Genomic DNA, 52,289 nt, shown 5'->3' with positions numbered 1-52,289 from the left:
AGGAATATCAGCTATGACAAGTTGAGCTCTAGGAATGTTGTATCTTTTAAAGTTTTGAAAATGGTCATGATGCAATTCGCATTTTATATTCATAGTTCCCCTCCTAACCTAGTAAACTTAATAATTCAAGAGTCAAGTAACTCTGGATTTTCGTAAATGTTTCCGATTCTCACATTTTTGTTATCTTTGTCATGGTACACTTCCCAAAACTTACCTTGTCCATCGGTTAATTCGATTAGTTTCTTTTTATGTCTGACAAATATCCCTTTTCGAATTGGGTTATCTTCACTTGCCCATCCATTTTCAATAATGTCGCCGAATTGAAACTTTATCTCACGCACGTTCATTCCTCCTTATTCCATATCTATCTTGCATATCCTCAACCTTAGATGTGACTTCGTTGAGCAAACGAGTTTCTTGAAGGATATCCTTTTCGCTTGCATTTGGTCTTTCGATGTAATGCTGTAATGCATGCTTTATGATTTGTAATTTCTTGTATTCCTTCATGGTTTCACCTCGCAAACTATGAAACATAATACAAATCTATTTAACTGGACTTATAAAACTCCGAATAACAATGGCCACATACCCCTTCTGTAGCAAATCCATTTGGTTTGCCACATTTGCTGCATGTGCAAGATAATGTCTGCCATATGCTCTTACATTTCGGGCATTCAAGCTTTACTATTGCTTTTTTGTGATTTATAACAGTCCCGATCGTTTTACATTTTGGACAGTTAGGTACTGTTTTTGTATTTGACAAGATTTCCAACCCCTTTAATTCTTAAATTCATAAGCTCCAGAAGCTTTGTATAGGACACCGTGCTTTTTGCAATATGGATTTTCCTTTCGAATCTCCTCCTTCGATTTCCCTTCCTCGTAAACGACAAGGACTTGCAATTTCTCCTGGTCAAAATTAACTGCGTTCATTTGTACGACTCTCCGCGCCATTTCAAACCTCCACGAATTGCCCATTTTCGTATTTTAAGAGTGTTATAGTCTCTAGGTACTTTAACTCAAAGAGTTTGCGTTTAAGCTGGAACTCCTTAGTCAAGGCTCCCTTGATGTCAATTATCTGAGTGGTCCCATCTAAATTAATGACCTCAAAATCAGCCTTGTAAGTGATGGGTCGGAACGTTTTACCGTTCTTCTTAAACCCCTCTTGAAGTATGTACTTGGGCTGTAGTTTGAAATCCTTGATTTGCTTGTTTTGCTTAAGCCATTTTAGCTGGTTGTAGTAAATCGCCTCTGCCTGACTATGAAACTTTATCCCGTCCACGACAGTCTTCTGATTGCCGTATTTATTACGCTTCTTGGGCTTTTGGTATTCCTTGTAGGACATTCTCTGCATTTGCATCTAACTCCATTTTCAGTTGGTCTTCATCTGCATTATCTTTCAACTTCTCAAGCTTCTTTTCACATACCGGACCGATACCCTTTGATATGCTCTTAGGACTCTTTAACGGACGGCCACATACTGGACAATTCATTAATAACCCACATCCTGTCTGTGATGATTGATTTTGTTTTTAGCATAATAGGCTTGTTCAATTTCTTCCCAAGTAAAGCCGAGCATTTGACCAAGGTTTATAAAGCTCTCGAACAATTCTTCGAATATGCCCCGTCTATCTTCGTTGTCGTAAAAATCATCGTGATACGACATGTGTAAGGCTGTCGCACTTCCAAAAATGTTATTGAACTGCTCCGTAATGTTATGTGACTCTTCTTTGTTTTGGTGATTTATAAGCGGTTCAATTGCAAACATCTCTTTCATTTCCAACCCAATTTCTAAGAGAAAATGTAGAATGTCTACATATTCTTCAAGGAGTGGTCTCTCTTGTACACCAGTACCTCCACAATACGCACAAGGTTCATAAAATGCTGTGACAACACCGTCAATTGTTATTGCTTCACCTGCTCCATGAAAACAGCATTCCCCATTACAAGCATGGCAGATTACTTCTTTCCTAGGCTCCTGATTCTTACTCCAAAACTTAAACCCTCGCCATTCATTCGCACATTCTCCCAGCTCCACCATTAGAGCAAGAATTAACTTTTCAAATCTATCCGAACCTTGATAATTAACTCGTTCACGAAATTTTCTTTGTGTCTCAAACAGTTTTGTTAAATTCATCTAATCAACCTTTCTCAATTGCGCTTTCCAACAGCTACTGTGCGCATGTTCTACAAAAACTTGTCTGTTATAGGTATCCCTATCAAATAACTTCCCTTCCCGTGAAAACTCTGTTAACGGGAACACAACCTCAAAACCCCTTGCAACTAAATCTGATATTGCCTGTTCAGCTTCATGCTTTCTTTGTCTGGTAATCGTTATTGGTTTCAAGAGATATCCTCCTTTGCAATTCGGTTAGAGCAGCAGCCTTTAACTCTGTAAATCTCGCCAAGTAATACAGTTGCGCTAATGTCGCTTTATTTAGTTCCAAAAATACTCCCCTTTCTAAATGAAATCTTGTTTCTTCTCGAAAGATGGAATAATCCTAGAAAAACCTCATCCTGATCACGTTTGAAATGCTTCTCCATTGAGGAAATGCTCTCACCTTGTTCCCACATCTTGGCTAGCTCATTGAGTTCCGGAGTGTCCCAAATAAAATCAAGGTCCTCCAATATCACGACTCTTTTCTTCCTCGGATTGGCAAATAAATGTTCATTTTTCACAACATTACTTCTCATGGAGAGTGCTCCTAATACCACTTATTTTCATCCGAATCGATTCGGATTCTTGCTACCGTTAATGCATGCCGAAGTGTGTAGTAATCTAACTCATCAAGGCTTTGACCTTGAAATTCTGTGATGCCTAGCGTGTGAAGTTCTTGAATAAATCCTTGCTTTTTTGACTCTTGGCTCATCATGACTTTTTCACGTAAAACTCCCACAAAACCACATCCTCAGTTTTTATATTTTTTAAGCCGTTCCTCAAGCGCCTTTCGTCTTGCTTCTGTCTCTTCCGGATGTAAAGGGGTGACATTATTGGGCTTATTTTCGTTCTCTTCAAACCAACCTGGAAGTTGTTCTGTTCGAATAGCGCCTTTTCTTTGTCTATTTTTCTGTTGTTTAAACTTATTTTGTTCGGCTTCAACATCAGCAAGGGTACGAACCCCTTTCTTTGCCCAACTGTTCAAAATACTTCTTGCATAGGGATACTTCGCTCCTACTTCTGCTGCCTTTTTGAATGCAGCGCATATTACTTCATCGGATAGCCCATCTTGGTCTATAAAACTATTAATTTCTTGAATTTGGATGGCGCTTGGTTGACCACTAAAACAAATCATGTATTCATCAAAATAATTCACTCGTGTAGCAGTAGCTTTATTTGTTTCGTTTCGTTTAGTTTCGTTTAGTTTATTTAATGTGGAACTACCTGTGACATCACCTATGACACTATCCGTGACACTACCTGTGACACTACCTACAGAATTTATTTCCGTAGGTATGAGAACTACGGAATTATTTTCCGTAGAAAAAAACGATATTATTTTGTAAATGGGGGCTCTCCCCCCTTTGCGTGAAATAAAATCAATTCTTTCTTTTTGTTTTAATTCATTCCTAACTTTCCGGAGGGTGCGATCGGTTAATCCTGTCTTCACGCACAATACTGATTCTGCTACCGTAAATGTTTCTACCCATCCAGCCTTATTATTTATGTGCATCAATGCATACCATAAATTAATTGCTGATGGAGATAGTTCATTTAGTTCGAGCCAATCATAAAACGCGTTCAGTTCTTTGATGTAATTCACGCACTAATCCCTCCTTTCACATATCGCATATTTACCTTTCACTTTCTTCACGTCATAATTTGGATATCGCTGCATATAATCTAGTACAAGCATTTTGAAATGTTCTTTATCTTGCGCTTTCTCCCATATCCAGTTAGGGAGAAGGACGTTTGTTTCGAAATCATTCACTAAAATCAATCTCTTCTTGAGTAACGTCCGAATCTTGCTCGTTTACTTCTTCAACAGCGACATCAATGATTGTTGGATCATCAACCTCATTTGCTTCGTCTGTAATGTCTTTAATTTCATTTTCTTTCTCGTCTTCTGAAAATGCTTTTTGCATTTCGATAGAAAGGATCCCCCATTTGCCTAGCATGTTTCTTAAAACGGTTTTCATCGCCATAGCATCATAATCTGATTTCCAGACATTATTCAGGTCCTTCTTATTCTTCATCTTGTTATGCTTAATCCGATGCTCTTCCACTTGGTCTCGAGTCCAGTAGACTGTTTTTTCAAACCCATTCACGAGTTTGAAGTAACCACAATATCCAATAACCTTTTCACTGGTTGCTGCATCCAAATCAAGTTCGATTTCTTCAGTCAGACGGTTCCACTTTTTGAGCTCTCCTTCGCGAACCTCGATCACATTGATTGACTTATACTGCCCTGTTCTTAGAGCTAATTGAATATAACCTTTATATCCAAGTTGGAACTGAGCTGCTTTATGACCCTTTTTACTATCGTAGAAAGGAACTATCCATGCATAACCTAGGTTTTTGTCTACTGGTAAATCAAGACTTGCTGCAACCATCGCACTGGAAACAATGGACATCGGTTCTGCTGTTTGTAGATTTGGGTCACCGTTGTAAAGGTTAAGAATAGAAGCCGTAAATTGTGGTGCTTTTTTGTCTAAAACCTGCTCAAATCTCTTTTGCATCGCTGGGGTATTTAATAAATGCTTAAGACCTAACTGTGATGCAGCTACTTGCTTAGTAGCATCTTGCTTATTTGCTAATTGATTTTTCAAAGCTGAATTTGTAGCCATTATTTAGCCTCCTTAACATCGAATTTGCGGAATGAAGATATCTTCAAAACTTGGTTATAAATATCTGGAAACTTCTCTTTCAAAGCCTTTGAATCTACACTATTTCTAGATTGATTTTTCCAAGTAACAATAAAGCGATCGGCAATGCCTGATTCTGCATCCTTTAATTCCGCTTTGATTTTGTTTTCGATTTCAGTTTTAGCACTCTTTATCAACTTCTCATCGCTCTTCACTTTTTCATATTGAAGAAGAAGCTCCTTGTACTCTCCTGGTAATACAATCTCTTTATCTTTCTCAGCGCGTTCATACTTTTCTTTCAAATACTTTTCAGCTGCACTAGAACCATCTAATGCAGGTGGTTCACCCCCAAGAACATGTCGCTCCCAGAAGTTCTTTTCCGCTTCAAAAATCATGGTGATTAAGTCTTCATCCCGTTCGATTTCTTTCCATATGAAACGATTACCACCAACAAGAACCGCAATATAAGCTTTTTCTTTTCCAGTCACTCCAAGGTAGTGCTGAACTTGTACAAGGTAAGTGTCTGGAACCTCTTCGCCTTCCCACTCTTTAGCTAGGTAGGCACTCGCTGTCTTGCACTCTAGTAATGCTGATTCTCCTACAATCAAACGGTCTATATTAGCCTTGATGAATGGATGCTCTGGATGGCTATACATGAAGTTTGTCCTACGCACTTTCTTGCCTGTTCGCTTTTCAAACTCTTTCGCAACCACATCTTCCATTTGGTTACCCCAGTAAATCGCTTCGTTATCAACCTCTACTGGCTCAACTTGTCCAGTTTTTTCGAGCCATAATTCAAAGGCTGTGCGGTATTTATTAAGTCCTAAAATAATCCCCGCATCACTACCGCCAATGCCTTTGGTGCGTTCCTGCAGCCATTCGAAGCGACTCATATCTTTAGTGGAAATTGCATTAGTAATTGCCATATGTGACCTCCTAGTGATAAAATGACTTTAAATAAATGTTTTCTTAAGGCTCCAGTTCGCCTACTGGAGCTTTTTTCATACAGTTTTAAACTCTGCATCAAATTTCTCCGATAAGTACCGCTCAAGGTTGTCTCTTAAAATCAATTCTCCGTCGAGTTCTACAATGTCATCACCAACAAAAATTTCTTCTCCGAAATAATCAATCCCAAAATATTCAGGTTGAGCGACCATATTTGGATAACCAGTCTTCATGGCTTTTTCAATCGCTGGATGGTCCATTGTTAATCCTCCTTTCTATTAATTTGTCATTGTGCAGTGATGCTTTTATTCGCATCGTTTAGACTAGAAAAGGGAATGGGATTTGGTGGGTGGATATAACCTTTTCTAGCCTCAACGACGAGAACAAAAGTTCTTGTCGCTTTATTTTGAATATGTTAAAATAAAGTTAGCTATTGAATTATCTATTGAGCAGTGAGCTTTCCTGAGCTTGCTGCTTTTTCTTTTTTTGCATATTCAAGAGCATCTTTTGCTAAATCAATGATTTTATGATGCTTTATGGTTGATTCTCCATCTATTTCAGCATTTAAAATAATTGACTTTAGTCCTCCAAGAAAATATGGATAGAATATATTACTAACTCTGTTTTCCCTCGCTTCATCAATTATGTTTTCGAGCTTTTCGTAATTCATTTGCTTTCACCCTTTCGTCAGATAAAAATCCTCCTAGCATCATGCCGAAAAAGAAAACTCCTAAAAATGCGAAATATAAAGCCAACTTGTTATTCCTCCTTACATCCATAAAATGAATCCACCTATTAGTAGCATCAATTGTGAAATCATACTGATTCCATCCATGCCATATAAAAATGCAACTATTACTTCCGGAGTCTGCGTGTTCTGAATCCAAGCTTGGAACAAAGAAATAGTGGGTTCCCTATAATCTTTTTCTATTTTCGATACATCTGATTGATTGATAGATAGCCTAAATGCTAATTCTTCTTGACTGTATCCCGCTCGTTCTCGACACGCTTTCAATATCGCGCCGAATTTCATATATGTACTCACCCCCCCTTATTCAAAATTGGAATATTCTTTTCTTAAATATTTCGTAAAATTTATATATGTAGGAACTAGCACCGATTTTAAGCCTGGCAGCTTCTCGGTGCTGCCCTCATTATGCTGTTTTTCTCGGCACCCAATTTTCTATGTACCGAAGGGCTGATTGTAGCTCCTTCCTCTTGACGTCCTTATAGGATGCAACACCGAAGCGATCCTTGATTTCTCGGTGTAATTCTCTGAACAACTTTGAGCGTAATACTTGGTCACTCTCAATCTCGTAAACTCTTTGAGCAATTCCTTTTTGGAGCCTGCGTTGTTCTCCGCTGGTTAATGTGATTTGTTCATCAATCTTTTGTTCTAGAGAAATTACTTTGTTCTCGATTTGCTCAACTTTTTCTGATGTTTCAATTGTCATTTTCATTGAGGCGATCAATTGTTCTCTCTCACTTAGCACTTTTGGTTGGTTAAGCTGCTCTCTCATTCTCTTAAATTCTTGAATAAACTTTACTTTCATCTTCATTGCTTCCGGAGTCACATAAGACATGGCAACGAGAGTGAAAGCATCTTCTGTGAGATTGAACTTTCTATACTTCCTACCTCTTTCGTTTGAGTAGGTTGACTCCACAAAGTTGTGGAGTGAAAATTCTTCTTCCCCTGCTTCATAAAGTTTGATGATTTGATTTTCGATGTCACGAATAACAGAGTCATGACGTTTTTGGAAAACATCAGCAATTGTTAGGCTGTCGGTTACTGGTTCATTGTTTACTAAAAAGACAAGCTGGCTCATTAGGTGATCCTCCTATCTAAAATAAGATGTCTGCTCGCTCAACCACTGGAGCAAAAATTTTTCGGTTTGCTTAGCTGGAAACAGCCATTTCCTACCTACTCGAAATTTAGGAAATCGCGGGTCAAAAAAGAACTGCTCTTTAATAAAAGGTTCACTCATGCATGTTTGACGACAAAGTTCTTTCATATCCCAAAAAACTGTTCGGTTAGCAATTTCATCAAGGTGCTTTTGTAATTCTTCATGGAATTGATGTTCGATTTGTTTATGGTCTATCTGAACATTAAGCAAGTTTGTCACCTCCTAAGGTTTGGTATTTTCAAGTAAGTCTAGAATTTCCATTAGCTGATTGATCACATCTTCGTTGGTGTAGCCATCATTTATCATCATGGCAGCATATAATACCTTAAGTTTTAATTCTGCCCAGAAGACTTTTTCTGTGATGTTCATGATGTGGTCCTCCCTTATTCAGATTGCTGTTTTAGCAATTTTTAAGTTAAAAAAATCTTTAATTTGACATTTTAATACACTTGCGAGTATTGGAAGTTGGTCTGCTTTAAATGTATAAGTACCATTCTCATATTTGAGATAGGTTGAGGCATTTTTAAAACCAAGTGATTCAGCCATTACTTGTAACGAAATGTCTAAAGACTGCCTACGATTTTTAATATATTCTAAATCTAAGGTTTGCATATCATCCCTCCTTCAATTTCTAAAACAGCAATTACATATTCTTATATTAAATTGCCGTTTTAGAAATGTCAATAAAATATAATAAAAAAATTTCTTTTTTAGCAATAATTGAATTTTCTATATTAGAAAGATGGTAAAATGATATTGCTAATATGGAAAGTTGGTGAAAGAATGAATATAGGAGAAAGAATCGTATTACTACGAGAGAAAAAAGGATGGAAACAAAAAGATTTAGCAGATAAAGTAAATATTAACGTTAGTGTCATGAATCGTATTGAAAAAGGAAGTAGACCTCTTTCTGATAGTGAAATTATTAAAATTTCTAAGGCACTTGAAGTTACTACTGATCAATTACTAGGAATTTCAGATACTTATTCAAAGAAGATTTCTATTGCTGGTAAAAAAATTGATTTAAGTGAAGATGAAAAAAAGGTATTTGAAGAGCTAAAAAAATATCCTATTTTATTCAATGATTTAACTTCAAATCCAGAATCTAAAGTCAAGGAACTGATTAAACTTTATAAAGTCAAAAAAATTCTAGATACTGATGAAGATGATGAATCTGGAAATGGATTTGGTAGCATCGATGAATAAATCAGAATATAGCGACTTAGACATTTACGCCTTTTATAACAATAATTGAAGGAGTAATGTGAATGAATAAATCAATTTTATCGTTTATTTTTTTTATTTTTTTGGTTTCGGGTTGTAGTGTTAAACCACCAACAGAGGTGGAATTGGAAGAATTTTTTGCTGACGCCATCAACATACACAATATTCTTGTTACAGCTTATAACGAACACCGTGAGCTTACCTTAGACGAAGAAATTGAATGTAATTCATTTGAGACCTTGTACGGAGCAGAGAGTGAATTTCTGAAAAAAGCAAAAAAAGGTACAAACTACACAGATTATATCCTCCTTTCCTCCGAAATTTCTCTAATGATAACTAACTTTTCATTATTAAATTCAGACTTAAATAGTGAGCATTTTAAAGAGAATTTCTTGAATGAAGTAAATAATGCAAATGAGTATTTTTTAAAAATAGATCCAAATATTACTTTGACAAAAATTTCAAACTCTATTTATGAAACTACCACGAATATAGCAGAAACTATCCACAACGCTGAAACAGAATCGTCATCGAATGTTGAAGATATTCCTACCAGGTTAATGTCAACTAAGAAAAGGCTCGAGGAAGCTTATCCAGACAGTTTTTCTACACAAGAATCATTATTTGAAGCAGAAACCGAAGATTATTATAAACTTCAGGCATTGTGGGGTGGCCTAACTGAAGATGAAAAGAAAACACTTAAAAAAACAAATGAAAGATTAGAGGAGATATATTATGATAGCCCCTCCACGCACCTATTATTGCTAGAAAAAGAAATCGAATCATACAGAAACTTAAATCAATAATGAATTACTACTTTTATTAATCGCTAATTCAAATGGGGATGTTGTTGCATGCAACTTACGAAGAGCAAAATAAAATCAGACCACTGGGAACAACAAGCTAATAAAGTTCTTTCTCACTTTAAATACAAAAATCCAGATGAAATTGATATGTATGATATCTGTTGGAGATATGGTATTTCTATTAAGCCTTTAGAGTTAGACTTTATAGACATGCATTTAAACTATGATTCTATAAAACATCTAAAGGCCTTTTCTGTCCCTAAACCAAAAGCGAGAAAAGGGACGATCTTCTTAAGGTCTGATTTAGATGCAGTCGAAAAAAAGTTGTTACTAGCTGAGGAGTTTTGCCATTGTTATTCGCACTATGCAAATCAGTTGAATTTGGACAAGCATTATATTTTAAAAATGGAGAATCAAGCAAAACGAATGGCAGCCTATTTACTCATGCCCGCGAAGTTTTTAAAAAGGATTTATGCTACAGCAGTTAATGAGCCTGTTTTGATATCAGATATTGCTGACCATTTCGTTGTTACTGAAGATTTTGCACAATATAGATTAAGACTAACATTTGAACATAAAGTGGATGGCTTTATAACCTTAAAGGAGCGATTGGGGAGTATAGAATGGTATGGATAAAAAATAAAAGGTTTCATTCATTACCTACATTAGAAAAAAGTATATAATAAGGGTGATAACAAATGATACATGAATCAATTAAAGTGGTGGAAGGTACATCAGTTAATCCGGAACAATTAGCTGTTGGACGTAGAGAGTTACAGGCTATTTATAAGAAAAATCCTAGAATTTTTCAAGAAATCGAAAATCTAATTACCCCTTTAAGATTACCAGAGAATTATCCGTTTTATCTTGTTAATTTACGTGAATCATTTTTCCCAAATTTAATTGGACCAGATGCTTCAGAATATATATTATATGTTCTGCACTATGGTCTATCGAAAGATGAAAAAGAGCCAGATTCGAAGTTCGACATAGAAATAAAGAAGTTAATAAGTAGTCATGGTTTACTAATTATGACTGCATTTGTAGGTCTTGAAGACCCTTTAAAATTTAGTACTTTCCAATTTCTCAGCAATAATGTTAATCCATTCACTCGTTTAACTTTACTTAGAGGGGATATGAAACAGTTTTCCATTCATGCAGATCCTGATGATTTAGCCGAAATGATTATTAAATTGATGGGACATCTCTCTTTCGTATTAGGCAAAAAGGATTTTGATGTATCAACAGAAAAAATTAACCAAATTGGATACTATTTATTTGAGTTGATGAAAAATTCCGGTAACTTCGAAGATATTATGAGTGAATTTGGATCTGATCTAGATGAGTAATCTTAAGCTCGTGATTTCAAATGATCATATTATTGCATCTGAAAGAAAAAAAGGTAATGAATACTTAAAATATATTCACCCTGACATGTTTGTACTTAAAAAGAAAGATCCCATTAAGCAAGAATTAGCAACTACTTTCATAACTAATTCAAACAATCTATATAGAGAAGAAAATTTCGAAGAAAAGTATCAATGGTTCAAAAAATTTTTTACTAAGTATATCAGTGAGACCTCAGAAATAAATAAAGAATTAGAGCAAATTTCTAGTGAACTTGCAGAATTCAAAAGCGTAATTTCGAGTTCAGAGGAGGAGGAATCAATTGTGGAACAAATAACCAGAATTGAGGAGAGATTAAATGATGTACGTGAAACAGTCGGACGTATAGATGAAAGAACAAAATCATTTGAAAAGACTTTTGAAACTTTAACACGAAAAATAGATACCCTACCTACCAAATCTGATATCATGAGTATCGTGGCAGATGGTTTAAAAGATAAGCCTTCTACTTCTGAAGTTGCGGTATTAGTCACTAAATCACTAAATGATAATAATATTGCACGACAAGATTTTGTCGAATCAAAAATTAATAATATGAAATCAAATATTATAACTTGGTCTATTGGAATTGGAATAGCAGCTATTAGTGCAACGGTTGGAATAATCAGGCTATTCTTATAAGATAGAACGAAGTTAATTTTCATCAACATAGAAAATTCCATCAATAAATTTAAAAAGCCTTACTAAAGGCTTTTAGTTTACACAAAAATAGAACATACATTCTTAAAAAGGAGGATTCTTATGGCTAGTTTTAGAAAAAGAAGCACTTGGGAGTACCGCATTTCGTACATCGATCGTAAAACTGGAGAAAAGAAAGAACTAACAAGAAGTGGTTTTAAATCCAAAACTGAGGCAAAACATGCTGCAAGAGAAATGGAAAGCAAAATCAAAAAAGGCTATGATCCTTCTTCTTCAGGGCAATTCCTTATTGATTATCTAAATTGGTGGTTTGACACTTACAAAAAAGGAACCGTCGAACCTGGAACTGAAAAAAATATAAAACTCCATATAAAAATGATTTGTGAAGTTAGTGGGTATATTAGATTAAGCGAAATTGACAGGCCATCTTATCAAAAATCGATAAATGAGCTTGCAAAAAACTATTCAAAAAGCACCTTACAACGCATGAATTCAACAATTAGTGAAGCGTTCACAGAAGCAATGGATTTGGATTTAATGCATAAGAATCCTGCTGCAAGAGTAAACTATCCAAAGATTACAAAGAAAGCTAAAAAGAAAAAATTCCTCGAATTAGATGATTATCTAGAATTAATTAAACATGCAAAAATGGATTGGGAAAAGGAGTATCCACACTATCTTTATATTACTCATACTCTTGTTGCTACTGGAGCTCGTATTGGTGAAATATGCGCTTTAACCATTGATGATCTTGATCTAGAAAAAGGAACACTTAAGATCGATAAAACTTATGTTAATAATTCTGGTAAATATTCTGTAAAACCTACTACAAAAACTGGAGAATCAGGTGAACGGGTTATAGCTTTAGATGAATTTACATTAGAACGATTGCAAGAATGGTTGAAAATTCGAGCTGAAATCGTGATGAAATTAAAAAAACGTCCAAAACTCTTATTTATTAATCAACTAGGTGATTTAGTAAAAATGTCCAACTACGGAAGCGCTTTAGATAAAACATGTAAAAGACATGGACTAATGCATACAACTCCACACATGTTTAGACATACTCACGAAACCATCCTTTGGGAGTCTGATGTGGCGGACATAAATTATATTGGTGCTCGATTAGGAGATACAGATAAATCCATTTTATTAAATACTTATGGGCACATGTCTAAGCGTTCCGAACAGTTAAATAATGAAAAAATAAATAAATTTATGAGTACTTGGTTAGGACAAACAAAATAAGGTTTTTTCAAGGTAGTCGGACAAAAGTCGGACATAAAAATCTTAAACCTTTGAAAAAACCTTATTTATCAGCCATTTAGCGCCCTCGGAGGGAATCGAACCCCCATTTTAAGAACCGGAATCTTACGTGCTATCCGTTGCACCACGAGGGCAAATTAACGATGCGCCAAATTTGGACGCTTCCCTATTATATGCCATGTCTGCCTGTTTTTCAAGTGAGAATATTCTCATTGCCCTTACAATCCACTGTGTTTAAATCATTTCAGTTTGGTTATGATGAGAAGTGGACAATACATATTTTCTCATGGTGAAAAAAGTCGAAGAAATCTTGCTCAAGATCCAATCGAATTGTTTGACCTTTTTTGACTATCAGTGTATCATAACTTACATAACAGTAGTATTTGTCTTAAAGGTGCATACTTTTGTTTTTACAGATTCTCTGACAGAATTTATAACCATTTAAAGGAGGAACATAAAATGAATTTGATCCCTACAGTTATTGAACAGACAAATCGTGGTGAACGTGCGTATGACATTTATTCTCGCCTTTTAAAAGATCGCATCATTATGCTTGGAAGTGCGATTGATGATAATGTCGCTAACTCCATTGTTGCTCAATTACTTTTCTTAGAAGCTGAAAACCCTGAAAAGGATATCACTCTTTACATTAATAGCCCAGGTGGCAGTATCACTGCTGGTATGGCAATTTATGATACGATGCAGTATTTAAAGCCTAATGTGCAAACAATTTGTATCGGTATGGCTGCTTCCATGGGTGCTTTCCTATTAGCAGCTGGTGAAAAAGGTAAGCGTTACGCTCTTCCAAACGCTGAAGTTATGATTCACCAACCGCTTGGTGGTGCTCAAGGACAAGCAACGGAGATCGAGATCGCAGCAAAACGCATTTTATTCCTTCGTGAAAAGCTTAATACGATTCTATCTGAGCGTACAGGTCAACCGCTTGATGTTATTGCAAAGGATACGGATCGCGATAACTTCATGACTGCTGAAAAAGCTAAAGAATACGGCTTAGTAGACCATATCATTACTCGCAACACATTAGACGAAAAAAAATAATCTTGTAATTTAAGGACTGTTTCCATTAGGCGATTTAACTACGCTTGATGGAAACAGTCTTTTTTTGCGTTAATAAAAGCTTCGTGTATGATCGTTGCTAAAGTGTCTTGTGTTCTAGCCTTTTCAACTTTTTGTTTGACAGGGAGCAGACGTTATTAGCCCTTCTCCCTTTTCTATGCGGGCACGGTCTTCCCTTTTTTCTCTTTTCCTGTCCTCATGAATACTTAACGCGGTGGACACACTCCCACCGCTTTCCCTTCAATTACGACCTCATGAACGCTCCATCAAGACACACTCCAATTCTTTTTTTCCGCCTAATCAAATACTAATTAATGCTTCGTCAGGCGAAAATAGGATTGTAAAAGGGAGCTGTGGGACCGATAAAGCGGGGACAAGATGCTTGTGCTACACAAATTCACCAGTAATTTTCTGCCCGCTGCACAACAAAAAAGAAGCTGCCGTAAGCATCGCTTTCTTGCAGCTTCTTGCTTTTATTTAGACCCTCGAACAAGTAAGTGTTTAATCCTGCTGCACGTATGTGGCGAGTGCCTCTAATGCCTCTTGTTCATCGCTGCCTTCAGCGATTAGGGTAATATTTGCACCGGAATTAATGGCGAGGCTCATTAGCCCCATAATGCTTTTAGCATTGACTTGCTTGCCGTCCTTTTCGATGTAGATATCTGATGAGAAACGTGTAGCTTCTTGGACAAACAATGCAGCTGGACGTGCTTGCAACCCCGTCTTTAATTTGACTTCGACTTTTTTCTCTACCATATCCTTCTTCCTCCCTGAAAAATCTCTCTCTTTATTTCTCTATATATAAAAATGAATTTCAGCATTTATTGAACTGGCTCACCAGCTCTTAGCTTTTCAGCAATTTCGTCAATTTTTCTGAGACGGTGGTTAATGCCGGATTTACTAATTTGACCTCCCGAAACCATTTCTCCCAGTTCTTTTAACGTAACATCTTGATAAGCAACTCGCAGTTCAGCAATTTCTCGTAATTTATCTGGCAGAATATCTAAGCCGACTGTTTCCTGAATGAAACGAATATTTTCCACTTGCCTTAACGCTGCTCCAATCGTTTTATTCAAATTCGCTGTTTCACAATTGACTAGACGATTAACAGAATTTCTCATATCACGCACGATGCGGATATCCTCAAATTTTAACAATGCATTATGCGCACCGATGATATTTAAATACTCCGTAATTTTTTCCGCTTCCTTTAAATAGGTAATATATCCCTTTTTCCGTTCTAATGTCTTGCTGTTTAAATCAAAGGAGTTCATTAATTCGCATAAGGCATCATTATGTTCCTTATACAAAGAAGCGATCTCTAAATGATAGGAAGAGGTTTCTGGATTATTAACAGAACCTCCAGCAAGAAACGAACCGCGGAGATAGGAGCGCTTGCAGCATTTCTTTTTCACTAATTCCTTGGAAATATCATGGGCAAATACAAAGCCCTCTTGGAGAATTTTTAAATCCTCTAATATTTCTTTCGCTTGCTGTGAAAGCCTTACAATGTACACATTATTCTTCTTGAGCCGCATCTTTTTTCGAACTAATAATTCGACTTGCGCATTGTAATTTTTCTTCAGTAATGTGTAAATTCTTCTAGCAATGGCAGCGTTTTCCGTTTGAACATCTACAACAAGCTTACGATTGGAGAAGGATAAGGATCCATTCATTCGAATCAGGGCTGATAATTCAGCCTTGCAACAACAATCCTTTAATTCTAAGTTTGTTAGCTCCTTCTTTGTTTCTGAAGCGAATGACATCCCTATACCCCCTAAAGCACGACAAACTGAATCAACACGGATTCACTTATTTACGCTTTAAATCTCTTTTTGGTTTCATTTAATAAGATTGAATATAAAATATTGGCGACTTCTTTCGTATCATGGCGAATGACACCATTCTCCAAGGTCATGATCTCGCCTTGCACTACTTCAAGCCCCAGTTCATATAATTGAGTAAAATCGAAGTGAACAGGCTTTGAATACTCCTCGCTATAACGATCTAAAATCGAGCTCGGGATGTTTTCACTATTGACTAAAATCGTGTCTAAAAATCTGCTCTTCATATGATCATATAAAGCTTTCACATGGTCGCTTGCCGTATAATCTAATGTTTCACCTGCTTGGGTCATAAGATTGCATATATATACCTTCTTCGCCCTAGCTCGGCATATTTCTTGTCCCAATTTAGGGACAAGAAGATTAGGCAAAATGCTCGTGTATAAACTGCCAGGACCAATGATAATCAAATCCGCCTGTCTTATCGCATGAACTGTCTCTGGCAGTGGATGGGCAATCTCTGGAGTTAAAAAAACACGCTTTATTCTCTTCCCTGAATAAGGAATTTTTGATTCTCCCGAGACAATCGTTCCATCCTCCATTTCTGCATTCAGAATCACACTTTCAGCAGCTGCGGGCAAGACCCGTCCATTTACATTTAACACTTTGCTCATTTCTTGGATGGCATGAACAAAATTACCTGTAATCGAAGTCATGGCAGCGAGAATCAGGTTGCCAAGAGAATGGCCTGCAAGTTCATTTGACGTCTTAAAACGATGCTGAAACATCTCTTCAATTAATGGCTCTACGTCGGATAAGGCTGCTAAAACATTGCGGATATCACCTGGTGGAGGGATATCCAAATCATCCCTTAAACGTCCAGAGCTTCCTCCGTCATCGGCAACTGTCACGACTGCCGTTATATCAAGGGGATACTTTTTCAATCCTCTTAATAACACAGGCAAGCCGGTTCCTCCTCCGATGATGACTATTTTGGGCTGTCCGTTTTTGGTCATGTTGTTTTTTCCTTTCTCCTTTCAATATCTCGATGAGAAGCACGCGTATGATAGTCCTTTTCAAAGTAACGAGCCAGGTATTCCGTTAAGGCAACAGAACGGTGCTGTCCACCTGTACAGCCAATAGCAACTACGAGCTGTGATTTTCCTTCACGTTTATAATGAGGCAGCATAAAGCTTAATAAGCCCGTAACCTTCTCTAAAAACTTATTCGTCTCGTTCCACTTTAAAACATAGTTGTAAACCTCTTCATCGAGTCCCGTCTTCGGCCGCATATGGTCGATATAATGAGGGTTTGGTAGAAAACGCACATCAAAAACTAGGTCAGCATCGATAGGAATCCCGTGCTTAAATCCGAAAGACATGACATTGACAGTAAAAGTTGACTTTTTATTGGCAGAGAATTCTTGAATAATTCGTTCCCGCAGTTCCTTCGGCTTTAGTTTTGAAGTGTTGTAGATGATTTGAGCTCTCCCTTTTAACTCTTCTAACAGCTCTCTTTCTGACTGAATACCTTCAAGGGGCAAACCTGATGGAGCAAGAGGATGGGATCTTCTAGTTTCTTTGTACCTTCGAACGAGGCAGCCGTCATCCGCATCTAGGAACAAGATTTGTGGGGTTACCCAAGAGGTTTCTGCTAATTCATCTAACGCTTTAAATAAATGGTCAAAGAACTCTCTTCCCCTTAAATCCATCACTAAGGCAACCTTATTCATTTTGCTGCCCGAGTCCTTCATTAGTTCAAGGAACTTAGGCAATAATGTGGGTGGTAAATTGTCTACGCAAAAAAAACCAAGATCTTCAAAGCTTTGAATCGCAACTGTTTTTCCTGCACCTGACATTCCTGTTATAATGACCATTTGTGTGTCGTTAACTGCTCCGGTACTCATATACATTCCCCCATTCACTTCTTTCAATCGAGTGCCGTTTGTAGTTATGGTAAGTCTGTTTTCAGGCTTTTCTCGTATAGATTATGTTTCCCACTAAAGTTTTACTTAACTTCAATAGAATTAAATTTGAGTAAATTTCACAACGGTTGAAGGGAATGATCAACACGATTTCTAATAAAGTATGCTGAGGACGCTAAAAAGGATAGTGCTATTTCTCCGATTAGCTTGGGTCTAAACGGTATTGCAGAAGTTTAAAATCCTCTGTATAAGTAAAGGTGCCGTAAATAATTCCTTGTCCTTGCACCATATAATCTAATATGTGATAGTCTCCTTCTGCCATTGGTAAGTTCTTGATTTCCTCAAGAGGATGCCATGCTAGCTTCCCCTCTTCCGACTCCTCTAAATGAATTCCATCCGCATTCTCTGCAAAAAAGGTAAACATCATCCACTCCGATAAGACCTGGTCTCCATCCTTCATAATAAAGGTAAAAATCCCCTTAAGATGAGGGTTTTTTAAGTAAATACCCGTTTCCTCTCTAAATTCACGAATACAGGAATCACGAACTGATTCACCCGGTTCCATTTTTCCACCTGGTGCAACCCACCAGCCTCGTTTCGGCTTTTGTAATAACAACACTTTATTGTCCTTTAAAAGTACACAATTAGTAACCCGCTGCATTTTTTCCACCTCTGACTTCACACTACATCATTATGAATTTCCTTCAACCTCTGTGAAAATTACTCAATCCAATCCCTTCACTTGATTATACTATTTTTAACAAATCCCCACAATGAATAGGGGTTCTCAAACAGAAAAGACAAGTAACTTGTCCCATGAGATAAAAGTTCCACCTGATTTCATTTTTCATGCAATCATGCTCAAAAAATCACATAAAACATAGCCAAATAAAAAAAAGAGCACAAGTTTCCTTGTGCCGTCCAAGTGTATATATTTTAAAAGGGGGTCAATTTCTATCCTTATCATAACGAATGTTTATTTCACTACTGTTACAATAGAATTAAAAGGGAGTAACGTTTTGTAAATTCTGACGCAATTGGTAAGTTATAACGATTTTTTTGTTTGTTAAAAAGAAAAAGACGCCATTAATCCCATTTTTTCCCAAAAGCCGTATTATGCTTTTGCTTTTAAAGATTCCTGCAACTCTTCAACATAATGCTGCGCACTTTGGGCAGCAATGCTTCCATCCCCAGTTGCGGTAACAATTTGACGAAGCATTTTTTCACGGATATCCCCAGCGGCAAAAATTCCCGGCACACTTGTCTCCATTTTTTCATTCGTCACAATATAGCCATTCTCATTCGTAATTCCGAGGCCTTCAAAGGGCTTTGATAAAGGAATCATGCCAATGTAAACAAAAACACCGTCTGTTTTGAACTCACGCTCTGTTCCATCTACTGTTGAAACAAGGGTGACACTGCCGACCTTTCCATCTTTCTCATGGATTTCCTTCACTGTATGATTCCAAATAAAATCGATCTTTTCATTATCAAAAGCACGTTGTTGAAGGATCTTTTGAGCTCTTAATTCGTCACGACGATGCACGATCGTCACCTTTGAAGCAAAGCGAGTTAAATAAACGCCTTCCTCAACGGCCGAATCACCGCCTCCAACTACTAGTAATTCCTTTTCTTTAAAGAAGGCACCATCGCAGACAGCACAGTAAGAAACGCCACGTCCACCTAGCTCTTTTTCACCAGGAATGCCGATTTTTTTATACTCAGCTCCAGCAGAGATGATGACGGCGCGAGCCTTGTATTCCTTCGAACCGGCTTTTACTATTTTGTATTCTTCTCCATCGATCACTTCTTTAATATCCCCATAGGCATATTCAGCTCCAAACTTCTTGGCGTGATCGAACATTTTCGTTGATAAATCTGGCCCTAAAATGTGGTCATAGCCAGGATAATTTTCCACTTCTTCCGTATTCGCCATTTGACCGCCAGGAATTCCCCGCTCAATCATTAACGTCGAAAGATTAGCACGAGATGTATAAACAGCAGCGGTCATTCCCGCTGGTCCAGCACCTATAATAATCACATCATATATTTTTTCATCAGACATCGTATCCCACTCCTTTTACGTAGCATCCCATTATCATGAATAGTATTTCCTAACTAACCATATCCTATAAAATAATGGCGGCATAGTCCATACTTATGCTCAGGTTTTAGACGTGTTAGCACACTTCTGCTGAGGATCGGAAATAGAAAAAAATCGGCCCCTTAGGCCCGATTTAATTCCTCCAATAGCTGGGTAACAATTTTTACATATTTTTTCATCGTCGTAACAGACAAACCGTATTGTTCTGCCAGTGCTTGCTGAGAAATTCTTTCTTGACGGAGCTTCCTCCAAACATAATCGACAGCAGAAGCATAGGCCTTCTCATTTTTCGGAAGAGACGAATTTTCAGTCATCGCACTTGCGATTGAAAACCACATCTTATATAGGTCAGCTTCATCTGTAGGATGATGGAAGCTGTAAAATTGACTGGCTATGTTATGAGCTAGCGGTGCACGACCTTCCCCTTTAAAAAGGTACTGTACATATTCATTTTCTAAAGTTGTCGTGCCAGTGTATGATGACAGAAGCTCTTCTTTATCATCTGATAGCGATGTTAAAAATAAGCCAAAAAGCCGTTCTTCAAGTTGTTCACTTGCTAATTGCTTTTTGATCGCTTCTCCAGTCTGGAGCTTTGTTTCTTTATTCCACGGCTCTTGACCTTCTTTTTCCGGATTCATTTGAATAACTCGCTGCCAGCTCTTTTCAGCGGTTTGTACTCTTCCCGTATAATAAGCAGAATATGAAAGCCAATAATAGAAAGGACCTTCCCCTTCAAATCCTTGCTTATAAAGCCTCTTTAGCCAAGAATAGGCCATTTCATAATCGCCGATCAATGCAAACGTCGTACCAAGCTTAAATTGATGCTCCGAGGATAATGGCTTAATCTTTTCTAATACCTCTTTATATTTTTTTACAGTATGCCAATCGTTCTCATAGCAAGCAAACACCGCTTTATTACAAAGAGCGTGCAAATTGCCGTGATTTTTCTCTAATACCTCATCTAGGATGTCATCCGCTTTTTGCGGCTCTCCTAAATAATAATAAGCCAAAGCAAGATTATTGTAGGCAGACCAATATTCAGGAAACTTCTTAATCACTTCTTTAAGAAGAATGGCTGCTTTTTGAAATTCTCCTGTTTCGAGCAGTTCCCTTGCTTCCTCCTGCTTCGAAATTAAGTCATCCTGCTCGTACAAATCCTCTTCCAGCTCTTCGCCTTCAAGCATTAAAAGGTCCAACAGATCTTCCGCATCCTCTGCGAACTCCCCATCCCCTTCTAACTGCATATATAATGAAGCGTGATTGAACGCATCTTTAAATAAACCGAGATGGGCGTAATTATTGGCAAGAAAATAATGACATTCGATCATTTGCTCATCCCATTCCTCCAAAATCATATGAAGGAGACGGTTAGCTTCTGTGTACTGTGCATTTTCTGATAAAATAATCGCCAATTGACAAGCAATCATCGGTTCCCCTGGCTCAAGTTCCATCGCACGCTCTAAATATTTTATTGCCTTATGATGTTCTCGACGTTGGTAAGCCTTTAATCCTTTTGCAAAATAATACTCACCAGTCGGGGTGAACGACAGCAATGTTCCTGTTGTTTTTGTTGCTTTAGAGTCTTTACTCATGAAATCCTCCATCTATCTCAAGATATACCAAAGAAGTATATCATACAAACGAGCCTTTTGGTAAGGGTGTTGACCAGACTTATCCCTCACAGGCACTGCCAAAATTTACTGAGCTACTCGCAGCAATCAATCGCTAGCACTTATACGGGCAAGGTCCGTGTTAACGAAACCATTTCTCTTCGGCGATGATTATGGCGAAAAAATATGCTCACGAAAGGCAAAAACGGGGCCCTTTAAAGCTCTTTAAATCATTTTTTCACAAAATAACGTTTAAGAAAGAGTAAATTCACTTTTAATCTATTTGCCCGTCCCTTCATGCCGCTTGCGAAGGACTTTTAGTACTTCTGGAAAAGGAAGCTTCTGTTCCTCCAACAACACAAGTAAGTGATAGATTAAATCAGCTGCTTCCCATTTCAGCTCTTCGGCATCACGATTTTTCGCTGCAATAATGACTTCCGCCGACTCTTCGCCCACTTTTTTAAGAATTTTATCCACGCCTTTTTCAAATAGATAGGTCGTATAAGCTCCCTCTGGACGTTCCCTTTCCCGCTGATGAATGACCTCCTGAAGGGAGTGCAAAATTTGATAGTCCGCCAGAGTGCTAGAGGACTCGTGCGCTTCTCCAAACAAATTTTCAACAAAGCAGCTTGTAGTTCCGTTGTGGCATGCCGGTCCTTTCGGCTCAACAAGTACGACAAGAGCATCTTGGTCACAATCAAATTTAATCTCGGTAATCATCTGCGTGTTTCCGCTCGTCCCCCCCTTATGCCACAACTCCTGACGGGAGCGGCTGAAAAACCATGTCTCTTTCGTTTCCATTGATTTCTCTAAAGACTCCCGGTTCATATAAGCAAGGGTGAGAACTTCCTTTGTCATGGCGTCCTGAACGATTGCTGGGATGAGGCCTGCGTCATCAAACTTTAAGTTATCGATATTCATCTCACATTCACACCTTCACTTTTTAAAAATGTTTTTACCTCTTCGACCGATGTTTCTTTATAATGAAAAATGGAAGCAGCTAAGGCAGCATCTGCTAATCCTTCATGAAAGGCAGCGGCAAAGTGCTCTGCATTTCCTGCTCCTCCAGAGGCAATGACTGGAACGGTAACGGCTTCACTGACCGATCTAGTCAGGGCTAGATCAAAGCCGTCCTTCTCACCATCGCAATCCATACTTGTTAGGAGAATTTCTCCTGCACCAAGGCGTACTGCTTCCTTCGCCCAGGCAATGACCTCGTAATCGCTTGCTTTCCTTCCACCATGAGTATAAACTCTCCATGAACCAAGCTCCGGATCAAATTTTGCATCAATCGCCACAACCATGCATTGAGCACCAAAAAAACTCGATCCCTCCGTGATAAGTGACGGACGCAAAACAGCCGCCGTATTCAATGAAACTTTGTCCGCTCCAGCTCGCAATATCCGTTTCATATCTGCTAAGGAATTAATGCCGCCCCCTACTGTAAAAGGAATAGCCAATTCTGAAGCGACCTCCTTTACAACCTCAACCATTGTTTTTCTTCCTTCATGGGAAGCAGAAATATCTAAAAAAACAAGCTCGTCTGCGCCTTGCTGATCATAAAATCGCGCTAATTCTACGGGATCTCCCGCATCACGAAGCTCCACAAATTGAATTCCTTTTACTACTCGCCCTTCCTTTACATCAAGACAAGGAATAATTCGTTTCGTCAGCATCTAATTTTGCACCTCCCGCAAAGCCTCGATCACGGAAAACTTGCCTTCATAAAGTGCTTTACCAACAATTGCGCCGCACACTCCATTTCTTTCAAATTCCTTTAAGGCCGATAAATCGGCTAACTGACTCACTCCTCCTGAGGCAATGACTTCTTGTTTCGTTTCAAGTGCCAATTCATTAACAGCAGCAAGATTAGGACCTGACAGCATTCCATCAGTGGCAATATCGGTAAATATAAATGTTTCTGCACCAGCATCTGCAAATTTTTTTCCGACATCCACCGCCCTCATTTCTGAAGTGTGCAGCCATCCATGTGTTGCCACAAAGCCATTTTTAGCATCAAGGCCGATCGCAATCTGGCGTCCATATTTTTTTACCATTTCGATCGCAAATTTAGGATTGGAAATCGCCACACTACCGATAATCACCCGCTCCACGCCGTTTTCAAGATAATGAGTGATATCTGATTCTGAGCGAATTCCACCGCCAATTTGCACCTTTACTTTCAGTTTTGCTGCCTCTAATACAAACTGGTCATTCATTCGTTTTCCATCCTTTGCCCCATCTAAATCGACCATATGAATCCAGTTGGCGCCTTGCTCAACAAACCGCTGCGCCATCTTCAATGGTGAATCCCCATATACCGTTTCTTTGTCGTAATCCCCTTGAAGGAGTCGAACGCATTTCCCACCGCGCATATCGATCGCTGGGTATATTGTAAAAGTCATGACTGATTCGTCCTTTCCTTCGTTAATTGTGTGAAATTTTGCAGCAAACTCATGCCAAGGCTCCCACTTTTTTCAGGGTGAAATTGCATCCCATACACATTGCCTTTACCGACCACCGCCGGTACAGCGACATCATATTCACAGTCAGCAATCACAACATTGCGCTCCTTTGTGTTAACATAATAGGAATGGACAAAATAGACAAAATCCTCGCTGATTCCACTGAGAATTGGCGACTTATTAACAAAGCGCAAGCGATTCCAGCCCATATGAGGAACTTTATAAGGTGTGCCAGCTTTTTCCCCTGAAAAACGAATCACTTTTCCAGGAAGAAGCGCTAACCCATCGGTTTGCCCATTTTCTTCACTCTGCGCAAATAAAAGCTGCATACCTAAGCAAATGCCAAGCAACGGCTTTCCTGAACCGGCATACTGTTTTACCATTTCGGATAAACCCGTCTCATTTAAACGCTCCATCGCATCTTTAAAGGAGCCAACACCTGGTAAAATAAGGGCATCTGCCCCTGCTAACTTCTTCTTATCCTCGGATACAAAATAATCGACTCCAAGTCGCTCCAACGCTTTGCTGACACTAAACAAATTACCCATTCCATAATCAATAATGCCGATCATTTACAGCATCCCCTTTGTCGAGGGTATTCCTTTTATTCTTGGATCAATGGTGGTTGCTTCATCCAATGCCCTTCCTAAGGCTTTGAAAATCGCTTCAATGATATGGTGCGTATTTTGACCGTAATGAACGATCACATGTAAATTCATTCTTGCTTCTAGCGCAAGCTTCCACAAAAATTCATGGACAAGCTCTGTATCAAAGGTTCCCACCTTTTGACTTGGAAATTCTGCTCGCATTTCTAAGTGAGGGCGATTGCTTAAATCAACGACCACTTGAGCAAGAGCTTCATCCATTGGAACGAATGCATTTCCGTAACGTTTAATTCCTTTTTTATCACCGAGTGCTTCCTTTAATACCTGTCCGAGACAAATCCCAATATCCTCCGTTGTATGGTGATCATCGACTTCTGTGTCCCCATCAGCTTGAATATGTAAATCAAACTGCCCATGTTTCGTGAATAAATCAAGCATATGGCTCATAAAAGGCACACCTGTTTCCAGCTTAGAAATTCCCTGCCCATCTATGTTTAAAGCAAGCTCAATATTCGTTTCATTCGTTTTACGCGTAATATTTGAGATTCTATCCATTTTTTCATTAGCCTCCATTATTTCAGACGTTCCTCCACAGCACGAGCATGTGCTTCCAGCCCCTCTTTTCTTGCAAAAGTGGCAATTTTCGCACCATTTTCTTTTAGCGCTTTCTCACTATACATAATAATGCTCGATTTCTTTTGAAAATCTTCGACACTTAAAGGACTTGAAAACCTTGCTGTTCCGTTTGTCGGTAAAACATGATTCGTTCCTGCAAAATAATCTCCGACCGGCTCGGAGCTAAAACGACCGATAAAAATAGCCCCTGCATGCTTAATTTTACCTAGCAGTTCCATAGGATTTTCAGTGATTACTTCAAGATGCTCCGGCGCTAATTCATTGACCGTATTCACAGCCTCATTCATATCACGGGCAAGATAGATCGCACCAAAGTCAGCAATCGCTTTAGCAGCGATGTCTTTTCTTGGCAGTTCTGCGAGTTGTTTTGCTACTTCTGCCGCTACTTTTTGCGCCAATAATTCAGAGGTTGTGACCAACACGCTTGAAGCACGCTCATCATGCTCCGCTTGTGATAATAAATCGGCCGCCACCTCATTTGCTCTCGCCGTATCATCTGCAAGAATGGCAATCTCACTTGGCCCGGCAATCATGTCAATATCAACATCTCCATAGACTTCACGCTTGGCAAGAGCTACATATATATTTCCTGGGCCAGTAATTTTATCGACAGAACGAACCGTCTCTGTTCCATAAGCAAGAGCGGCAATTGCCTGAGCTCCGCCAATTTTATAAATTTCCTTCACTCCTGCTAGATGAGCGGCCACCAAGACAGCTGCCGGAATTTTCCCATTTTGATTCGGCGGTGTTACCATCACGATGCGTGCGACTCCCGCAACTTTAGCAGGAATAACATTCATTAATACTGAAGAGGGATAAGCAGCCGTTCCTCCTGGTACATACACACCAACTGAATCAAGGGGCGTTATCTTTTGTCCAAGAATTGTTCCATTCTCCTCTGTCGTCATCCACGAAGAACGCAATTGCTTTTGATGATAAGAGCGAATGTTTTCAGCAGCTTCCTGCATGATCACAACCATTTCTTCATCGATATCCGCAAAGGCCTCATCCATTTCGTCGCCTGTAATCGTAAAAGACTCTAAAGCTGCTCCATCAAACTGTTCCGTATAGCGACGAATAGCTGAATCCCCATCTCTTTTAACATTCCCGATGATTGCTTTTACAGCAAGAAGCTGTTCGTCCGTTCCGTTTTCAACGGTCCTTTTAATTGAAAGAGACTTAGACACTTTTTGTATTTTCATCCTGCTACTTCCTTTCTCTAGCACTCTAGCCTTTTCGTTCAATGACCTCGGCAATCCTTTCGACCAGTTCATTCACTTGCTCATCCTTCATACGATAGCTAACTGGATTAACAATTAAACGCGATGTAATAGTCATCATTCGCTCATACTCGACAAGACCATTTTCAATAAGAGTTCTCCCAGTTGAAACAATATCAACAATGCGGTCGGCGAGACCAATTAAAGGGGCAAGCTCAATCGAACCATTCAGTTTGATAATTTCGACCTGCTCCCCTTGCTCTCTGAAATAACGCGCAGCAACATTTGGATACTTCGTCGCAACCTTTGGTGCAACATCATTCATTTTCGTGTTCGGCAGTCCTGCAACCGCTAAATAGCATTCACTAATATTTAAATCTAGCAATTCATAAACATCTCTTTCCTCTTCGAGCATGACATCCTTCCCAGCAATTCCTAAATCTGCAACCCCATGCTCCACATAAGTAGGTACATCCATCGGCTTTGCTAGAATAAAGCGAAAACCTTCTTTCTCCACATCAATAATCAACTTTCGTGAATCCTCAAATTCAGGGGGAAGCTGATAACCAGCCTGACGCAACAGCTCTGCCGCCTCCTCAAAAATTCTCCCCTTCGGCATGGCGATTGTGATCAAATCTTTCATCATTACGACCCCTTTCCTGCCTTCCCTATTAAAAAGGTTACTTCGGCGAATTGGCCGGTAAATTCATCAATATTTCGAACTCCTTGAATATCCTGCAAAAGGGTCTTAATTCCTTGTTCCCGTTTAGCTTTAGCCAGTTGAAAAGCTTCCTTGCGCCTTTCCCCGCTAAATAGAACACACTCGGTCGTGAACTCTTTCTTCAGTTCTCCCAACGCCTCCAGAATACGATCCAGTCTCAAGGCAAAACCTGTCGCTCCCGTAGTTTTGCCAAATTTCTCAAGAAGGAGATTGTATCTCCCCCCATTTCCAATAGGAAATCCCACCTTATCAGCATAAACCTCAAACAAAATTCCCGTATAATAACTCATATGACTAACGAGCGTTAAATCAATTTTCAGATTAGCTTGTTCACCGTAATCAACGACAATATCCCACAGTTGCTTCAACTTCTGAATGGCTTCTCTTCCTTTTTCATTTTCAATTAAACAAAGCGCTTGTTCCATTACCTCTTCACCGCCTCTAAGCTTCAAAAAGTCCAACAGGCGCTGCTTATCAATGGAGGACAGATTTAAACTCTTCACATGTTCTCGGTAGCCTACAAAGTTTTTTTCGTATAAAAATTTCGTTAATGCCTGTGCCCGTTCCTCAGTTCCTAAAATTTGCAGAAAAAATTCTTGCACAAAAGCAATATGGCCTATCGAAATTTGAAAGCTTTTAATGCCTGCCTCCCGCAAAGCTGACACCATTAAAGCAATTACTTCCCCATCCGCACTGACAGACTCATCTGCAATGGCTTCAACACCAATTTGTTCAAATTCCGCCGGTCTTCCACCTTCACGCTGCTGAGCGCGAAATACACTGGCTGAATAGGCAAGCCTTAAGGGCAAATCCTTCTGCAATAGCTTGGAAGCTGCCACCCGCGCAATTGGCGCCGTCATATCAGGACGTAGAACTAACGTGTGCCCCTGATTATCAAGAAGCTTAAAAAGCTGTTGATCTAGTATTGCTGATGCCGTTCCAACAGTTTCGTAATATTCTAACGCAGGCGTATCCATAAACTGATAGCCCCATAGTTTCATTTCCGTTTCAATCGCATCCTGTACCTGACTTTTCGCTTCATATAGTTCAGGGAGTGTATCTCGCATTCCCAAAGGCTTCTCAAACATAAACAGTTGACTCATCCCATTCCCACCTTTTCGCTCTCGATGCTTTAGTTCGCTAATGTATTAGCAAATTGAAGTTATATGTAGTTTACTCCTCCAACCCCTTCACGTCAACACGTGATTATTCAAATGATTAAAAGAAGGGAGAAAAGAGCAAAAAAATAGATGTCCCCTTAAAAAGGGACATCTTCTTGTCGAATTTCAGCAGGTTAAGCCATACAACCTGCTGGTGGAGTCTTGTCAATTTTACCTGAAAAGGCATATATCGGCGTTTAATTGATATATCGGCGAAAACTGAAATATATCGGCGCTTTTTTGATTATATCGGCGAAAAATCAAATTTATCGGCGCTTTTACCAGTGTATCGACGTATCACACAAACCCCCTCTAAAAATAGGTAATTGGGTTTTCGACACTTCATGTTGAACGCATAAAACAAGAAATACCTCTTCTCGCAAATTTTTTTAGAAGTATGATAAATACAGCTCAAGTCGTTTTAGCGGATATCGGTCTAAATTTGATTTTATCGGTCTTCAACCTAATTTATCGGTCTTTATTACTTTTTATCGGTCTTTAATCCAATATATCGGTCTTTAATCCAATATATCGGTCTTTAACCCATTTTTATCGGTCTACGTGCGAAACACCATTTTTTCTATTTGTGCTGCTTCCCGTAAATTGGATCGTCTGCCCATCTTTCGGCTAGTTCATCCTTTGTATAGATGACCTTCATCGGGTTTCCACCAACGAAGGCTCCCGCCGGAACGTCCTTATGAACGAGCGTCCCTGCTGAGACAAAGGCACCATCTCCAATTGTCACGCCTGGTAGAATGGTAGAATTGGCGCCAATCATGACTTCGCTACCAATATGGACTTCGCCGAGACGGTATTCTTTAATCAAATATTCATGAGCTAAAATCGTTGTGTTATAGCCAATGACTGTATTTCTCCCGACACTTATCTTCTCTGGGAACATAACATCGAGCATGACCATTAAAGCAAAAGAAGTTTCCTCCCCCACCTTCATGCGTAAAAAAGTTCGATAAAGCCAATTTTTCATTCCGAGAAAAGGCGTATAGCGCGCTAATTGGATGACGATGAAATTTTTCACAACCTTCCAAAAGGGAACCGTTTTATAGACATGCCATAAGGAATTGGCTCCTTCGACAGGATAACGGGTCGTTTTACGCATGCTCATTGACTCCTAATATTTCAAGTAAATCACTCATATGCTCAAGCATATAATCCGGATCATACTGTTCCAAAAAAGCCTTGCCTTTTAATGACCATGCTACCCCAGCAGTTTTTGTGCCAGCATTTTTCCCACCAACAATGTCGTGAAAATTATCGCCGATCATCATCGCTTCTTCTGGTGTAGAGTCAAGCTGGGCCAGCGCCTTTACAATGGGCTCTGGATCGGGCTTAGCCTTTGTGACATGATCAAGAGCAACTACGACGTCAAAATAGCTCTCAAGCTTTGTTAGTCGAAGCCCTTTTTCCACGACTGTTAAGCGCTTTGTTGTTACAATTCCCAATTTAAATCCCTTTTCTTTAAGGACAGCAACTGTTTCTCGCACGCCTTCAAATTCAGTCACAAGGTCATCGTGATGGGCAATATTGAAAGTTCGATATACATTAGTCATTTCTTCCACTTTATCCGCATTCATCGCAGCGAACGTTTCCGTTAAAGTTGGCCCCATAAATGGCAGGACATCTTCCCTTTTATAAGCTCCTGGATAATATTGCTCTAAAGTGTGTAAAAATGATTGAATAATTAGCTCATTTGTATCGATTAACGTCCCGTCTAAATCAAATAATAATGTTGTGATCTTAGAATTCATATGTGGTTTCCTTTCTGCGCGCAATTTCTACTCGATTCCAATAAAATGCCACGAGTGCTGTGATGAGGATTGCCATTGCTAAACGAATGAGTAGCAGTGGCAAAATCGGAATTCCTAATGGGGCAAAAATAAGCGTATCCTCTACTACCGCATGGCAGGCACCTAAAAAAATAACAGCAAGCGTTGCATCCTTCTTGCTTACCCCATCTTCTTTTACAGCCTGAATCATCACACCCGCACCATAAGCCAAGCCAAATAAAAGACCAGCAGCTAGAGTAGTAGACGTATTTGGCTTCATTCCTAATGCTCGGGTGAACGGCGACATCCATTTTGAAAACTTATCGAGCCATTTTAAATCCTTTAATATTTGTATGACGATCATTAATGGTATAACGATGATAGCAAGCTGGAGGATGCCAAGCCCTGCCTTTTGCACCGCATCAACGGCAATACCCCATATTCCTAATCCTGTTTCTTGTTCTGTTGCCTGAATAAAACCATACTGTGCAAGCTCATTCCCGCCCCTCCAGACAAGATTAATCACAATCGCCGCTATCAGGGCAAGCCCAATGCGAACGACTAGAGCAATCCAAAGCTTCACTCCAACCCTTGTCACGACGCTCGACTCCACTAGCATATTGTGGGAAAAAGATAGCATTACAGCAATAATAAAAACCTCTTTAACCGTTAAGTCGAGCGTAAGGATCGCTCCAATCGCTGCATACAAATTGAGAAAATTGCCGATCACAAGGGGGATCGCCGCATCGCCAGAGAGTCCAAATATCCCCATTAACGGGGCGAGCAATTTGCTCAACCAAGGAAGAATTGGCGTATGCTGAAGAACGGCCACAATCAATGTAACTGGAAAAATAATTTTCCCGAGCGACCACACCGTTTGCAGTCCGACCTTTAAACCTTTCGTTAGCGATTGAACCATCATAATCCTTCTCCTCTTTCTTAAAACTCCTGATCACGAAACCGATTGATCCAAATATCTTTCCCTTGCATACCCTTTCGATCTTCTATAAATCATAATGGCGATCGCTCCAATAATAAGGACGATCGAGATTGTTTGCGCCATCCGCAAGCTTTCAGTAAGCATTAAGCTGTCTGTTCGCATCCCTTCCACAAAGAATCTGCCGACAGAATACCAAATAACGTACGTTAAGAACATTTCGCCCCGGCGCAAATTCACTTTTCTCAACAATATTAGCAGTATAAAACCTAAAAAATTCCATACTGATTCGTATAAAAAAGTCGGATGGTAATAGGTACCATTTATGTACATTTGATTAATGATAAAGTCCGGTAAATGCAAGCCTTCTAAAAAAGCACGCGTTACTTCTCCACCATGGGCCTCCTGGTTCATAAAATTTCCCCAGCGCCCGATTGCTTGACCGAGAATAATACTTGGCGCCGCAATATCAGCAATTTTCCAAAATGATAAATTTCTTTTCTTCGCGAATATATAAGCTGTCACGACGGAACCAATTAACGCCCCATGGATGGCAATTCCACCATTCCAAATTTTAATAATGTCACCTGGATTTTGAACATAATAATCCCATTCAAAAATGACATAATAAAGACGCGCTGAAATAATCGCGATTGGGATCGCCCACAGCATTAAGTCTGGAAATAAATCCTTTTGCAGACCTCTCTTCTCTCCTTCTCTCATCGCAATGATAAGTGCTAAAGCTAGGCCTAGCCCGATAATAATGCCATACCAGTGAACAGTGATCGGACCGAGGGAAAATGCAATTGGGTCAAGTGGTTGTATATTTTCTTCCATCTAACTCTCTCCTTTAGCTATTTCTTTATCTATCCTCTACATCTCCGTCTTCGATAACATCAGATAATCGACTGGCAAATTGTTCTGCTGCATTCACACCCATTTTTTTGAGGCGAAAATTCATCGCCGCTACTTCAATGATAACAGCTAAGTTACGCCCAGGTCGAACCGGAACAGTCAGCTTCGTAACAGACGTATCAATGATTCGCATCGTTTCCTCATCAAGGCCTAAACGATCATATTGCTTTGTTTGATCCCAAAGCTCTAAATGAATGACGAGAGAAATTTTTTTATAATTTCGAACAGCACCTGCTCCAAAGAGGGTCATCACATTGATAATTCCCAACCCACGAATCTCAAGCAAGTGTTCGATAAGCTCTGGAGAATTTCCGACCAATGTATCATCATCTTCTTGGCGAATTTCCACGCAGTCATCTGCAACAAGACGATGTCCTCGTTTAACGAGTTCCAACGCCGTTTCGCTTTTTCCTACACCACTTTTTCCGGTAATGAGAACCCCGACACCATAAATATCAATGAGGACGCCGTGAACTGCTGTTGTTGGAGCGAGCCTTGTTTCAAGAAAATTGGTAAGACGACTAGAGAAACGAGTTGTCTTAAATTTTGAGCGCAAAACAGGAACAGCCTCCCGTTCCGACGCTTCAATCAATTCATCCGGAACAGGCATATCTCTTGTTACGACAATCGCTGGTGTAATATCCGTACATAAACGCTCCAAACGCTCTGCCCGAATGTCTGGATCGAGTTTTTGAATAAATGTTAATTCTGTTTTTCCAAGCAGCTGCACGCGCTCGGCCGGATAGTAATCGAAAAAACCAGCAAGTTCAAGCCCAGGTCTCGAAATATCAGTCATTGTGATAGGACGATTAATCCCCTCTTCACCACTAATGAGCTCAAGCTTAAACTTATCTAAAATATCCTTTGTCCGTACCTTCTGCAAATGGAACTCCTCCTTGATGGATTATGATAGGCTCTATCATTTTTTCAAAATATATTGGTTGATGTGTTAAAGTTTCACTCTATTTTAGCACTTTTTTCCGAATAACCAAATTCGTTCGCATAAAATTAACGCAGCATCTCCTTTTTTTACAATTAAACATATGATAAGAGTGAATCAATAACATTGTGAGCGGATATAATGAAATTTTCCCGAGACAAGGAGCGAAGGACCAATGAAAATAATGTTGGACGCAGGCCACGGTTACAATACACCAGGTAAAAGAAGCCCCGATGGGATGCGAGAGTATGAATTTAACAGAGTTGTAGCAAATGAGACGAAGGCCATTTTGGAAACGTATAAAGATGTCGTTATTTATTTTTCCCATTCTGACACAAAGGATGTTTCACTTCAAGAAAGGACCGATAAGGCGAATCGATTAGCAGTCGACTGCTTTGTTTCAATCCATGCCAATGCTTATGGGACGGGCTGGAACGAGGTTAGTGGAATTGAAACATACATCTATACATCAAAGCCCAAAATCGCCTCAGCACTTGCCGACAAGGTGCAAAAAAATCTTGTCGTCGCGACCGGATTGCAAGACAGGGGAGTTAAAGGAGCCGGCTTCCATGTGCTTCGTGCAACTAAAATGACGGCCATATTGGTGGAATGCGGCTTCATGACAAACAAAGAAGATCTTAAGCTCCTTCGTTCAAATTTATATCGAAAAACGTGTGCAGAGGCAATTGCCAAAGGTTTGCGAGAACAATACCAGCTTCAATTAAAGCCGAAAGTGACCATTCCCACTCCAGAAAAGAAAAACAGTTCCTTACCAATCTATAAAGTTATAGCCGGTCCTTTTACAGAAAAGGAAACAGCGGAGAATTTGCTGATGAAGTTAAAGGAGGACGGCTTTCAAGCAAGTATGTTAACGGAAAAATAGCCCAGTCAAAGGATCAAATCACCGGGTGGTTTGGTCTTTTTTATGTGATAGAATAACGTTAACTATAGATAATGGAGGACTCAAATCATGATTTTAGTCAGTTCCTGTTTAGCTGGATTAGAAGTAAGATACAACGGTACACATTGTTTAAACGAACGGATTAGCGAATTAGTAATGAAAAAGGAAGCGATCACTGTCTGTCCCGAACTACTTGGCGGTTTGTCCACCCCAAGGGAACCTGCTGAAATTATCGGAGGCAGCGGTGAAGATGTGCTCGACGGAAGGGCAAAAGTAGTCTCCCAATCGGGCTCGGATGTCACCGAAGCGTTTATTAAAGGTGCCTATTTAGCACTAGAGAGGGCACAACAACTGGGGGCAACAATGATTGTTCTAAAAGAAAACAGCCCATCCTGTGGCAGTACCAATATCTATAACGGACATTTTAACGGTGAGAAAATAGCTGGAAACGGAGTTACCGCGGCTCTTTTAAAAAGGAATGGTTATGACGTGATCTCAGAGACGGTTTTTTCTTAAGTGCTTCGATTGATTATAAAAAGACATTAGACTGTTAAATTTACTTAACAATCAAAAATTGTTTAATTTTTGGAATTTTTCTAAAAAAAGGAAGGAATTGATCATATTTTGTAGAATTTATTCGATAGAGGTCAAGTTCAAAATAATATTTTCTTTGAGAGGAGCATATACATTTGAAGTTAAAATCATTAATGACATTTATTGCGTTAATTCTACTTACTAGCATCATTGTGCCTTCTGTTTCTGCATATACTGTTTCAGAAGATGTTTACAATTCAGAAGAGGGATTAGAGTTATATTATTCACAATTTGATGATGGGGAAGAAGAAAAGTTATTAGATAGTAAAAGTGAAGACATAATTCAACCAGAGTGTATAGCTTGTATAGCTCAGCCACCAAAATTATCACTTGTAAGTACAACTCGTCAGAACAATGTTTTTGTAGCAGGAAAAACTAACTGGGTATATACTGCGGATGCAAAAACAATCCAATACGGAACTACAATAACAAAGACCTTGACGTTTTCAAGTGGAGTTACTGCAGATATAAGAGAAAAGGCAAAATCACAATTTAATTTAACCGTTTCTGTATCACGAAGTTATTCTGCCAATTATACTTTTAGCATCGATAAAAGCAAGGGAAGTAGAGCTAGAGTAGCTCAATATGCAGATCAGTATAACAAGAGAATCAAAATAACTAAGGAATACTTAGGTAGAGATCCTGAAATTTCCTACACTAATGCTTACGAGCCTATAACAACCATCTTAGGTCTTCAATATCAATAACTTAATAGATTGACTCTAAAATAATTTTGTTCTTGACCTCTACTTTTATAGTAAAAGACAAAATAGCAAGGTGATTAATGAAATGAAAAAAATATCGATTATAACTATTTTATGCCTCATATTTATTAGCATCTTTATATATTATTATATAACTAATCGTGATAACGAAGAGTTATATCTTGGTGAGTGGGATGGTGTTTTATATACGGTTCCGGAAAATCAACTTATTATTAATTTGATAGGGATAAGTGGGCATTCGATTAAAGAACTTCAAGAGAATATATTGTCAATAGACTTTAAAAATACCGAACAGCTAGAGATTAATAGTTTTAACATAACAACTTCAAATGAAAAATTTCAAGGAAAAAAAATCTTTACTATTGAAGTGGATTGCTCCATTAACGAAAATACAGAAGAAATTATTAACGAAGTGATTATTTCTTACAATAATGGTAAAACAAAAAATTATGACATAGGTAGACTTAAAGTTATTTCTCTTGAAAGGAATGATTTACTAACTCAAAGCGATGTACATTTTCTTAGTTTTGATACCTCTGATGTATATAGAAATAGCATCAAAAATAATTCCGAATCAGATATCATCCTTAAAGATCTCCAAATTGAAAATCATCACTTAGAATTTACGAATATAACTGTAAATGGAAAACCATTTAAGGAAGATATAACTATCCACCCCAATGAAGAGATCACTATCGAATCAGAAATGTCTTCTAAAAGCAATCAATTATTATATATAGTTTCGCCAAAATATATATATGAAGTGGATACAGTTGAATATAACAGTTATCTAGATCCCTCTGTAGTTAACGTTCTCGAATTAAAAGAAGAGCAACTCAACCATATGTTATCTAAATAAGCGTCACCTAATTATAGGGAATATTTCAAAAAACCGGTATTAAATTACGATGATATGCCCTTACGGTAGACAGATTTTTTAAAAAAATTCATTTGTCTCATGAGAAGCTTCTTTTTTCACATCAGTTTAAGTATAAAAATCGTAGACATAAAACGCTAGACTATAGATGAATACATAATTTCTATGGTCTTGAAAAATCCCGAAACGACTTAATGGCCTTAGTTCCAAGAATATTGAACTAAGGCCATTTAGCTTTGGTGTATTACTATATGGAAAAGGGAAAGTCTGGGCAGACGGTTAATATGCTAACAACCGAAATATTGCCCAAGGAACCGGTTAATTTGGATTTTAGCGAGGAATAAGAGCTCACTTACATGAACTCATAGGCAAGCTGAAAAGGAACACCGTTGCAATTTGGAGTTCTTTTTCAATATGAGCAACTTTTCCCCAAAAAAACACTACATCCATACTAGGGGTAGTACCAGCGAAGCTAACATTACCCGAAATAAGGAAATGTCAAGGTAATAATAAGTCACTTAAATTAAATACTTCCAACACACATACCCCGTCCTGTTGTGGCTGGTAAAATAAAGTTTTATTCAACAATCGCGCTTGATTGCTGAAGATTGCTCTTAGACTAAAGCACCTATTCACTAACTCACTACATAATAAAGCCATCTTAGATACTTAGCTGTTTCTGTAAACAGCACCAGTTCTTTTCCTCAACTCGGGACAAGAAACTTATACTGTTTAAACCAAGTTTAAAAGATGGCTCTTGATAATCATATAAAAATATCACTTATAATTGACTTGCCATCACCTCGATTTGATCCAGCCAAGCTATACGTGTCGCCTTGTCGGAGCTCGGTACAGACTCGAAAAAAACATGTTGCAGCACTTCTATGCCGCAGTATTCAAATATACCTGTGTCGGAAGTCAACAATAGTGCATTATCCATGCCGATGGCCGCATATTGGGCATGCGATTTTCCTTGCGTGTTAAAGATTAAGGCTTTTTTTCCTTTCAGCATTCCCATTTGTTCACCATTCACGTAACGGTAGGCAAACCCATAAGTAAAGACACGGTCAATATAGCCTTTGACGATTGCAGGCAGTCCTGTCCACCAGATCGGATAGATGAAAATGATGACGTCTGCCCACTTCAGATAATGATGCTCCTGTTCAATATCCTCGCCGATGCCACCCAAAATTTCACTGCTGCTTGCGACTGGTTGAAACTTCATCGCGTACAAATCGCGTACTACATATTCATGTCCCTTTTGGCGAATACCTCGGATGGTAGCTTCCAGAATGGCATGGTTAAAACTTTCTTTTCTTGGATGAGCATACACAATTAAATGGTTCATAAGATTAACTCCTCTCAATCTTTCAGTTCTATTTTCAGTACAAAGTTAGTGATTAATTAATTTTTATATTATCCAGTAATGTTGAAAAACAATAAGTTAACCTGCTACTCCTAATAATATAGAGGATTCGCTCATTAATTATTGATTAATCACTAACTAATATTAATACGTTAGTCCCATAACGTAAACAAGACAATCACTATAGCTGTAATTCCTAGTCCAATGGACAAAGGGGAAAGAGAAGATTCTTTTTTATTTCCGTTCATCATTCTCACCTCCTCATAAAAAATACTTCACAATAACTCTTTAACCCCACCAACTAATGATGCAAATAAGAATAATTGTGATAGAAACATAATCAAAACTTTTTAATTTCATCTTTTCACCCCCATTAATTAATTATTAATCAATCAATAACTATTTATTACATAAATAACCAACTTCATTTGATTATTTATTTTTATCAATAAGTTCAGGGAAATCTAAGAAATAGGAGATATTACATAACATCCCTCTAGCTAGAAAAGTAGTTACTTCTCTTTCGGCATTTTTTATTCCAGCTGAGTTAAACCTTTCTAAAGTGTAACTTCTTATACGGGCCAGACCATTCTTTGCAGCTTCCTGTATTGCTTCTTCTGTTACGGAAATTCCAATTACCTGCAAAGCAATTTCATTAGGATGTAATGTAGACAGTTCTTCATAAGCTTCGATCATCTTGTTAACGAGTTGTTCTGAGCTCGATTCAACATTTTTAAAAGTTTGAATGATTCTATCAAACGCACGATCTAAGGCTGCAATAAATAGCTCTTCTTTTGTTCTAAAAAATTTAAATACATACGGCTGTGATATTCCCGCTTTTTCTGCTATATGTGCAGTTGTTGTATTATAGTATCCTTTTATTGCAAATACTTCCAATCCCGCTTCAAGAATATCTTCCTTACGATTTCCCTTTTTAGGTCTTGCCATATTTTACACCCATTCATTTATGTTTATTTATTGATTAATTACAAACTAAATATAATACAATTTAACCCTTAATACAAGCACAATGACTATTTTTTAAGAGTTGTAAAAATACCAGTTTTGCAAAGACTAAAAATATGTTCTGTTAAGTTTAATTCGTTAGGAGTTGATACTTTTACCCCACCTTATTTTTTAAGTGAAATAAAATAATACAAAATCGTAAGAGCCAAACAATTGATACTAATTAGTTTGGCTCTTTTGATTGCTAAAATCATATATGTCATCCAGTTTCATGTAGTTTAGCTATGCTATTTTCTGGAAAGTATATACTTATCTGATAAGATCCGTTTATTTTTTGCTGCGCCCTTTAAAGTATGGTCCTTCTTTGTATGATGAAATGACGATGTCGCTCAGTTTCTTGTTTTCTTCTTATCATAAATAACATTTTGAATCACGAGATTAATAATCGACATGATTGCTGAAATGAGAATGGCCATTCCCAGTCCATTTATTTGAAATGCCTCACCCATGAGTGCCTCTGTTATAAGGAGCGTTACCCCATTGATGACAAACAAAAATAAACCAAGGGTGATAATCGTAATAGGCAAAGTTAAAATGATTAAAATGGGCTTCACCAAAATATTAAGAATGGCGAGCATAAAGCTGGCGCCAATGGCCGCACCAATACTTTCAATATAGAAGGAATTCTCAAAATAACCTGCCAAGGCAATAAATAAGACCGCATTAATTAAAATTCCAATAATCCATCTCATATTCAACATCCTTTAAGCGCTATTTCAGTTCTCTAGAGGACTATTCTATTACTTTAGTCGCTTGATTGTCACCGATCCTGTTTTCGTATCCGCATCGATTCTCATTATGTGACCATGGTGGCTGCTAGGCTGGAAACGAAGTTGTTTTTGAACGACTTCATTTTTTTCCTCGGTAACTTGAATGCCTGTGTAATCAATATTGAAGTTGCCGAGATTGGTTTTTAGCTCTCCAGCAATAGCGGCATGCTCAGGTACAAACAACTTGATACCGCCTGTCGTCACCTTTGCCTCGATCCGTTCACAACTTGGTTCGGTAACAGTACAATCGATATTGCCGTTAAAGGATTGCAGTTCTACCTTTTTGAAGCTGCCATCCAATTTAATCGCTCCATTAATCGTCTCTGCCTCTAGGTCATCTATTTTACCATTAACAACTTCAATTTGCCCGTTTGCTGTTTCTGCATCGACATACTTGCTCTCTATGTTAGACATATTAATTTTTCCATTCGCTGTTTTTACATTATATTTTTCTACTTGCAAGTTTTCACTAATGATTGAACCATTAAACATTCTCACTTTAATATTTTCATACTGCGCTTTGGGAATGTAGAGTGTGGCATGGATCTTCATCCATTTTTGCTGTGAAGCAAACCGCAGTTTTTGTCCTTCAATTGCAAAAATGACGTCTTTTAAAAACGTATTTCTCGCTTCATCCTGGGACTCGACTCGATAGACCTTTGCCTCACATTCAACGCGAACATCCTGTTGTTCCCATGGCACAATCTTCACAGAACCATTGGCCAAATCGACGTCCATCTCTCTTAAATAGACATCCCCTTGTTGAAAAATATGAGAAATATCAACTGATTGGCCGAAATTCAAATCTAAATCAAAATCCTTGATTTTTTGAATAGCTGTGTCGACAAACTCAAAAATTTTATCCTTAGTCGATTGATGCTTTTGGCTTTGAAAAGAATCATCTTTTTTCGCTTCTTCAAACTTTACAGCTGTTGACAATTCCCCAAAAAGCTGTTCTGCTTTATTTTTCTTAGTGCTTTCCGCGTCCTCCAGCCCTTCCAACAAAATCAAAGCCTCATCTACCGTTAGCTTTCCTTCTTGCACCATGTTCAAAATTCGCTTTCGTTCTTCTTGCATCACGTAGCCCTCCTAAAAAATGTTTAACTGCTTTTTACAAAATATCCTTCACAAAACCCCTAATAAGTATGACCACGCCTACTATTGCTCTAAAACCAATGAAGAAAAATATTTCTGCATGGCCTTTCAGAGCAAAAAAAGCGGAATGGAGCTTAGATATAAATTCCTTCTTTGCTTCGTTAGGGCGGTGAATCACTAAATAACACACAAGCTGATAATAATTGGTTCGACTTCAGCTTTAGCAACTCCTTCTTTTATTTTACGTTAGGACAAGAATGAAGGTTTCATTTTTTAACTCAAGGTGCCAGAGGCAATTCGTTCATTGTCGGATTTTTCACGGAATTGAAAGGGAAATACTGTTCTTGGAATTTAAGGTTTTTTGCAGAGTTCCTTTACAAGAAATATAAAAAACCTGCAAGACTGCAGGCTAAAGCATACTTCATTTATAAATAATCAGATATCGCTATGCTGTTTTGTTCATTTAAAATATACTGGCTAATTGGACGGCCAATAGTGCCATATGACACCCTCGTCTCTAATACACCAATTTCTTCAAGAAAATTTAAATATTTTCTAATGGATACTCTTGAAATGCCCGTACTTTTGGCAATATCGTTCGTTGAAAACTCATTTTCTCCAATTGCCTGCAATTCTGCCCAAATGAGATTAAGCGTATGCTTTGTCAATCCCTTTGGTAGCTCATGCGTCGGTTGCATTCTTTCTTTCTGTAACAGCCTCTCATCCAATTCCTGTTGATTAATCTGATGAGGATGAAACTCTAAAAATTCAAGCTTTTGTTTATATGAAAGAAGCGCTTCTTTCAATCTAGCAAATGTAAATGGCTTTATTAAATAATCAATCGTACCGAATCTTAATGCACTTTGAATCGTTTCAATATCAGAAGCGGCCGTGATCAAAATAACATCCACACTCAATCCTAATTCCCTAATATATAACAATAGGGTAAGCCCATTGTCCCCAGGCATAAATACGTCTAATAATATTAAATCTAACTTATCCGTTTTTAACACTTCTTTCGCATCATCGACAGACTGAACAACTTTGAGTACTTGAAAACCGTCAACACTTTCCACATAGCGCCTATTTAGCTCAGCTACCATCGGATCATCTTCAACAATCAACACTTTTATCATGTTTTATCACCTTCCCATTGCCAAGGTATTGTTATCATAAATGTAGTGCCCTCTGTTTTTGAACTAGATAAACGGATACGCCCATTGCGCTTTTCTACTGTTTGCTTCAACAAAAATAGACCATACCCGCGGTTTTCCCCTTTCGTTGAGTAGCCTTTCTGAAAAATGTACCTTTGAAATGGTGTTTTTATCCCTTTGCCAAAGTCTTGCATTTCAATCATTAATGTCTTATCTAAAAATTCAAGCTTTAAGTTCACTTGCTTATTCGCACTCTCCGCTGCTGCGTCAATGGCATTGTCAAGCAAATTGCCAATGATCGTAATTAAATCATGGGAAAACTCCGCATCTTTCCAAGCAGGGAAGACATGATTAATCGATAATGCAAACGTTATTCCAGATTCTCGCGCATAGCTTAACTTTCCAAGGAGAAAACCTACTAAAGCAGGATCCCGTAATTTTTTTGTCACATTGCTAATGTCATTCTGTGTGTCCTCAACCGTTTTTTCGATGAAATTTTCCAGTTCATCGTATTCCTTTAAGTGAATCAGCCCCATTACACAATGGAGTTGATTCATAAATTCATGGGATTGTGCCCTTAAAGCATCTGCATAAAGCTGCACTCCCGTTAATTGTTCTGCAAGCTGTTTAATCTCGCTTTTATCCCGTAATATATTAACAGCCCCGACAATCTTGTCATTTACAATGATCGGTACCGTATTGCTGATAAGTTCTTTTCCGTTTACGACCTGTTCTTGATCTAGGTACTCCTTGCCCGTTTCCAATGATTTTCTTAAAAGGGAGGTGCTCGAGATACAATCAATTTTTTTACCGACCAGATCTTGCTCAGTACCAGTCTTTCCAAGTAAGCTTACAGCTGATTGATTCGCAATAGTAATATCCCCTTCTTTGTCCACTGCAATAATCCCTTCATGAACAGATTCGATCAGAGCCTGTCTTTCTTTCAGAATTCTGGCAATTTCAGACGGCTCCAATCCTAATAACACTCTTTTCACTAACGATGATAAAAGAATGGCGCCAACAGCACCAAAAATGATGCCAATGCCAATTCCCATAAATATATTTCCACGCAGTATGCTTAATACAAAATCGATACGATTTAGAGAAATTCCAACCGAAACTGCCCCAATTTGCAGGTGATTTTCATCAAATATTGGTGTAAAAGCTCGTAATGATGGGCCGAGTGTCCCTTCCGAAACAGAAGAATATTCCTTTCCCATAAGAACATCGGTCTCATCTCCGCCCACAAACTTCTCACCAATTTTATCGGGATTTGGATGAGACTTTCTAATTCCGTTCATATCCATTACAACAATGAATTCCACATTTGTAGAGTCTCGCATTTTCGCAGTCAGCTCTTGAATCCTTCCTTCACGTTCTGCCCCATTTAACGCTTCAATGATCGTCGGTATTTGGGCAATCATTTTTGCGACATTAAAGGCCTTCTCTTCTTGACTAGCTACAATTCGTTCCGAAACCGTTTCATTAATAAAATAACCTGTGATAAGAATCGATACACTAACGACAATCCCCACAAGAAGAATGACCATATATTTCAATTTTATTTTCTTCCATTTCATGGGCGACCACCTCATTAATTGTCGACTTCGACATTTTATGGCGCAAGCATAACATAACGCCCCTTCCCATGATTGGCCGAAAAACGAGTATTCAATGAATATTAACAAAGTGTATAAATTGGAAATAAACAGGAAAAGGCCTTCAAAGTTGAAGACCGAGAAGTAAATACATGTGTTAAAGGAGCTTAGCCTCCTTGTAACGAACATACCTTCCTGTTGTAAACGTAAATGTGAAAAACTCTTCTAACTGATCCTTCCAAGCAAGAGAAATATCCTTTGGCTCAAAGATAACCTTACCATCCTTGACCTTAAGCCAACGCTTCGTATCATCATCTTGAAAGTAGCCTGTAACGGATGTTGATAATGCATGAAAAGGGGTCGTACTCGAATAAATAATCCCATGGTAGATGTAGCTCTCCCCATATTGATCATGAATCCAATCGTCATGCATATTTAGGAGCCAAAGCAAACCGCTATCCACATGCCCCACTAATTTCGCTCTTTTTTGATAGAGATCGTTCATGCTCCATCCCCTCTTTTTAAATCGTAAGATCTGATTTAACCACAGTTTGGAGAAAACATTGATTATGCCAATTGTAGTTTCCTTTGAAGAGCAGGGATTGCATCGACAACGTGGCGGTTAATCGCCAGCTCTTCCGGACTTATTCCCAGTGCCAAACCAATTAATTGTGGTAAATGGATGATCGGCATCGTTATATCTTGGTCAAAGCGTTTTTGCGCATCGGGCTGATAGGCATCAAGCTGCATTTGGCAAAGAGGGCAAGGCGTGACAATACAATCTGCACCCGCTTCCTTCGGTGATAAACAGTTGATTCCCGTCATTGTCATAACTTCTTTTTGTGCCGGAAAAACAGCATGGAAGCCGCAGCAAGCGAGTCTTTGATCAAATTCCACACATTCTGCACCTAGTGCTTCTGCCACCATCTCCATCGATTGTGGGTTACGATGGTTCTCAAAACCCATCACATCTGGCGGCATGACAATGTGACAGCCGTAAAAATTCGCCACCTTTAATCCTTTCAAAGGGACCGTTACTTTCTTTTTCAAGTTTTCCAGTCCGTAGTCCTCAAGCAAAGCCCAAAGCAGATGAGTCACTTCAACCGTCCCTTTGTACTGCAAACCTGCCCGATCTAGTCCAACATTCACTTGTTCTTTCAACCTTTCATTTTTATCCATTTTCAACTTCGCTGTCCGCAGCATAAGCGTACACGTATTGCAAACGGTCAATAACTTGGAGACTCCCAGGCTCTCAGCTAATGCGATATTTCTCGCATTAATGGAGGTCGACAAGAAGTTATCAATATCCTGGATATGGCTTGCTCCACAGCAGGTCCAGCCATTTAATTCAATCAATTCAATCCCAAGTGCTTCTGCAACTTTTTTCGTGGATATCATTAACTCTTCAGCAGCCGATTCTAAAGTGCAGCCTGGAAAAAATGCGTATGTTAACGTCATGACTTAACCTCCTCAGCGTATTCGTATAGTTTTCTCACTTCTTGAATCCCAGAGATCTGCTTTGGCATATGGAGCGGGTTAATCTTGCCTTTTTTCACCATTCGCAATGCAAATGGAATTTTCGTCAAAGCTGTTTGCACCAATCCATCTGTTTTGATCGGGAGCATCGTTTCATTTAAACGGCCTTTATTTTTCACGTCATCATGGAAAGCATAGGCATGCTTAGCCCCTTGATTATCTAGCTCACCCATAGCCATGGTTGCAGAGCGTAAAAATGCGATCTGGTCAGTTAAAGGAATCGTCTTCGGACATTGGGACACACATTGCATACAATGGAGACATTTCCATAGATCATTTTCCAAAACAGGCTTGAGATGTTGTTCTGGGGCACCATCTCTAGTATCAACGATATAACGATATGCCTTGTTTAAAATGAATGGCTCAAGATAACCATCTTGATTCACTGCTAGCTGATTGCATTCAGAGGCACAAACCCCACAGAGAATACAATCGGTTGGAGCAGCAATTTGTTGAAAATCCTCTTCACTTTGAAGAAATCCTATTTCCTTGCTTCCCTCTTCACCCGGGATTATCCACGGCTTCACCTTCGTCATTTTTTCCATTTTTGGTTCCCAAACGATGACCAGATCTTTAATCACTTCGAAGTTTTTTAACGGTTCAAATGTCAAATTCATCGTTTTATACGTTTCCAGTACATCATCTAATGGCGTATTACAAGCAAGAAAGGCATTTCCATTTATTTGAACTGCACAGCTGCCACAGATGGCATGGCGACAGGCTGAAGTGAAATTCAATGTTGGATCCTGCTCTTCGCGAATAGTTGTCAACAGCCACAAAATGGTTTTGCCCTTTTCATAAGGAACTTCATACTTTTGATAATAACTGTTGCGGCCATCAAATCTTTTAATCTTTACTGTCATCATTTCCATCAGTACTTCCGCTCCTCCGGTTGATAATTTGTAATCGTTACCGGTGCATACTCCAGTCGATAATTTTCTCCGTCCTTATAAATGAGCGTATGCTTGAGAAACTGTTCGTCATTACGAGTCGGATAATCCCCTCTTGAATGAGAGCCTCTGCTTTCCCGACGATTAAGAGCACCCATAGCCACTGCTCTTGCTAGCTTTAAAATATTTCCAATTTCCACATAATTGATAAAAGCCATATTGTATTTTACTGAAGCGTCACCAGCGTAGGCGTCCTTGTACTCTTCTATTAGTTCATCAACGGTTGCCAATGCTTGTGCCATTTCAGACTCTGTCCGAAAAATCCCAACATAATTCCACATCGTTTCCGCTAAACGATTGCGGATGGAGAACATACTGACTCCCGTTGTTTTCTCGCGAATCGTTTTAAATTTCGTCTTCCATGCATTCGCTTCTTGCTCAAGCTTCTCTGTACGACCGAAGCTTCTTCTCATCGCTGATTCCTTCGCGCCAAGCCCGGCATACTTTCCAAAGAAGACAACATCTGCTACAGAATTCCCGCCTAAACGATTCGCACCATGAATCGACACAGAGCAGCACTCGCCTGCTGCATGGATCCCTTCAATCGGTGTACTGCACGTCTTGTAGTCGGACACATGGATTCCACCCATTGTATAATGGCAGCTTGGACGAATCGGCACTGGCTCCTTAATGAGATCGACTCCTTCGAACTCCAATGCCAATTCACGTACCTGAGGAAGACGCTCCATAATTTTCTTTTCACCTAAATGGCGAAGATCCATGAGGACGTAAGAGGTCATTCCTTCACCAAAACCGCGTCCCTCTTTAATCTCCGTCTCTATTGATCTAGAAACAAGATCGCGGGGACCAAGCTCCATTTTCTCCGGTGCATAACGGGCCATAAAGCGTTCCCCATCTTTATTGATTAAATATCCACCTTCCCCACGGCAAGCCTCTGATAAAAGCACTCCCGTCTGGGCAAGACCTGTTGGATGGAACTGAATAAACTCCGGATCCTTCAGAGGAATTCCTGCCTCAAAGCAGGCAGCTGTACCGTCACCAGTCATATTGATGGCATTCGTTGTCCTGCTCCAATAAATTCGTCCAAATCCTCCTGAGGCGATAACAACTGACTTCGCTTGGATCGGATGAATTTTTCCATCGCGAATATCCATCGCTACCAGTCCTTCAAATTTCCCATCTTCAACGACTAATGATAATAGGAACCACTCATTCAAAAATTGAACATGATTTTTCAAACATTGCTCATACAATGCATGCAAAATAACATGGCCTGTTTTATCGGCCGAGTAACATGTTCTTGGACTCGACGCTCCGCCAAAAGGCCGTTGCGCCACTTGCCCTTTCTCATCTCGAGAAAAAGGTACCCCGTAGTAATCTAATTCTGAAATCATATCTGGCATTCCAGATGTAAAAAATTCCACCGCATCCTGATCTGCCAGGAAGTCGCTTCCCTTTACCGTATCTCGGAAATGCTTCTCTGGAGAATCAGTGCTGTCTCTATAGCCCATTGCTGCATTAATTCCACCTTGAGCCGCTCCAGTATGGGAACGAGTCGGGAAAATTTTACTTAGCACGGCTACTTTTAAATTGTTTTTTTCACTAGCTGATAGTGCGGCCATCATGCCCGCACCACCAGCTCCCACTACAACTACATCAAACTTTAGCATCGGTGTCCCCCCTCTTCTTCTGCACTGCCTTAATCTACGATCTTGTATTGCTGAACACCTAATTCATACAAGTTATGACCCTCTGAATCTATCGCTACGATACAAGGGTAGTCCTCAACTACTAAGCGGCGAATAGCTTCTGGGCCTAACTCATCAAAGGCAACAACTTCTGCTTCCTTGACGGAATCGGCAATCAATGCAGCCGCTCCACCAATTGCTGCAAAATAAACAACATGATTAGCAATCATCGCTTCCACGACCTCTTTACTGCGAGGGCCTTTCCCAATCATCCCTTTTAATCCTTGTTCCATCATTAACGGCGAGTAGGCATCCATCCGACCGCTTGTCGTTGGTCCACATGAACCAATGACCTTTCCTGGCTTGGCAGGTGTTGGCCCCGCATAATAAATGATTTGATTTTTGAAATCAACAGGCAGCTCTTCCCCTGCTTGAATCGCTTCAGTTAAAAGCTTGTGGGCAGCGTCCCTCGCAGTATAAATGACGCCAGATATCGATACTTGATCGCCTGCTTTTAAGCCTTTGACAACCTCGTCTGTTAACGGAGTGGTGATTTTTTTAATATTTGTCATATTCGTTCCCCCTTTATTAAAGAATGGCTTCCTTATGTCTCGCAGCATGACAATTTAAACAAACGGATACTGGCATGGTCGCAATATGCGTTGGATAGGTTTCAATATGAACAGCTAAAGCTGTTACTTTTCCACCGAAGCCTTGAGGTCCTATTCCCAGCTTATTGATCTCTACTAATAATTCTTCCTCTAGTGCTTGATATTCTGGATTTGGATGGGGCTGACCAGCTTGACGAGCTAATGCCTTCTTCGCTAAAAGAGTGCTCTTATCCATCGTGCCCCCGATTCCAACTCCAACAATGACTGGCGGACAAGGGTTTCCACCCGCTTGGGTAACCGCTTTAATGATGAAATCCTTGACCCCTTCTAATCCTTCTGCAGGCTTTAACATTTTTAATGCCCCCATATTTTCACTACCGGCTCCTTTAGGAAGAACTTGAATCTTAATTTTGTCACCGGGTACAAGCTCTGTATAAATGACCGCTGGCGTGTTATCGCCAGTGTTTTTTCGATCTAAAACCGGATCTCGGACGACAGACTTACGTAGATAGCCCTCTTGATAACCCTGTCTTACTCCTTCATTAATGGCGTCGTTTAAAGTTCCACCAACGATTCGAGCGTCCTGACCCACCTCTGCAAACACAATGACAATTCCTGTATCCTGACACATCGGGGCATGTTCTGCTCGCGCAAGCTCGACATTCTTCACTATTTTTTCAAGACTATATTTCCCAAACTGTGATTCTTCTGTTGCGACTGCTTCTTTCAGTAATTTTTCAACATCTTCTGGAAGATCGCATGCCGCCTCAATGCTCATTCTTTTTACTGCTTCAGTAATTTGCTCTGCTGTTATCTCTCTCATTTCTACCCCTCCGTTTTTTCTAGCTTGCTTTATGATTTGTTTTTACTTTTTGACCACTGAAAATAAGCTGTTCTTCACGGCCACATTTCCTGCAAATGATGACTGGTATTTGCAGTTCATATTCGTCATCCGCTCCATGAAAGGCATCTATTTTGCTTCTTTTCATAACGTCTGCTTGACAGCATTGTGATTTCAATTGAGATCGCCTCCTGACAATCGGTTTACCATAGTCCAAGAATTTTCCACCAAACTCCACCAATCACAGCCCAAATAATGATATGAATAATAGAAATGGCAAAACCGATCGACCACCATTTATTTTGCGTTACATAACCGGAACCAAAGAAAACCGGTGCCGGCCCTGAACCATAATGCGTAATACAGCCAAATAAATTGCCAAAGAATCCTAAAATAAGAGCCGTTAGCATTGGCGGTGCACCCGCAGCCATTGCAACCGCTAAAAAGGCGGCATACATAGCACTGACATGAGCCGTACTGCTAGCAAAAAAATAATGAGAATAGAAATAAATAAGTGCTAATGCACCTAATGCCAAGATCCAAGAAAGACCACTTACTGCTCCACTCATCAAGTCGCTAAACCATGGAATCATCCCTAATGTATTTAAGTAGGAGGCCATCATCACAAGAGCTGCAAACCAAACCAATGTATCCCATGCACCTTCTTCTTTTTTAATGTCCTTCCAAGATAAAACGGATGATAGCAATAAGACTGATAATCCAATCAACGCTGTCGTTGTTGCATTAATTCCAATGTTTTCACCAAAAATCCATAAGCCTAAAATGAGTAAAAATACGGCAATCATATTCCACTCAGATTTACGAATAGGTCCCATCTCCTGCAGTTTCTTCGTCGCAATTTCTGCTGCTGCAGGGGTCTCTTTTATCTCTGGTGGATAAACCTTGTAGATAAAGTAAGGGACAACAATCAAACTGACCACCCCTGGCACTAATGCGGCAATTGCCCAGCCGGTCCATGTGATTCTAACTCCAGCATCACCGGCGAGTGAGGCTGCTAAAGGATTGGCCGCCATCGCTGTTAAGAACATAGCAGAAGTCACCATATTTCCTTGGAAGGCAACTTTTGTGAGGAAGGAACCGATCTTCCTTTCTGTCCCGTCTTCCACTTTCGAGCCAAATGTTTCTGATAAAGAACGGATAATCGGGAAGATTATTCCCCCACCACGGGCCGTATTACTTGGCATCGCAGGTGCTAAAATTAAGTCACTGATTAACAATGAATAAGAAAGCCCTAATGTCTTCTTTCCGAATTTTTTAACAAACATGTACGCTACACGATTCCCCAAGCCTGTTTTGATAAATCCTCTTGAGATAAAGAAGGCGATGACAATCAACCAGATTGTCGTATTTTGAAAACCACTTAAAGCATCGCCTAGCTCCAACGTTCCTGTTAAAACAACCGCTGTAATCGAGAGAATTGCCACTCCTCCCATCGGCATCGGCTTAATGATGAGCCCGACTATCGTGGCTACGAAAATAGCAAACAGCTGCCACGCCTTTGGATCCAGGCCAGCTGGTGCCCCGATAAACCAAATAATCGCTCCAACTGCTAACGTAATAAACAACATGAGAAAATTGACTTCTTTGCTTGGTTTCTCCTTTGCTTGCCGAATCTTTGAAGGAATTTGAGGCTGAGCTACATTTCTTACTGCCGCTCCCATTTTTTTCACTCCCTAATATTTGTTTTCAAAATGGGCAGAGAGCTGTTAACTCCTGCTTATGTGCATATCTTCACATATAATTTCTTGACCGTGAAATACCGATTTGCTATAAACTAATAGGTAAAAACTATAAGTGAAATATTTCACAAAGTTTCTTTTTTAAAAACACAATTACAAAAATAATTGTGATCACTTTGCCACTCGATTGCTTTGATTGAAATAATCACGAATAAACTCCGCTACCTTTTTATATTCATTGGATAATTTTTTTCCTTTCCTCCAAGCTAGTCCAATATTGATATAAATGCGATTTTGCAATGGAACAGAAACGATCTCTTGACGGTCCTTCACGTATAGATCCATCAGCAAAGAAAGTCCGAGCCCCTTCGCAACCATTGCCTTGACGGTTTCAACTTTATCTGATGTAAAAATAATGTTCGGCTTTATCGTAGACGGAAAACAATGCTTTAATAAGGCATCATGATGTACATATTCCTCAGAGAGCATAATGAATTTCTCATTAACCAGATCACTGCAGCTTAAACTCTTTTTTCGACTCAATTCATGATTTTTTGGCATACATATGACAAGCTGATCCTGAACTAGGGGCAGCATTTCTAATTTATCGGACTGTTCTGGGAGAATAATAAAGCCCATTTCCAATTCCCCCTTTTCAATCAGCTTTCTAATTGCGACAGATCCCTTTTCAATAACCGCAAATTCTATCTTTGCATATTTTTCTTTAAATCCCATAAATACATTCGGAAACATTTGTGCACCAATCATCGGTGGAAGGCCAAAATTCACGACTCCATCATTTGCGTCACTAATTTCTTGTATCGCTTCATCCATATTGGCTAAAATCTCGACCATACGAGCGAGAAATTTTTCTCCCTTTAACGTAAGTGAGACACTCTTCGTTGTTCTTTCAAGGAGTTTTACCCCTAATTCCTGTTCTAGCTTATGAAGTGAGTTGGAAATGGATGGCTGTGATACATGTAGTGATTCTGCAGCATGCGTAAAGCTTTTCAAACGACTGACCTCAACAAAATACTCTAATTGTCTAAGCTCCATTTTCTAACCTCCTGTTTCCTTTTCTAGTTCCAAAATTTGTTGAATTCACAACACAGTTGTCGAATTCACTGTCATTATATTTGGCTTTGTACAGGCAGATTAGATAGGTAACTTTTGATACTATTTTGTAATTAAAGTAAGTAAGATCCTGTAACAAAATGTTCATTTACAGCTTGACATTTCAATATTAAGCACATTTGTAAGGTGTTTATAAAGTCTTTCTAAATAAACAAGCACCCGCGAAACAATGCTTCGCAGGTGCTTTAATGGGATTATTCTATTCTATGAAACAGCAATGGAACTTTGAGCATTGCCCAAAAACACATAAGAAAATCTAGCATGTATCACTCTTCGCCCCTTATATGTGGGCAGTGTTTCTCTAACTCGATCATAAACCGCTTTTGTTCCTTCGGGGAAATTTTCACACTTCCCATAAACGCTGTCTTATAAAAAATTTCAATTGCGTCCCGTGATGACAATATTCGATAACCAGTGAAAATCTCTCTTGTTGGGGAAACTTTTGTGATCTCTTCATATGGAATTCTACTTTTAAATGGGCCACCTTTAACCAATAAATAATCTTGATAGAATACATATTTAACGGAAAAGGTACACCATAAAATAAAACCAATTATAATTAGAAAAGTTGAAGTCAATATGAGCACGACTAATGGTTCAGTTCCACCTTCTAAAAACAATGGAAAGAATGAAGCCAAAGCAATAATGAGCACGACTACCAGCATAAAATTCACAAAAAAAGCATCCACCTTTGAACGAAAAACCATTTATTCACGATACCTCCCTTTGTTTTTTATAGGTTCAACGTCAATTGTTGGGGTGAAGTAACTCTTACTTCGCCCTTACCCAATATGAACACCCACTTTTTTATACTTATGTGTTAATAAGATTTTAGCTCTAAAACGCTTAAAGCTTCGGAAGCCAAACGCATTCCTTTTCAGTACTTTTG

The 52,289-nt window shown here is 39.0% G+C and carries 65 protein-coding genes, 1 tRNA gene and 1 pseudogene; 11 read left to right on the top strand and 56 right to left on the bottom strand.

Annotated elements, in window-relative coordinates:
• Window positions 1-125: 125 nt before the first annotated feature.
• From PZE06_RS16385 to PZE06_RS16295, 19 genes and pseudogenes are all read right to left on the bottom strand, one after another.
• Complete coding sequence (locus PZE06_RS16385; RefSeq protein ID WP_150948616.1) at window positions 126-341, bottom strand: hypothetical protein; 216 nt, start codon at window positions 339-341, stop codon at window positions 126-128.
• Window positions 334-507: a hypothetical protein gene (locus PZE06_RS16380; RefSeq protein ID WP_191963256.1), complete on the bottom strand. Its 174-nt coding sequence runs from the start codon at window positions 505-507 to the stop codon at window positions 334-336. The genes PZE06_RS16385 and PZE06_RS16380 overlap by 8 nt, the downstream gene beginning before the upstream one ends.
• Before the next feature lie 270 nt (window positions 508-777).
• The gene (locus PZE06_RS32110) at window positions 778-951 is read right to left on the bottom strand and encodes a hypothetical protein (RefSeq protein WP_191963255.1); all 174 of its coding nucleotides are present in this window, start codon (window positions 949-951) and stop codon (window positions 778-780) included.
• Between the two features lie 4 nt (window positions 952-955).
• A pseudogene (locus tag PZE06_RS16370) lies at window positions 956-1,342 on the bottom strand (DUF1064 domain-containing protein); the annotation flags it as partial.
• A complete protein-coding gene (locus tag PZE06_RS16365; protein WP_150948613.1) occupies window positions 1,305-1,490 on the bottom strand; it encodes a DUF6011 domain-containing protein in 186 nt (61 codons plus the stop codon). The pseudogene PZE06_RS16370 and the gene PZE06_RS16365, both read right to left, overlap by 38 nt.
• A complete protein-coding gene (locus PZE06_RS16360; protein ID WP_150948610.1) occupies window positions 1,490-2,134 on the bottom strand; it encodes a dUTP diphosphatase in 645 nt (214 codons plus the stop codon). Before PZE06_RS16360 ends, PZE06_RS16365 begins: the two co-directional genes overlap by 1 nt.
• Window positions 2,135-2,344 (bottom strand): PDDEXK-like family protein, encoded by a 210-nt coding sequence (locus PZE06_RS16355; protein WP_150948607.1) that lies wholly within the window; start codon window positions 2,342-2,344, stop codon window positions 2,135-2,137.
• An 86-nt stretch (window positions 2,345-2,430) separates the two neighbouring features.
• Window positions 2,431-2,691, bottom strand: a complete 261-nt coding sequence (locus PZE06_RS16350) for a hypothetical protein (RefSeq protein WP_137744891.1) — start codon at window positions 2,689-2,691, stop codon at window positions 2,431-2,433.
• 11 nt (window positions 2,692-2,702) lie between these two features.
• Entirely contained in the window at window positions 2,703-2,894 is a 192-nt protein-coding gene (locus tag PZE06_RS16345; protein WP_150948604.1) for a hypothetical protein, read from the bottom strand.
• Between the two features lie 12 nt (window positions 2,895-2,906).
• Window positions 2,907-3,758 (bottom strand): DnaD domain-containing protein, encoded by an 852-nt coding sequence (locus PZE06_RS29870; RefSeq protein ID WP_150948602.1) that lies wholly within the window; start codon window positions 3,756-3,758, stop codon window positions 2,907-2,909.
• Window positions 3,759-3,918: 160 nt separating this feature from the next.
• The gene (locus PZE06_RS16335) at window positions 3,919-4,782 is read right to left on the bottom strand and encodes a recombinase RecT (RefSeq protein WP_150948599.1); all 864 of its coding nucleotides are present in this window, start codon (window positions 4,780-4,782) and stop codon (window positions 3,919-3,921) included.
• Window positions 4,782-5,726 carry a YqaJ viral recombinase family nuclease gene (locus PZE06_RS16330; RefSeq protein ID WP_150948596.1) on the bottom strand — a complete coding sequence of 315 codons (945 nt, stop codon included), beginning with the start codon at window positions 5,724-5,726 and terminating at the stop codon, window positions 4,782-4,784. The genes PZE06_RS16335 and PZE06_RS16330 overlap by 1 nt, the downstream gene beginning before the upstream one ends.
• A 75-nt stretch (window positions 5,727-5,801) precedes the next feature.
• Window positions 5,802-6,005, bottom strand: coding sequence for a YqaI family protein (locus tag PZE06_RS16325; protein WP_150948593.1), 204 nt, complete (start codon window positions 6,003-6,005; stop codon window positions 5,802-5,804).
• 182 nt (window positions 6,006-6,187) lie between these two features.
• Entirely contained in the window at window positions 6,188-6,415 is a 228-nt protein-coding gene (locus tag PZE06_RS16320; protein WP_150948590.1) for a hypothetical protein, read from the bottom strand.
• Between the two features lie 99 nt (window positions 6,416-6,514).
• The gene (locus PZE06_RS16315) at window positions 6,515-6,790 is read right to left on the bottom strand and encodes a helix-turn-helix domain-containing protein (RefSeq protein ID WP_150948587.1); all 276 of its coding nucleotides are present in this window, start codon (window positions 6,788-6,790) and stop codon (window positions 6,515-6,517) included.
• Window positions 6,791-6,899: 109 nt separating this feature from the next.
• On the bottom strand, window positions 6,900-7,571 hold the full coding sequence (locus tag PZE06_RS16310; protein ID WP_150948584.1) for a Rha family transcriptional regulator: 672 nt from the start codon (window positions 7,569-7,571) through the stop codon (window positions 6,900-6,902).
• 12 nt (window positions 7,572-7,583) lie between these two features.
• Window positions 7,584-7,859, bottom strand: coding sequence for a group-specific protein (locus PZE06_RS16305; protein WP_150948582.1), 276 nt, complete (start codon window positions 7,857-7,859; stop codon window positions 7,584-7,586).
• A gap of 12 nt (window positions 7,860-7,871) precedes the next feature.
• Entirely contained in the window at window positions 7,872-8,018 is a 147-nt protein-coding gene (locus tag PZE06_RS16300; RefSeq protein WP_191963253.1) for a hypothetical protein, read from the bottom strand.
• An 18-nt stretch (window positions 8,019-8,036) separates the two neighbouring features.
• Window positions 8,037-8,261 carry a helix-turn-helix domain-containing protein gene (locus PZE06_RS16295; protein ID WP_150948579.1) on the bottom strand — a complete coding sequence of 75 codons (225 nt, stop codon included), beginning with the start codon at window positions 8,259-8,261 and terminating at the stop codon, window positions 8,037-8,039.
• Between the two features lie 171 nt (window positions 8,262-8,432).
• Here PZE06_RS16295 and PZE06_RS16290 point away from each other — a divergent pair, with 171 nt between their 5' ends.
• The 6 genes from PZE06_RS16290 to PZE06_RS16265 all read left to right on the top strand — a co-directional run bounded on the left by PZE06_RS16290 (window position 8,433) and on the right by PZE06_RS16265 (window position 12,973).
• Window positions 8,433-8,855 carry a helix-turn-helix domain-containing protein gene (locus tag PZE06_RS16290; protein WP_150948576.1) on the top strand — a complete coding sequence of 141 codons (423 nt, stop codon included), beginning with the start codon at window positions 8,433-8,435 and terminating at the stop codon, window positions 8,853-8,855.
• A 62-nt stretch (window positions 8,856-8,917) separates the two neighbouring features.
• The gene (locus PZE06_RS16285; RefSeq protein ID WP_150948573.1) at window positions 8,918-9,679 is read left to right on the top strand and encodes a hypothetical protein; all 762 of its coding nucleotides are present in this window, start codon (window positions 8,918-8,920) and stop codon (window positions 9,677-9,679) included.
• A 48-nt stretch (window positions 9,680-9,727) separates the two neighbouring features.
• Entirely contained in the window at window positions 9,728-10,315 is a 588-nt protein-coding gene (locus PZE06_RS16280; RefSeq protein ID WP_150948570.1) for an ImmA/IrrE family metallo-endopeptidase, read from the top strand.
• A gap of 62 nt (window positions 10,316-10,377) precedes the next feature.
• Window positions 10,378-11,028: a transposase gene (locus PZE06_RS16275; protein ID WP_150948567.1), complete on the top strand. Its 651-nt coding sequence runs from the start codon at window positions 10,378-10,380 to the stop codon at window positions 11,026-11,028.
• The gene (locus tag PZE06_RS16270) at window positions 11,021-11,707 is read left to right on the top strand and encodes a hypothetical protein (protein ID WP_150948564.1); all 687 of its coding nucleotides are present in this window, start codon (window positions 11,021-11,023) and stop codon (window positions 11,705-11,707) included. Before PZE06_RS16275 ends, PZE06_RS16270 begins: the two co-directional genes overlap by 8 nt.
• A gap of 120 nt (window positions 11,708-11,827) precedes the next feature.
• The gene (locus PZE06_RS16265; RefSeq protein WP_150948561.1) at window positions 11,828-12,973 is read left to right on the top strand and encodes a site-specific integrase; all 1,146 of its coding nucleotides are present in this window, start codon (window positions 11,828-11,830) and stop codon (window positions 12,971-12,973) included.
• An 80-nt stretch (window positions 12,974-13,053) separates the two neighbouring features.
• Here PZE06_RS16265 and PZE06_RS16260 read toward each other — a convergent pair.
• Window positions 13,054-13,125 (bottom strand) — tRNA-Arg (locus tag PZE06_RS16260).
• A gap of 295 nt (window positions 13,126-13,420) precedes the next feature.
• On the opposite strand from PZE06_RS16260, the gene clpP reads away from it, so the two are divergent.
• Window positions 13,421-14,050, top strand: coding sequence for an ATP-dependent Clp endopeptidase proteolytic subunit ClpP (gene clpP / locus PZE06_RS16255; RefSeq protein WP_263641563.1), 630 nt, complete (start codon window positions 13,421-13,423; stop codon window positions 14,048-14,050).
• 519 nt (window positions 14,051-14,569) lie between these two features.
• On the opposite strand, the gene PZE06_RS16250 is transcribed toward clpP, so the two are convergent.
• From PZE06_RS16250 to hprK, 20 genes are all read right to left on the bottom strand, one after another.
• Window positions 14,570-14,824 carry an HPr family phosphocarrier protein gene (locus PZE06_RS16250; protein WP_095310398.1) on the bottom strand — a complete coding sequence of 85 codons (255 nt, stop codon included), beginning with the start codon at window positions 14,822-14,824 and terminating at the stop codon, window positions 14,570-14,572.
• A gap of 65 nt (window positions 14,825-14,889) precedes the next feature.
• Complete coding sequence (whiA, locus tag PZE06_RS16245) at window positions 14,890-15,834, bottom strand: DNA-binding protein WhiA (RefSeq protein ID WP_095310400.1); 945 nt, start codon at window positions 15,832-15,834, stop codon at window positions 14,890-14,892.
• Between the two features lie 50 nt (window positions 15,835-15,884).
• Window positions 15,885-16,868: a gluconeogenesis factor YvcK family protein gene (locus PZE06_RS16240; protein WP_150948558.1), complete on the bottom strand. Its 984-nt coding sequence runs from the start codon at window positions 16,866-16,868 to the stop codon at window positions 15,885-15,887.
• The gene (gene rapZ / locus PZE06_RS16235; protein WP_095310404.1) at window positions 16,865-17,758 is read right to left on the bottom strand and encodes an RNase adapter RapZ; all 894 of its coding nucleotides are present in this window, start codon (window positions 17,756-17,758) and stop codon (window positions 16,865-16,867) included. The genes PZE06_RS16240 and rapZ overlap by 4 nt, the downstream gene beginning before the upstream one ends.
• A 220-nt stretch (window positions 17,759-17,978) precedes the next feature.
• A complete protein-coding gene (locus tag PZE06_RS16230) occupies window positions 17,979-18,437 on the bottom strand; it encodes an NUDIX hydrolase (RefSeq protein ID WP_095310406.1) in 459 nt (152 codons plus the stop codon).
• A 453-nt stretch (window positions 18,438-18,890) separates the two neighbouring features.
• A complete protein-coding gene (gene trxB, locus PZE06_RS16225; protein WP_095310408.1) occupies window positions 18,891-19,841 on the bottom strand; it encodes a thioredoxin-disulfide reductase in 951 nt (316 codons plus the stop codon).
• 161 nt (window positions 19,842-20,002) lie between these two features.
• A complete protein-coding gene (locus PZE06_RS16220) occupies window positions 20,003-21,472 on the bottom strand; it encodes a tetratricopeptide repeat protein (protein ID WP_150948555.1) in 1,470 nt (489 codons plus the stop codon).
• 297 nt (window positions 21,473-21,769) lie between these two features.
• Window positions 21,770-22,411 carry a bifunctional phosphoribosyl-AMP cyclohydrolase/phosphoribosyl-ATP diphosphatase HisIE gene (gene hisIE / locus PZE06_RS16215; protein WP_095310411.1) on the bottom strand — a complete coding sequence of 214 codons (642 nt, stop codon included), beginning with the start codon at window positions 22,409-22,411 and terminating at the stop codon, window positions 21,770-21,772.
• Window positions 22,408-23,166, bottom strand: coding sequence for an imidazole glycerol phosphate synthase subunit HisF (gene hisF / locus PZE06_RS16210; RefSeq protein WP_150948551.1), 759 nt, complete (start codon window positions 23,164-23,166; stop codon window positions 22,408-22,410). Before hisF ends, hisIE begins: the two co-directional genes overlap by 4 nt.
• A complete protein-coding gene (gene hisA, locus PZE06_RS16205) occupies window positions 23,167-23,895 on the bottom strand; it encodes a 1-(5-phosphoribosyl)-5-[(5-phosphoribosylamino)methylideneamino]imidazole-4-carboxamide isomerase (protein WP_150948548.1) in 729 nt (242 codons plus the stop codon).
• Complete coding sequence (gene hisH / locus PZE06_RS16200; protein WP_095310417.1) at window positions 23,892-24,527, bottom strand: imidazole glycerol phosphate synthase subunit HisH; 636 nt, start codon at window positions 24,525-24,527, stop codon at window positions 23,892-23,894. Before hisH ends, hisA begins: the two co-directional genes overlap by 4 nt.
• Window positions 24,528-25,115 carry an imidazoleglycerol-phosphate dehydratase HisB gene (gene hisB / locus PZE06_RS16195; protein WP_095310507.1) on the bottom strand — a complete coding sequence of 196 codons (588 nt, stop codon included), beginning with the start codon at window positions 25,113-25,115 and terminating at the stop codon, window positions 24,528-24,530.
• A gap of 17 nt (window positions 25,116-25,132) precedes the next feature.
• A complete protein-coding gene (hisD, locus tag PZE06_RS16190) occupies window positions 25,133-26,398 on the bottom strand; it encodes a histidinol dehydrogenase (protein WP_095310419.1) in 1,266 nt (421 codons plus the stop codon).
• 25 nt (window positions 26,399-26,423) lie between these two features.
• A complete protein-coding gene (gene hisG, locus PZE06_RS16185; RefSeq protein WP_095310421.1) occupies window positions 26,424-27,059 on the bottom strand; it encodes an ATP phosphoribosyltransferase in 636 nt (211 codons plus the stop codon).
• 2 nt (window positions 27,060-27,061) lie between these two features.
• Window positions 27,062-28,240, bottom strand: a complete 1,179-nt coding sequence (locus tag PZE06_RS16180) for an ATP phosphoribosyltransferase regulatory subunit (protein ID WP_150948545.1) — start codon at window positions 28,238-28,240, stop codon at window positions 27,062-27,064.
• 637 nt (window positions 28,241-28,877) lie between these two features.
• Entirely contained in the window at window positions 28,878-29,414 is a 537-nt protein-coding gene (locus PZE06_RS16175; protein WP_150948541.1) for an acyltransferase, read from the bottom strand.
• Window positions 29,407-30,063, bottom strand: coding sequence for a pyrophosphatase PpaX (gene ppaX, locus PZE06_RS16170; RefSeq protein WP_095310424.1), 657 nt, complete (start codon window positions 30,061-30,063; stop codon window positions 29,407-29,409). Before ppaX ends, PZE06_RS16175 begins: the two co-directional genes overlap by 8 nt.
• Window positions 30,053-31,003, bottom strand: a complete 951-nt coding sequence (locus PZE06_RS16165; RefSeq protein WP_150948538.1) for a nucleoside recognition domain-containing protein — start codon at window positions 31,001-31,003, stop codon at window positions 30,053-30,055. The genes ppaX and PZE06_RS16165 overlap by 11 nt, the downstream gene beginning before the upstream one ends.
• Window positions 31,004-31,033: 30 nt before the next feature.
• The gene (gene lgt / locus PZE06_RS16160) at window positions 31,034-31,855 is read right to left on the bottom strand and encodes a prolipoprotein diacylglyceryl transferase (protein ID WP_095310426.1); all 822 of its coding nucleotides are present in this window, start codon (window positions 31,853-31,855) and stop codon (window positions 31,034-31,036) included.
• 25 nt (window positions 31,856-31,880) lie between these two features.
• The gene (hprK, locus tag PZE06_RS16155; RefSeq protein ID WP_095310427.1) at window positions 31,881-32,816 is read right to left on the bottom strand and encodes an HPr(Ser) kinase/phosphatase; all 936 of its coding nucleotides are present in this window, start codon (window positions 32,814-32,816) and stop codon (window positions 31,881-31,883) included.
• Between the two features lie 232 nt (window positions 32,817-33,048).
• Between hprK and PZE06_RS16150 the strand changes: the two genes are divergently transcribed.
• From PZE06_RS16150 to PZE06_RS16135, 4 genes are all read left to right on the top strand, one after another.
• A complete protein-coding gene (locus PZE06_RS16150) occupies window positions 33,049-33,756 on the top strand; it encodes an N-acetylmuramoyl-L-alanine amidase (RefSeq protein ID WP_150948535.1) in 708 nt (235 codons plus the stop codon).
• Window positions 33,757-33,843: 87 nt separating this feature from the next.
• Window positions 33,844-34,290: a 2-thiouracil desulfurase family protein gene (locus PZE06_RS16145; RefSeq protein ID WP_137744374.1), complete on the top strand. Its 447-nt coding sequence runs from the start codon at window positions 33,844-33,846 to the stop codon at window positions 34,288-34,290.
• A 173-nt stretch (window positions 34,291-34,463) separates the two neighbouring features.
• Window positions 34,464-35,075, top strand: a complete 612-nt coding sequence (locus PZE06_RS16140) for a hypothetical protein (RefSeq protein ID WP_137744375.1) — start codon at window positions 34,464-34,466, stop codon at window positions 35,073-35,075.
• A gap of 82 nt (window positions 35,076-35,157) precedes the next feature.
• Window positions 35,158-35,952 carry a hypothetical protein gene (locus tag PZE06_RS16135; protein ID WP_137744376.1) on the top strand — a complete coding sequence of 265 codons (795 nt, stop codon included), beginning with the start codon at window positions 35,158-35,160 and terminating at the stop codon, window positions 35,950-35,952.
• A 799-nt stretch (window positions 35,953-36,751) separates the two neighbouring features.
• On the opposite strand, the gene PZE06_RS16130 is transcribed toward PZE06_RS16135, so the two are convergent.
• From PZE06_RS16130 to PZE06_RS16055, 16 genes are all read right to left on the bottom strand, one after another.
• The gene (locus PZE06_RS16130) at window positions 36,752-37,318 is read right to left on the bottom strand and encodes an NAD(P)H-dependent oxidoreductase (protein WP_137744377.1); all 567 of its coding nucleotides are present in this window, start codon (window positions 37,316-37,318) and stop codon (window positions 36,752-36,754) included.
• A gap of 450 nt (window positions 37,319-37,768) precedes the next feature.
• The gene (locus PZE06_RS16125) at window positions 37,769-38,284 is read right to left on the bottom strand and encodes a TetR/AcrR family transcriptional regulator (protein WP_137744378.1); all 516 of its coding nucleotides are present in this window, start codon (window positions 38,282-38,284) and stop codon (window positions 37,769-37,771) included.
• 407 nt (window positions 38,285-38,691) lie between these two features.
• Complete coding sequence (locus PZE06_RS16120) at window positions 38,692-39,054, bottom strand: phage holin family protein (RefSeq protein ID WP_137744379.1); 363 nt, start codon at window positions 39,052-39,054, stop codon at window positions 38,692-38,694.
• A gap of 48 nt (window positions 39,055-39,102) precedes the next feature.
• Complete coding sequence (locus tag PZE06_RS16115; RefSeq protein ID WP_150948532.1) at window positions 39,103-40,209, bottom strand: DUF4097 family beta strand repeat-containing protein; 1,107 nt, start codon at window positions 40,207-40,209, stop codon at window positions 39,103-39,105.
• A 443-nt stretch (window positions 40,210-40,652) separates the two neighbouring features.
• Window positions 40,653-41,363 (bottom strand): response regulator, encoded by a 711-nt coding sequence (locus PZE06_RS16110; protein WP_150948530.1) that lies wholly within the window; start codon window positions 41,361-41,363, stop codon window positions 40,653-40,655.
• Window positions 41,360-42,961, bottom strand: a complete 1,602-nt coding sequence (dcuS, locus tag PZE06_RS16105) for a DcuS/MalK family sensor histidine kinase (protein WP_191963252.1) — start codon at window positions 42,959-42,961, stop codon at window positions 41,360-41,362. Before dcuS ends, PZE06_RS16110 begins: the two co-directional genes overlap by 4 nt.
• Window positions 42,962-43,136: 175 nt before the next feature.
• The gene (locus tag PZE06_RS16100; RefSeq protein WP_150948524.1) at window positions 43,137-43,484 is read right to left on the bottom strand and encodes a molecular chaperone GrpE; all 348 of its coding nucleotides are present in this window, start codon (window positions 43,482-43,484) and stop codon (window positions 43,137-43,139) included.
• A gap of 62 nt (window positions 43,485-43,546) precedes the next feature.
• A complete protein-coding gene (locus PZE06_RS16095; RefSeq protein WP_137744382.1) occupies window positions 43,547-44,437 on the bottom strand; it encodes a CoB--CoM heterodisulfide reductase iron-sulfur subunit B family protein in 891 nt (296 codons plus the stop codon).
• On the bottom strand, window positions 44,434-45,387 hold the full coding sequence (locus PZE06_RS16090; RefSeq protein WP_150948521.1) for a succinate dehydrogenase/fumarate reductase iron-sulfur subunit: 954 nt from the start codon (window positions 45,385-45,387) through the stop codon (window positions 44,434-44,436). The genes PZE06_RS16095 and PZE06_RS16090 overlap by 4 nt, the downstream gene beginning before the upstream one ends.
• Complete coding sequence (locus tag PZE06_RS16085) at window positions 45,387-47,096, bottom strand: FAD-dependent oxidoreductase (protein ID WP_137744384.1); 1,710 nt, start codon at window positions 47,094-47,096, stop codon at window positions 45,387-45,389. Before PZE06_RS16085 ends, PZE06_RS16090 begins: the two co-directional genes overlap by 1 nt.
• Before the next feature lie 29 nt (window positions 47,097-47,125).
• Window positions 47,126-47,686 carry a Fe-S-containing hydro-lyase gene (locus PZE06_RS16080; protein WP_150948518.1) on the bottom strand — a complete coding sequence of 187 codons (561 nt, stop codon included), beginning with the start codon at window positions 47,684-47,686 and terminating at the stop codon, window positions 47,126-47,128.
• A 16-nt stretch (window positions 47,687-47,702) separates the two neighbouring features.
• The gene (locus tag PZE06_RS16075) at window positions 47,703-48,548 is read right to left on the bottom strand and encodes a fumarate hydratase (RefSeq protein WP_150948515.1); all 846 of its coding nucleotides are present in this window, start codon (window positions 48,546-48,548) and stop codon (window positions 47,703-47,705) included.
• A gap of 19 nt (window positions 48,549-48,567) precedes the next feature.
• Window positions 48,568-48,744, bottom strand: coding sequence for a hypothetical protein (locus PZE06_RS16070; RefSeq protein WP_170943591.1), 177 nt, complete (start codon window positions 48,742-48,744; stop codon window positions 48,568-48,570).
• A gap of 25 nt (window positions 48,745-48,769) precedes the next feature.
• Window positions 48,770-50,155: an anion permease gene (locus tag PZE06_RS16065; RefSeq protein WP_225310710.1), complete on the bottom strand. Its 1,386-nt coding sequence runs from the start codon at window positions 50,153-50,155 to the stop codon at window positions 48,770-48,772.
• Between the two features lie 282 nt (window positions 50,156-50,437).
• Window positions 50,438-51,322 (bottom strand): LysR family transcriptional regulator, encoded by an 885-nt coding sequence (locus PZE06_RS16060; RefSeq protein ID WP_150948509.1) that lies wholly within the window; start codon window positions 51,320-51,322, stop codon window positions 50,438-50,440.
• A 344-nt stretch (window positions 51,323-51,666) separates the two neighbouring features.
• Complete coding sequence (locus tag PZE06_RS16055) at window positions 51,667-52,065, bottom strand: PH domain-containing protein (protein ID WP_225310709.1); 399 nt, start codon at window positions 52,063-52,065, stop codon at window positions 51,667-51,669.
• Between the last annotated feature and the right edge of the window lie 224 nt (window positions 52,066-52,289).

Origin of the sequence: Robertmurraya sp. DFI.2.37, assembly GCF_029211245.1 — a bacterium.
In the GTDB taxonomy this organism is placed as follows: Bacteria; Bacillota; Bacilli; order Bacillales; family Cytobacillaceae; genus Robertmurraya; species Robertmurraya methanolica_A.
Note: the sequence above shows the minus strand (reverse complement) of the source record. Positions and strands in the feature narration are given on the sequence as shown.

What these genes read in the sequence shown, in the direction of transcription:
- PZE06_RS16230 (WP_095310406.1), bottom strand. Translation starts at nt 18,437, where the DNA reads ATGCAGCGGGTTACTAATTGTGTACTTTTAAAGGACAATAAAGTGTTG.
- PZE06_RS16220 (WP_150948555.1), bottom strand. Translation starts at nt 21,472, where the DNA reads ATGAGTAAAGACTCTAAAGCAACAAAAACAACAGGAACATTGCTGTCG.
- PZE06_RS16060 (WP_150948509.1), bottom strand. Translation starts at nt 51,322, where the DNA reads ATGGAGCTTAGACAATTAGAGTATTTTGTTGAGGTCAGTCGTTTGAAA.
- PZE06_RS16085 (WP_137744384.1), bottom strand. Translation starts at nt 47,096, where the DNA reads ATGCTAAAGTTTGATGTAGTTGTAGTGGGAGCTGGTGGTGCGGGCATG.
- PZE06_RS16110 (WP_150948530.1), bottom strand. Translation starts at nt 41,363, where the DNA reads ATGATAAAAGTGTTGATTGTTGAAGATGATCCGATGGTAGCTGAGCTA.
- PZE06_RS16165 (WP_150948538.1), bottom strand. Translation starts at nt 31,003, where the DNA reads ATGATGGTTCAATCGCTAACGAAAGGTTTAAAGGTCGGACTGCAAACG.
- rapZ (WP_095310404.1), bottom strand. Translation starts at nt 17,758, where the DNA reads ATGAGTACCGGAGCAGTTAACGACACACAAATGGTCATTATAACAGGA.
- PZE06_RS16350 (WP_137744891.1), bottom strand. Translation starts at nt 2,691, where the DNA reads ATGAGAAGTAATGTTGTGAAAAATGAACATTTATTTGCCAATCCGAGG.
- PZE06_RS16130 (WP_137744377.1), bottom strand. Translation starts at nt 37,318, where the DNA reads ATGAACCATTTAATTGTGTATGCTCATCCAAGAAAAGAAAGTTTTAAC.
- PZE06_RS16310 (WP_150948584.1), bottom strand. Translation starts at nt 7,571, where the DNA reads ATGAGCCAGCTTGTCTTTTTAGTAAACAATGAACCAGTAACCGACAGC.
- hisG (WP_095310421.1), bottom strand. Translation starts at nt 27,059, where the DNA reads ATGAAAGATTTGATCACAATCGCCATGCCGAAGGGGAGAATTTTTGAG.
- PZE06_RS16300 (WP_191963253.1), bottom strand. Translation starts at nt 8,018, where the DNA reads ATGAACATCACAGAAAAAGTCTTCTGGGCAGAATTAAAACTTAAGGTA.
- hisB (WP_095310507.1), bottom strand. Translation starts at nt 25,115, where the DNA reads ATGGATAGAATCTCAAATATTACGCGTAAAACGAATGAAACGAATATT.
- PZE06_RS16100 (WP_150948524.1), bottom strand. Translation starts at nt 43,484, where the DNA reads ATGAACGATCTCTATCAAAAAAGAGCGAAATTAGTGGGGCATGTGGAT.
- whiA (WP_095310400.1), bottom strand. Translation starts at nt 15,834, where the DNA reads ATGTCATTCGCTTCAGAAACAAAGAAGGAGCTAACAAACTTAGAATTA.
- PZE06_RS16075 (WP_150948515.1), bottom strand. Translation starts at nt 48,548, where the DNA reads ATGAGAGAGATAACAGCAGAGCAAATTACTGAAGCAGTAAAAAGAATG.
- ppaX (WP_095310424.1), bottom strand. Translation starts at nt 30,063, where the DNA reads ATGAATTCTAAGATCACAACATTATTATTTGATTTAGACGGGACGTTA.
- PZE06_RS16360 (WP_150948610.1), bottom strand. Translation starts at nt 2,134, where the DNA reads ATGAATTTAACAAAACTGTTTGAGACACAAAGAAAATTTCGTGAACGA.
- PZE06_RS16330 (WP_150948596.1), bottom strand. Translation starts at nt 5,726, where the DNA reads ATGGCAATTACTAATGCAATTTCCACTAAAGATATGAGTCGCTTCGAA.
- PZE06_RS16135 (WP_137744376.1), top strand. Translation starts at nt 35,158, where the DNA reads ATGAAAAAAATATCGATTATAACTATTTTATGCCTCATATTTATTAGC.
- PZE06_RS16115 (WP_150948532.1), bottom strand. Translation starts at nt 40,209, where the DNA reads ATGCAAGAAGAACGAAAGCGAATTTTGAACATGGTGCAAGAAGGAAAG.
- PZE06_RS16175 (WP_150948541.1), bottom strand. Translation starts at nt 29,414, where the DNA reads ATGCGTAAAACGACCCGTTATCCTGTCGAAGGAGCCAATTCCTTATGG.
- PZE06_RS16325 (WP_150948593.1), bottom strand. Translation starts at nt 6,005, where the DNA reads ATGGACCATCCAGCGATTGAAAAAGCCATGAAGACTGGTTATCCAAAT.
- dcuS (WP_191963252.1), bottom strand. Translation starts at nt 42,961, where the DNA reads ATGAAATGGAAGAAAATAAAATTGAAATATATGGTCATTCTTCTTGTG.
- PZE06_RS16320 (WP_150948590.1), bottom strand. Translation starts at nt 6,415, where the DNA reads ATGAATTACGAAAAGCTCGAAAACATAATTGATGAAGCGAGGGAAAAC.
- lgt (WP_095310426.1), bottom strand. Translation starts at nt 31,855, where the DNA reads ATGGAAGAAAATATACAACCACTTGACCCAATTGCATTTTCCCTCGGT.
- PZE06_RS32110 (WP_191963255.1), bottom strand. Translation starts at nt 951, where the DNA reads ATGGCGCGGAGAGTCGTACAAATGAACGCAGTTAATTTTGACCAGGAG.
- PZE06_RS16125 (WP_137744378.1), bottom strand. Translation starts at nt 38,284, where the DNA reads ATGGCAAGACCTAAAAAGGGAAATCGTAAGGAAGATATTCTTGAAGCG.
- PZE06_RS16145 (WP_137744374.1), top strand. Translation starts at nt 33,844, where the DNA reads ATGATTTTAGTCAGTTCCTGTTTAGCTGGATTAGAAGTAAGATACAAC.
- PZE06_RS16285 (WP_150948573.1), top strand. Translation starts at nt 8,918, where the DNA reads ATGAATAAATCAATTTTATCGTTTATTTTTTTTATTTTTTTGGTTTCG.
- PZE06_RS16265 (WP_150948561.1), top strand. Translation starts at nt 11,828, where the DNA reads ATGGCTAGTTTTAGAAAAAGAAGCACTTGGGAGTACCGCATTTCGTAC.
- PZE06_RS16055 (WP_225310709.1), bottom strand. Translation starts at nt 52,065, where the DNA reads ATGCTGGTAGTCGTGCTCATTATTGCTTTGGCTTCATTCTTTCCATTG.
- PZE06_RS16290 (WP_150948576.1), top strand. Translation starts at nt 8,433, where the DNA reads ATGAATATAGGAGAAAGAATCGTATTACTACGAGAGAAAAAAGGATGG.
- hisA (WP_150948548.1), bottom strand. Translation starts at nt 23,895, where the DNA reads ATGACTTTTACAATATACCCAGCGATCGATATGCGCGGTGGGAAATGC.
- PZE06_RS16365 (WP_150948613.1), bottom strand. Translation starts at nt 1,490, where the DNA reads ATGAATTGTCCAGTATGTGGCCGTCCGTTAAAGAGTCCTAAGAGCATA.
- PZE06_RS16080 (WP_150948518.1), bottom strand. Translation starts at nt 47,686, where the DNA reads ATGACAAATATTAAAAAAATCACCACTCCGTTAACAGACGAGGTTGTC.
- hisIE (WP_095310411.1), bottom strand. Translation starts at nt 22,411, where the DNA reads ATGAATATCGATAACTTAAAGTTTGATGACGCAGGCCTCATCCCAGCA.
- PZE06_RS16065 (WP_225310710.1), bottom strand. Translation starts at nt 50,155, where the DNA reads ATGTTGTTTATTACGTTAGCAGTTGGAGCGATTATTTGGTTTATCGGG.
- PZE06_RS16295 (WP_150948579.1), bottom strand. Translation starts at nt 8,261, where the DNA reads ATGCAAACCTTAGATTTAGAATATATTAAAAATCGTAGGCAGTCTTTA.
- hisH (WP_095310417.1), bottom strand. Translation starts at nt 24,527, where the DNA reads ATGATCGGCATTATTGATTATGGAATGGGTAATTTGTTTAGTGTCAGC.
- PZE06_RS16095 (WP_137744382.1), bottom strand. Translation starts at nt 44,437, where the DNA reads ATGACGTTAACATACGCATTTTTTCCAGGCTGCACTTTAGAATCGGCT.
- PZE06_RS16120 (WP_137744379.1), bottom strand. Translation starts at nt 39,054, where the DNA reads ATGAGATGGATTATTGGAATTTTAATTAATGCGGTCTTATTTATTGCC.
- PZE06_RS16270 (WP_150948564.1), top strand. Translation starts at nt 11,021, where the DNA reads ATGAGTAATCTTAAGCTCGTGATTTCAAATGATCATATTATTGCATCT.
- PZE06_RS16150 (WP_150948535.1), top strand. Translation starts at nt 33,049, where the DNA reads ATGAAAATAATGTTGGACGCAGGCCACGGTTACAATACACCAGGTAAA.
- PZE06_RS16180 (WP_150948545.1), bottom strand. Translation starts at nt 28,240, where the DNA reads ATGAGTCAACTGTTTATGTTTGAGAAGCCTTTGGGAATGCGAGATACA.
- PZE06_RS16240 (WP_150948558.1), bottom strand. Translation starts at nt 16,868, where the DNA reads ATGACCAAAAACGGACAGCCCAAAATAGTCATCATCGGAGGAGGAACC.
- PZE06_RS16275 (WP_150948567.1), top strand. Translation starts at nt 10,378, where the DNA reads ATGATACATGAATCAATTAAAGTGGTGGAAGGTACATCAGTTAATCCG.
- PZE06_RS16380 (WP_191963256.1), bottom strand. Translation starts at nt 507, where the DNA reads ATGAAGGAATACAAGAAATTACAAATCATAAAGCATGCATTACAGCAT.
- PZE06_RS16090 (WP_150948521.1), bottom strand. Translation starts at nt 45,387, where the DNA reads ATGGAAATGATGACAGTAAAGATTAAAAGATTTGATGGCCGCAACAGT.
- PZE06_RS16335 (WP_150948599.1), bottom strand. Translation starts at nt 4,782, where the DNA reads ATGGCTACAAATTCAGCTTTGAAAAATCAATTAGCAAATAAGCAAGAT.
- hisF (WP_150948551.1), bottom strand. Translation starts at nt 23,166, where the DNA reads ATGCTGACGAAACGAATTATTCCTTGTCTTGATGTAAAGGAAGGGCGA.
- trxB (WP_095310408.1), bottom strand. Translation starts at nt 19,841, where the DNA reads ATGTCTGATGAAAAAATATATGATGTGATTATTATAGGTGCTGGACCA.
- hisD (WP_095310419.1), bottom strand. Translation starts at nt 26,398, where the DNA reads ATGAAAATACAAAAAGTGTCTAAGTCTCTTTCAATTAAAAGGACCGTT.
- PZE06_RS16250 (WP_095310398.1), bottom strand. Translation starts at nt 14,824, where the DNA reads ATGGTAGAGAAAAAAGTCGAAGTCAAATTAAAGACGGGGTTGCAAGCA.
- PZE06_RS16280 (WP_150948570.1), top strand. Translation starts at nt 9,728, where the DNA reads ATGCAACTTACGAAGAGCAAAATAAAATCAGACCACTGGGAACAACAA.